This is a genomic window from Dietzia sp. 2505 (assembly GCF_040546785.1).
Lineage (GTDB): Bacteria > Actinomycetota > Actinomycetes > Mycobacteriales > Mycobacteriaceae > Dietzia.
This window is the reverse complement of sequence record NZ_JBEPON010000005.1, coordinates 55,975-111,637: the sequence shown is the minus strand read 5'-3', so window position 1 is coordinate 111,637 and position 55,663 is coordinate 55,975. Positions and strand designations below refer to the sequence as shown.

The following is a 55,663-nucleotide window of genomic DNA, read 5'->3' as shown; positions in this document are numbered from 1 at the left end:
TGTCCGCGCCCGCGTCTCGCCGGAGTCTCGCCCGCGCCCTGCCCGTGTCCCCGGTGCCGGGAAGGCCCCCATTATGCTCGCGGTGTGACCTCGACCCCAGGCGTGCGATCCCCGGGCCGCCCGCTCCCGGATCCGGACACCGGGCCGGTCGACACCCCCCGCGACTGGATCGCCACCGGCGTCATCCTGGTCCTTGCCTTCCTCTCGCGTTTCTGGGGCCTGACCTCCGCCACCGACGAGGGCACCCCGGTCTTCGACGAGAAGCACTACGCACCGCAGTCGTTCAGCATCGCGCAGTTGGGGATCGAGGAGAACCCGGCCTACGGTTTGGTGGTCCACCCGCCCGTCGCCAAGCAGATCGAGTCACTGGGCGGACTGCTCTTCGGTTACACCCCACTGGGCTGGCGGTTCACCGCCGCGATCTGCGGCGTGCTCGTGGTCCTCATGGTCATGCGGATCACCAGGCGGCTGACCCGCTCCACGCAACTCGGTCTGGTCGCGGGCCTGCTGCTGTGCCTGGACGGGGTCACCTTCGTGACCTCCCGCATCGGCATGCTCGACATCTACCAGGTCCTGTTCGTCACGGCCGCCGCCGGTGCCCTGCTCGTCGACCGCGACCAGATGCGCGGACGCATGCACCGCGCCGCGCTCGCCGGTCGGCTCCACCTGTCGGACTTCGGGCCTCGACTGGGCTTCCGCTGGTGGAGGTTCACCGCCGGCGTCATGCTCGGGCTGGCGCTCGGCGTCAAGTGGTCGGGTCTGTACTTCGTCGCGTTCTTCGGCCTCATGACGGTGGCCTGGGACTGGGCGTTGCGCAGTCGCTATGGGGTGCGGCGACCTCTCGCGGGCACTCTGCTCCGGGATGCCGTCCCGGCTTTCCTCACGCTCGTCATCTGGCCCGCCCTGATCCACATGTTCACCTGGCTCCCGTGGTTCGCAGGCGAGAACTCCGTGTATCGGCACGCGGTGGGGTCCAAGGTCGAGGACAACTGGCTGCCCGACTCGCTCCAGTCGTGGCTGTACTACCAGTCATCCGTGCTCGACTTCCACTCCTCGCTCACCACCTCGGCGGGCAACCGACACCCGTGGGAGTCCAAGCCGTGGACCTGGCCGATGAGCCTGCGGCCGATGCTCTACTACGTCGAACAGGGCGAGGACGTGACCGGCTGCGGCCAGGAGTCCTGCGTCCGCGCCATCATGCTCCTGGGCACGCCCGCGATCTGGTGGCTCGCGATCCCGGTACTCGGCTGGGCGTTCTGGCGGGCGGTGATCTGCCGCGACGGCCGGTACGCGTTCCCGCTCGTCGGCTACATGGCCGGCTACCTGCCGTGGTTCTTCCAGCACGACCGCCAGATGTACTTCTTCTACGCCTCGGTGATGGTGCCGTTCTTCGTGATGCTGGTCGCGCTGGTGTTGGGCGAGATCGCCGGCAAGTCCGCCGACTCCCCACGGCGCAAGACCATCGGGCGGGCAATCGTGTGCCTCTATCTGGCGCTCGTGGTGGCCAATTTCCTCTACATGCTGCCCATCCTGTCGGGGATGCCCATCACCTCAACGGAATGGAACCAGCAGCTCTGGCTGCCGTCCTGGCGTTAGCCACGAGCCCCGGCCGGTCCCACCACGAGCGACGCCGGCGCTACCCGCCCAGTGCCCTGTCGATGCTGAACCGGCCCGCCCCGACCGCCGCGACGAGCAACACGCCCACCCCGAGCGCCACCACGAGTTCCCAGCCGTTCTGCGTGACGAAGGGCCCGTTGGTGGCGTGGACGAAGTACAGGGCTCCCGCCATGTCCACCGCCAGCAGGATCCCGGCCAGGGGCGTGAGGATGCCCGCGATGAGTGCGATCCCCGCGATCAGCTCGACCCCGGCGACGACCGCGGCGGTCACCTCCGGCTGCGGGATCCCGTACCCGGCGAACTGCTCGCCCACCCGGCTCAGTCCCAGTGTGAAGAACTTCTGCCACCCGTGGGCCACGAACACCGCGCCGAGCCCGAGCCTGGCCAGCAGGATGGCGGCGTCGTTGAGGGTCTCCATCCCCCTCACGGGAGGATTCCCTCGCCGGCCTTGTTGATGCGACGGCTCAGGAGCCTCATCGCGAGCATGTAGAGCGGCGGCGCGAACTTCTGGGCGGCGAACCCCAGCTTGATGTCCCGCGAGGTGTAGACGATGTAGCGCCCCTTGCGTACGCCCTCGAGTGTCTTCTCGGCGGCGACCTCCGGCGTGACGGCATGGCGTCTGAACTGGTCCACGGTCTTGGCGACCTGCGGGTCCGAACGGTCCACGCCCGCGATCTCGACGGTCTCCACCAGCGGGGTGTCCACGCCGCCGGGACACACCAGGTGCACGCCGATCCCGTAGGGCGCCAGGTCGAAGCGGAGCACCTCGGCGATGCCACGGATGCCGAACTTGGCGGCGCTGTAGGCGGCGTGCCACGGCAGACCCAGCAGACCCGCGGCGGACGAGACCATGACCAGCGCGGCGGGTCGCTTCGCGGCCATCATCGCCGGGACGAACGCCTCGATCACGTGGATGGTGCCCATGAGGTTGACCTCGACCATGGACCGCCAGACGCGGTGTTCGAGCAGGTCGGGCCGCCCCCACGCCGAATTGCCCGCGACGTGGAAGACCGCGTGGGGAGAGCCGTGCGCGGCGATCATGTTCTCGCCGAACTCCATCACCGCCTCGTGCTCGGTGATGTCCACGGTCTCGGAGGCCAGCACCGCGCCACCCGCGTCCCGGCAGGCCTGTGCCGCCGTCTCCAACCCGTCGGCGTCGCGGTCCGTCAGCACCAGCCGCGCGCCCTCGCCCGCCAGCCGGATCGCCACGGCGCGGCCGATCCCGCTTGCCGCTCCGGTGACCACGCAGGTCGTGCCACGGTAGTCGGTGATCCGTCGCCTCGACATGTGCTTCCCTTCCGGCCCGGGTCGCTCGAGCGGGCCTCCTGGGGTTCCACCGTAGCGGCCCGCCGGTGTCAGGCAGCCGGTCTGACGCCGGTGTCAGGCAGTCGGTCCGATGCCGGTCGGTGTCAGCCGCGCACCGGGACGGGCGGCACGTAGTCGCGCAGCACGCAGCGGCTCCCGCTGTAGATCGTGGCCATGCACCGGTTGCAGTGCACACACAGGGAACGACGACGATCATCGGCCCTCAGCTTGTTGGGCAGGTCCGGCTCGCGCAGCAGGCCGCGCCCCATGGCCACGAACTCGAATCCCGCGCTCATCGCCCTGTCGATCGACGGTCGGTCGACGATCCCCCCGAGCAGCATCATCGGCAGAGTGACGGCCTCGCGGATCTGGCGGGCGTCGTCGAGCATATAAGCGTCCGTGTAGGGATACTCCTTGAACATCCTGGGCCCGACGACCTTCATGCCCATCTTGATGACCGTCGGCTGGGTGGCGGCGAACTCGTGCAGCGGCGCGTCGCCCTTGAACAGGTAGATGGGGTTGAGCAGGGAGCTGCCCACGGTCATCACCAGGGCGTCCGCCGAACCGTCCTCCTCGAGCCACCTGGCCACCTGCACGGCCTCGTCGATCCAGAAGCCGCCGGGCACGCCGTCGTCCATGTTGAGTTTGATGGTCACCGCGATCCGGTCGCCCATCGCGTCGCGGACGGCGCGGCCGATGCGGCGGGCGAACCGGGCACGGTTCTCGAGGGACCCGCCGTAGGAGTCCTTGCGCTTGTTCAGCTTGGGGCTGAGGAACTCGCTCACGAGGTAGTTGTGCCCGAAGTGCACCTCGATCGCGTCGAACCCGGCCGCCGCCGCCCCGCGGGCCGCTCGGACGTGGTCCTCCACGATCCGGTCGATGTCCGCCTCCGTGCAGGCCTTGGTCAGGGACATGCCCGTGGGGGCCGGGATTCGGGACGGCCCCATCGCCGGCATCTTGTTGGAGGCGGAATTGGCCACCGCCCCAGCGTGGCCGACCTGCGCCGAGACGGCGGCGCCCTCGGCGTGCACGGTGTCGGTGAGCTTGCGCAGCATGCCGCCGTCGTCCATGCCCCAGTGGTACTGGTGCCGGTCGGTCCGCCCCTCGGGCGAGGTGGCCAGGTAGGCGACGGTCGTCATGCCAACGCCGCCGCGGGCGTACTCGGCGTGGAACCCGATGAGTTCGTCGGTGACCCGGCCCTCGGGGCAGCGGCCCTCGAACGTCGCGGCCTTGACGATGCGATTGCGCAGCGTCACGTTTCCGATCTTCGCCGGGCTGAACACATCGGGGGCAGGACTACCGGGTGCGAGGGTCATAGGCGAACTATAACGCGTTCCAATCTGCCGATCGCGCGCTTTGGCCAGCACTTTTGCACTGAGTGCAAAGCGCCGACCGGTCTTGACCGACCTTCTGCCGCAGGCCGGCCTGCTCAGCCCGGGGGGTTGAGCGAGGTGGAGTCGATCCCGGCGAGCGCCTGATCCGCCAGGTCTGCCGCGGACTCGGTCGGAACCACCCTCTCCAGCGCGCTCCCCACCCCCGGCACTCCACCGACGAGCGCGGCGACCGAACCGTTGGTGTCTCCGGCGAGCAGGTGGTCGATCGACTTGCCCAACGCCGGTGCGACCGAGCAGACCGCGCTGGTCGGCAGCCCGGCCCCGGCGAGATTGGCCACGCTACCGACGTTGCAGACCGCGGTGGCCGTGGAGCCGACCGGCCCGCTGGTCGACCCCGGCAGCGAACCGGTGACGGAGCCGAGTTGTGCGGACGCCGTACCGGCGCTCGCGAGGAGGGCTACGGCGGCTACGCCGCACACGGTGAGAAGTCTTCCGGACATGTCGCGCTCCCTGGAGTCGTTGGGGGGCGGCGGTCACCGCCTGCACTCCAGAACATCAGAGTTCGCTTACCTGAAAGTGGATTTTGCGTGGATTACGGGTGCGTCCACGGCGAACGGGCGCCATCCGGATCCCCCAGGGCGGACCCTCGTGGTTAGTCGGTGGGCTCGATCCGGTCGGCGTGACCGAGCGACTTCCCCGGAGCGACGAGGTCTCGGACAGCCCGCTTCAGTTCGGCGATCTCGGGGAACCCCCCATCCCTCTTGCGGTTCCAGACCTGCTCGTCGCCTACATCGATCCGGAACGTGCCGCCGGTGGCGGGCACGAGCGCGACCTCGCCGATCTCGCCCTCGAAAGTCTGGAGCAACTCGCCCGCGTACCACTGGGCGCGGAGCATCCACCGGCATTGCGTACAGAAGGTGATGACGATCCGGGGAGACGGCATACCGCCCACAGTGCCATAGGCGGGCTGACCGGTATCAGCGCTGAGCGAGCTCTGCCGATGCCGGGTGCTGCTCGTACATCGAGTCGATCTCCTCGACGCTCCTGCCGGTGGTCTCGATGCGGAACAGCCATGTGATGATCGCCCCGAGCAGGGACGTTCCAACCAGGATCGCCAGGACGGCGCTGGTGCCCCACGCGACCAGCAGGATCGGGAACAGGAACGAGGTGAGCACCGCGCCCGACTTGGCGATGGACGCCGCCATTCCCGCACCCGTCCCGCGCAGGGCGGTCGGGAACACCTCCCCCGCCACCACATACGTCATGGAGTTGGGCCCGAGGTTGGTCATGAACTGGAACAGGATGAAGCCGGCAAAGACGAGCACCGTCTGCATCGACCCGTGGACGAGGGTCGACGACGCGGCGATCGCCAGCCCGGTCGCGCAGCCGAGGAACCCCAGCATCTGCAACCGCATGCGCCCCCACCGGTTGACCAGCACGATGGCCACCAGGATGCCCACCAGGAGGAACACGTCGATGAGTGCGGCACCCTTGGCGCCGAGTAGATCCTTGTGGATGATGGCCGACGACGAGGACTCGCTGCTGGCGACGTTCCCGAGCGTGGTCGCGATGATCGTCGGCGTGAAGATGCCGATGCCGTAGGTGCTCAGATCCTGGAGGAACCACGGGACCGATGCCAGGATGGTCGACCGACGCCACGGCGCTCGGAACAGCACGCGTACGTCCTTCGTCGCGGTCTCGTCGGCGCCCGCCTCGGCCGAGAGCGTCACGACCGAGGGGTACTGCGGCGTGCGGTCGAGGAGCTTTCTCAGTTCGACCTCGGCCTCGGCGTGGCGGCCGATGTTCGCGAGCCAGTGCGGGCTCTGGACGATGAACAACCGGCCGACGGCGACGAGTGCCGCCGGCACCACGACGACGCCGAACATCAGCCGCCAGGAGTCGAGCGAGTCGGTGGTGCTGAGGATCGCGACGCCGACCAGGGTCCCCGCCACGGCCCCGACCGCCTGGAACGCGAACGCCGACAGCACCATGCGCCCGCGGCCGGCGGTGGACTGTGTCTCGGAGATCATCGCGTGGGCGGTCGGATAATCGCACCCCAGGGCGGTGCCCATCCCGAACAGGCAGACCAGGAACACGGCGAACCCGGGCGCCAGGGTCGCGCCGAGCAGGAACACGGTGAACAGCACCATCTCGATGAGAAACATCTGCCTGCGGCCGAACCGGTCCGACAGCCCGCCGAGGGCTGTCGCCCCGACCATGATCCCCGCGAGAGGCGCCGCGGTGAGCAGACCCGTCTCCACCGCCGAGAGCGACCAGTACGCGGTGATGAGCGGCAGGGCCACCCCGATGAGGAACACGATCAGCCCCTCGAAGAACTTCCCCGCCGAGGCGAGCCACCAGATCCTTCCCTGCATGCTCGTCATGCCGCCCGCGCCCGCCGGGGTGCCGTCCCGCCAGCGGGGGGTCTCGTCGATGTATCTCTGAACCGTCGAGGGGGTCTCGGGTCCGTCGTCGCCCTCGGGCGCGGGTGTCGCCATGACGCAGAACATTACTCAGACGCGTCCGCGCGAATCGGGGTGATGGTGAACCCCGTGTTAACGATCGGGGCTGCTGCCCTCAGGCCCCCGCGCCCAGCTCCACGAGCAACACGCCGCCGGCGATCAGCACGATCCCCGCTCCCATCAAGGGCGTGAGGGGTTCGCGGAAGAGCAGCCGACTCAGGACCGCCGCCAGGGCCACGCCGGCGGCCGTCCAGATGCCGTAGGCGACCCCCAGCGGCATCCCCTCGGCCAGGGTCAGGGAGAGAAAGACGAAGGCCACCAGGTAACCGGGCACGACGGCGGCGTACCACCGCGCGTTGCCGACCGCCATCCGGAGCGAGAGCGTCGCGGCGAGTTCGAAGGAGATCGCGACGGCGAGGTAGGCCCATGCCATCAGCCGACCCCCTCGGCGCGTGCCCGGGCACGCTGGGAGCCCAGTTCGACGCACAACACACCGGCGATGATCACCGCGATTCCCGCGAGCATCAGCGGGGTCAGTGGTTCGTGGTAGATCAGGGACGACAGGCCCGCCGTCAAAGCGACGCCGGAGGCTCCCCAGATGCCGTACGCCACCCCGAGCGGCACGCCCGCCCGGAGGGTGAGGGCGAGGAAGGCGAATGCGCCCACGTACCCGATGGCCACCATCGCGTAGAGCGCGGGCGTCGTGAGCGCCCCCTTCAACGAGAGCGAGCCCGCCACCTCGAGTGCGATCGCCGCGGCGAGGAACAGCCACTTTCCTGTACTGCCGTACACGAGTATGTTCTTCTCCCTCGAGCCGAGCCCCGCCGCACACCGGGCGGTCGACGCACAAAGTGTATGGGTCCCGTGCGCCGGGCCGGCGACGGGCGGGTACGCCCGGATGGTCACCGCCGGGTCGTCACGTCACGGATGTGCGCGCCCAGCACCGCCAGGGCAGACGCCCCCTCGGGGGTTCCAGCAACCACGGGGAAGCAGTGGATCATCCCCGGCCAGACCCGCAGGTCGATCGACGCGCCGAGCGCAGTGCTCGTGTCGACGAAGGCGCGAACGTCGTCGACCACGAAGTCGTCGCCGCCACAGACGATCGCCACGGGGGGCGCGCTCTCATCGAGCGGCCGGCGGCAGGGAGAGATCTCGGGATCGTCGACCGGGGTGTCACCGGCGTAGGCATCACGGCAGTTCCGGGCGACCAATGGGGGCATGAGCGGGTCGAGGGCGCCACCGGAGCGGGCGGGACCGAGAGGTTCGGTGAGGTCGACCCACGGACTGATCAGCGCCAGACCGGCCGGGCGTTCCGAGCGTCGACGGAGACGTTCGACCAGTCCGAGAGCGAGGCCTCCGCCGGCGGAGTCCCCGGCGATGGCGACCCGTTCGCATCCTCCGACGTGCTGGGCGAGACGGTGAAACGCCGCTTCGGCATCGTCAAGGGCGGCCGGGTGACGGTTCTCGGGAGCGAGCCGATAGTCAGGTACGTAGGCAGTCGCGCCCGAGAGACGAGCGAGGGTCGTCGCCATGGTGGCATGTGTGTCGGATGAGCCGGCTACATAACCGCCACCGTGGAGGACGAGCAGGCCCGGGGCGCCGGCTGGCCCGTCGATCCAGAGTCCCGCAACAGGGACCCCGACCGCCGGCCTGGCCGTCCGTCGCGAGCCGCCTAGCCTGGATGCGGCGGTGGCCACGGCCCGCAGGGCCCGGATCCACCTTTCGTCGAACGGCACCACGGTTAGCACGGGACGGACGATCAACCGAAGTCCAGCACGCTGGAGCCGCGACGGCATACTCGGCCTGCGGGTGATGGTGATCCGCCGGTCGGCCTCCGCGACGAGCCGACGGGCGAGCACGGCGACCGAGGCCTTGACGATGCGGGCAGCCACCACACCGACGACCCGGTTGGCCGAGCGGAAGGAGCACGTCCACTCGAGCTCGCCGCCGGCGGGTCGTGCCCGAACGGTGACGCGACCGACGCGGTCGTATAGCTGCCACCTAGGCTGCACCGCGTACACGTGCTCCACTCCGGGCTCCAGCGCGGTAGTTCGCCTCTGCCGCCGGAAACCCCCCAGCGGTGCACCCGCCCACTGCCGCCACTGCGCGGCGTCGGACTCCAACCTCAGGACATCCGCGGGGTCCGCCGAGAACTGCGCGTGGACGCGCACGGTGTAAGTCGCCACATCTGACTCCTCGGATAGCGGAAGACCTGCCCCGCCCGACCATCGGCGGACGGACGAGGCCCAGTGCCGCCCAGAACGGGGCCGTTGTGTGTGCATGCCCTCTTCGTCTGGGTACCTCCGACGCAGTCACTTCGCTGGGGGGTCACGTCGATCCAGCATGCCGGAACGCCCGGCGACTCCGGGAGCGTATTGCGCCACCCGACCTGGTGCGACGCGAGAAAACGGAAAGGCCGTCCCCGCCTGAGCGGAAACGGCCTCTGAACTCGTGGTCCTTGGGTGGAGCTAAGGGGAATCGAACCCCTGACCTTCTCGATGCGAACGAGACGCGCTACCAACTGCGCTATAGCCCCGCACGGCCCTCGCGGACCGTGTTGCCGCCCTTCCGGGAAGCGGTGCCACCCTCTCGAGCAGCGTGGAACACCTTACCAGCACGCCCGGCCGACCTTCCAAACCGGGAGCGCGGGGCCTCACGAGTCGGCGGTGTGCGTGTGCATCCGCACCCCGTCGTCGTTGAAGATGCTGATCACCTGCGCCGGCCGCGCGCCGGCCGCCGACAGGCTGTGCGGGACCCTGGTGTCGAACTCCGCTGCCTCACCGCGGGTCAGGATCAGCTCCTGGTCGCCCAGAACCAAGCGCAGCTTTCCAGACAGGACGTAGAACCACTCGTAGCCGTCGTGGACCCGGGGTTCGGGCGCGGCACTCGCCGGCGGGTAGGTGATCTTGTAGGTCCCCACCGAGGACCCCTCGGGCGCCAGCGGGGCGATGACCATGCCGTTCCGGTGGATCACCGGACGCCGCACCCTGGGGTCGACCGTCGTCGGGGCCACCAGGTCGTCGAGGCTGATCCCCAACTGGCGGGTGAGCGGCAGGAGCAGCTCGAGACTGGCCTGCCGTTTGCCCGATTCGAGACGGGAGAGCGTGCTGGCCGACATGGCCGCGCGCTCGGCCAACTCCTCCAGGGTCCACCCCTTGCTGTGGCGATACGCCCGCAACCGCGTCCCGACCTGCCTGAGTTCCTCCGTCACCACACAACTCCATGCCAATAGTGCAAACCTCCTTGCAGTTTACGCACACCCGGCGTGAACTGTTGTCATGCACACGAACAAGCACACAGAAGAACACTGGGACACCATCGTGATCGGCGGCGGGGCCGCGGGGCTGTCAGCGGCGCTGATGCTGGGGCGGGCACGCCGCCGCGTGCTCGTCGTCGACGCCGGCGAGCCGCGCAATCGATTCGCCGCCCACATGCACGGCGTGCTCGGCCACGAGGGAGTGGACCCGCTGGAACTGCTCCGCCGGGGCAGGGAGGAGCTCCGCGAGTACAACGTGACGGTGTGGACGGGGTCTGTGACCGTGGTCCGGGACAGCGGGGTCGACGACGCGGCGAACGGCGAGACCGGGGCCGGCCTGACCGTCGAGTTCGCCGACGCGGCGCCCGGGACTGCACGCGCCCTGGTCGTCGCGTCAGGACAGACCGACGAGCTGCCGGACATCCCCGGCCTGCAGGAGCACTGGGGCACGAGCGTCCTCCACTGCCCCTACTGCCACGGCTGGGAGGTCCGCGGCCGCAGGATCGCGGTGCTGGGTACGTCCGCCATGTCCACGCACCAGGCCCAACTCGTGCGGCAGTGGACCGACGACCTGGTCTTCCTCACCGCTGGAATCGACGAATCCGGCAACGGTCCCAACGCCGAGGTGGCCGCCCGACTCCGGGCCCGCGGCGTCCGACTCGAGTCGACCCCCGTCGACAGGGTCCTGTCCACCGACGGCCGCCTGAGCGGGGTCCGGCTCCTTGACGGCCGGGAGATCGCACTCGATGCGATCTTCGCGGCACCCGTGGCGCGACCCCACGACCAGTTCCTCGATGGACTCACTCTGGAACGGGCCACCAACCCGATGGGCACGGCACTGGCCGTGGACCAGTTCGGGGCGACCGGTCACCCCCGCATCTGGGCGGTGGGCAACGTTGCCAACCCGGGTGCGACCGTGCCCGTGTCCATGGCCGCGGGGTCGATGGCCGGCGGGATGGTCAACATGATGCTGGTCAACGAGGACTTCGACATCGCGCTCGAGGACGCAGCCGAGGCGACGGCCACTCCGGGCGCGACCGGATCCCCGGCCGAGCACTGGGAGGGCGAGTACGCCGACAACGGACCCCGGTGGTCCGGGGCCGTCAACGCCACCACCGCAGCCGTGGTCGACGCGCTCCCGGTCGGATCGGTTCTCGACCTGGGCTGCGGTGAGGGCGGCGACGCGGTCTGGTTGGCCGGGCAGGGGTGGGACGTCACCGCGGTGGACCTGTCCCCCACGGCGGTCTCCCGAGGAGCGGGGGCGGCGGCCGCCCGAGGAGTGGCCGACCGGATCGACTGGGTGGCCCACGACCTGACCACCTGGACCACCGACGAGCGCTTCGACCTCGTCACCGCCAGCTTCTTCCACTCCCCCGTCGACCTGTCCCGCACGCGGATACTGCGACGCGCCGCCGAGTGGGTCCGGCCCGGCGGCCACCTGCTGCTGGTCTCCCACGTCTTCGAGTCGGAGGCGGACATCCCGCCGTGGGCGAACCGGCCGGGCGGCGGGGACCACGCAGGACACGGCGAGAACCCTGGCCACGGCGCCGCCCACCCGGTCCTGCCGACGCCCGCCGAGGACGTGGCCGACCTGGCCCTGGACCCGGCGGCGTGGGAGGTCGTCCTGGAGGAGATCCGCCCCCGCGAGGCGGTCGGCCCCGACGGTGTCCAGACGGCCACGATCAAGGACGGCGTCGTGCTGTACCGCAGACGGCCCTGACCACCGGGCCCCGGAAGCCGAGACCCCGCTCGATGAGACCCTGCTCGACGAGGACGCCGGGAGGCGCGAGCGGAGGTCAGCCGACCGCGCGCCGGAGCGGCTCGCGGTGCGCGGTCCGGTGATCCGGACCGTGAGTCCGACGACCGGGGTCGGTCTCCTGCTCGCGGTCGAAGGTGTCCAGCATGTCGAAAGCCGGATCCTCGTCGTCGACCTCCAGCACCACCGCACCGGGCCTGCGCAGCCGGGGCGGCACCACGGAGAGCTCGTCGTCCTCGCGGGACTCCACGCCCAGTCGCGCGCGACGCATGCGCTCCACGCGACGACGGCGCAGACTCTCCTCGAGGCGGACCTGGCGGCGCAGGTAGGTCAGGTAGGAGGCGAGGAGCAGAACCGCGCCCCCGGCGAACCACCAGACGGCGGGAACGGTCACCAGCGCGGCGATCACGGCCACCACCGCCAGTGCCACCAGAATCAGCGCGGTCCGCTGGCGCGCGTGGGCGCGCTGCTCGGCGGCCTGACGATCGGCCATGGGGTCATACGCGCCGCGGCCACGCCTGCGCTCCGCGAAGTCCAGGTCCGCGTCGGTGAGCTCCACCTCGGGCTCGGCCGGACGCCGGCGGCCACGGTGGACGAGTACGGCCTCGGCATCGATCCCCGCCGCGTCCTCGGCGTGGTCGGCGCGCGAGGAGGTCCGCTCTCCCGCGGGGGACTCGATCACCTCGCCGTCGACGACGTTCGGCCGGCGGGTCTCGTCCACCGATCCCTCGCCCGCACCGGCCTCCGTGGCGACGTGTGTGGCGCCGGTCCCGGCCGACGAGGCACTCCGGGACCTGTCGGCCACGACGACCGCGGGAATCTCCGTGGTGACCTCCTCGGCAGAGGTGTCGTCCCCGGACGCGGCGTCACCGGTCCCCGGGTTCCGACGCTCCTCCATCACCCGGCGCACGGCCTCACCGCGCCTGCCGGCGGCCTCGCGGCGCAGGGTCTGCTCCAGCAGGTGACCCCACGTGTCGGTGTCGAGCAGTTCGGCGTCGGTGGCGCCCGAGCCGGAGGGCAGACCGAAGAGCGTCTCCTCGGACTCCGCCCGGACCGGGTCTCCGGAGGCGCGTCCGCGGCTGGGCACCAGTCGGCCCGACCCACCGGAGTACAGGGTGCGGGTCTGGGCCAGGGCGTCGCCGGTACGGCGGATGGGGTTGCGCGAGCGGATCAGCATCGGCGCGAGGACGAACAGCCAGACCACCACCAGCAGGATGATCAGCAGTGAGCTCGACATCGATCAGGCCTCCTCGAGCGTCTACCCCGACACGGGACGTCGTGGTGAGGTCCCAACCGTAACGGCGGCCGGGCCCCGCCCCGTGGCGACGCGCCGCTGGTCACGATGCTCAGCACATCCTCAGACCCGGCGGGCGAAACCCGAGGCCACGAGGGCGGCCACGGCGCCCCGGCCGTGCTCCTCCCGGGTGCGTGCGACCAACAGGTGATCGCGCCACTCCCCGTCCACGTGGAGATACCGCCGCAGCAGACCCTCCTCGCGGAAACCACATCGCTCCAACACCACGCGGCTGGCGGTGTTCTCCGGCCGGACCGTCGCGTCGATCCGGTGTAGGGCACCCGGCCCCAGCGCGTGATCCATGCCCAGGGCGAGGGCGGCCGTGGCCACCCCGCCCCCGCCGAAGCGGCGACCCACCCAGTAGCCGATCCAGCCCGAGTGCAGCGCGCCGCGCACGATCCCGCCCACGGTCAGCTGCCCGCAGAACCGGCCGTCCACCTCGATGGCGGCGGGCAGGGAGGCACCGGCGCGGGCGTGACGCCTGAGCTGGGAGTGGATCCCGGGCCACGCGCGGGCCGTGTTGTTGTCCCGCCACTCACCGTCGACGGTCGGCTCCCACGGTTCGAGGTGGTCGCGCTCGCCGAGCCTCAGCGCGGACCAGTCGTGGCCGTCGCGACGCCGCACGGGGCGGAGGGTGACCACCCCGGCGCGCACGCGGAGCGGGCCGGCCTCGAGGGGCCACCCGGGGTGGGCCACGGCGTCGGGCGCCAGGACGTTCCACATGGGCTCAGCCGCGCTGGGCGAGGAACATCACGTCCACCTCGTCGCCCGCCCTGACGGCGGAGACGTCGGGGTCGATCACCACGAGGCAGTTCGCCTCCGCCAGCGAGGCCAGCAGGTGCGTGGAGGACCCCTGCGCGCCGCCGAGGGCCCGCACCAAGTACTCGCCGGTGTCGGTGTCCCGCATGAGCTGTCCGCGCAGGTATCCGCGCCTGCCCTCCACCGAGGAGATGGGGGCGACGGTGCGGGCCCGGACCGTCCGGCGCATCGGCTGGCGCTTGCCCAGCGCGATGCGGATCAGTGGCCGGACCATGATCTCGAAGACGACGAGTGCGCTCACCGGATTGGACGGAAGCAGGAAGGTGGGGACCTCGTCGCGCCCCAGCCGCCCGAAGCCCTGTACCGACCCGGGATGCATGGCCACGCGGTTGACCTCGATCTGTCCGAGCTCCTCCATGACCTGGCGGATCCGCGTGGTGGCCTCTCCGCCGGCCGCGCCGGAGACCACCACGAGCTCGCTGCGGACGAGCTGCCCCTCGAGGACCTCGCGCAGCCGCGAGGGTTCGGTGCTGGCGATCCCCACCCGGTGCACGTCCGCCCCGGCGTCGCGGCCCGCCGCGGTGAGGGCGTAGGAGTTGACGTCGTAGACCTGGCCGGTGCCCGGTTGGCCGTCGACGTCGAGGAGTTCGTCACCGACCGAGATCACGGACATACGCGGCTTGGGGTGCACCAGAACCTTGGCCCGCCCCACGGAGGCGAGCAGGCCCACCTGGGCCGGGCCGATGATGGCCCCCGCGCGCACCGCGACGTCGCCCGGTTGTACGTCGTCGCCCACGCGGCGGACGTAGTCACCGCTGCCCACGCCGCGGGTCGGGGTGATGCGCTGGCCCTCGGCCACGGCCCAACCGACCGGGAGGACCGCGTCGGCCAGGGTCGGCAGCGGCGCACCGGTGTCCACGCGGACGACCTGCCCGGGCTGCAGGCGGGTCGGTTGACGGGATCCCGCGGTGATCCTCCCGACGACGGGCAGCCCGGCGGGCCCGCCGGACGCGTCCCCGGCGTCATCGACCGGGCCGCCGACCCGGATGTCGACACTGCGTACCGCGTATCCGTCGATCGCGGACTGGTCGAACGAGGGCAGCGGGCGCTCGGCCACCACCTCTTCGGCACACAGCAGGCCCTGCGCCTCGGAGATCGACACGCGTACCGGTCTCGGGGCGACCGCGGCCGCCGTCACCAGCGCGAGCTGTTCCTCGACGGAGCGCACCAGGTGTCCCCTTCCCGTACGAAAGTCGCTGACCGTGCAGCGGAGTCACGCCCCGGCGGGCGGACCGACCACCGGGTCCCTGTGGGAGAGGGTAGCGCCCGGACCGCGCCGTTCCGCGGCGACGGCGCCGTCAGCGGCCGAGCCGGCCCTCCAGCCACTCCCGCAGCTCGTCGGCGTAGGCCGGGTTGTCCAGTGCGAAGTCCACGCAGGCCTTGATGTACCCGCCGGGATTGCCGAGATCGTGCCTGGCGCCGTCGTGGACAACCACGTGGACCGGGTGCCCCTCGTTGATCAGCAGATCGATCGCGTCGGTGAGCTGCAGTTCCCCGCCGGCGCCCGGCTCGATGCGCCGGAGCGCGTCGAAGATCGCGCGGTCGAGCACGTAGCGCCCGGCCGCCGCGAGGTTGGACGGCGCGTCCTCGGCGGCCGGCTTCTCGACCATGCCGAGCACCTGCTTGACGGCCGGGTCGTCCGTGTCGGAGACCTCGAACACCCCGTAGGAGGAGACGTCCTCGGGGCTCACCTCGAACGCGCACAGGACACTGCCGCCGCGTGCCGCCCGGACCTGCGACATCCGGCCCAGGATCCCGAACGGCAGGACCAGGTCATCGGGCAGGAGCACGGCGACGGCCTGCTCCTCGTCGCCGAGCACCGACTCCACCTGTGCGACCGCGTGTCCCAGGCCCAACGGCTCGTCCTGGCGCACGTCCACCACCTCGATGAGCCCGGGGGCGCGCTGGACCTTGTGCAGCAGGACGTCCTTGCCCCGGTCGGACAGCGTGTCCTCGAGGACCTGGTCCTCGGAGAAGTGCGCCATCACGCCGACCTTGCGCTCGGAGGTCACGATCGCGAGCCGACCCGCTCCCGCCTCGGTCGCCTCCTCGGCGATGAGCTCGATCCCCGGGGTGTCCACCACGGGGAGCAGCTCCTTGGGAACGGTCTTGGTGGCGGGCAGGAACCGGGTCCCGAGGCCGGCGGCCGGGACGATCGCTGTCCGGAACTGCGAGTCAGGAGTGGCGGTGGACGTCATGGCGTACACCATAGACGGCGGACCGGGCCGCTACCTCCGGACCACCGACGGCACACTGGGGTGATGGATCAGGACAAGTCCGCGGTACGTCGTGCGGTGCGGATGCGTCGTGCGGCGGTCCCCGCGTCGGTGCGCGCCGAGCGTGACCGGGCGATCCGTGAGTGCCTGGCCACCCTGGTGACGGAGGGGATGGTGGTCTGCGCGTTCGTTCCCGACGACGACGAGGCCGGCGGACCGGACCTGCCGGAGGCGCTCGCGCTGGCGGGGGCGCAGGTGCTCCTGCCGGTCTCCCCCGCTGTCGGCCCGCTCGGTTGGGCGGCCTACGCCGGGCCGGCGGACCTGCGGCCGGGACGGTTCGGCATCCCCGTCCCGTCCGCCGCGCCGGAGGGGCCGGGGCGGATCGCCGACGCCGATCTGGTGTTGGTGCCCTCGGTGGCCGTCGACCGCACGGGCTCCAGGCTCGGGCGCGGGGGCGGCTACTACGACAGGACGCTCGCCCTCGCCCGGCCGCACACCCGGTTGCTGGCGGTCCTGGATCCGGAGGACGTGCTCGACCACGTCCCGTCCGAACCGCACGACCGGCCCGTGACCGGGGTCGTCACCCCTCATGGCGTCCTCGACTTTTAGTACCTGGCACTCGGGAGGGTAGAGTGCCAGTCGATATCCGACTCTGCCCCGGAGGCCAGATGCCCACCTATTCGTACCGGTGCCGCGACTGCGACGTCGCCTTCGACATCCAGCAGTCCTTCACCGAGGACTCGCTCACTGTCTGCCCGAAGTGCGACGGTGAGCTGCGCAAGCTGTTCAGCACGGTCGGCGTGGTGTTCAAGGGTTCGGGCTTCTACCGCACGGACAGCCGCGCCGCCGGGTCGGGTTCCTCGACCGGGGGCGGCTCCGGGAAGTCCGCTTCCGGCACCTCCGACTCCGGCAAGTCCGGCTCCGGTTCGGGCTCATCGGCTGGAGCGACGTCCGGCTCGGGCTCGGGTTCGTCGTCGGGCTCGGGTTCGTCGTCGAGTTCGGCGTCGTCATCCGGCTCGTCGGCCAGCTCGTCGTCGTAACGGGTAGCCGACCCACCTCCTCCACAGGGCTCCGCTCCTCCACAGCCACCCGCCCGGCCCCCTGCACGCGACCCGGCGGGATGCCGTCACCCCGATACCGTCTCCCCCACACCGCGCTCACCGGCAGCGTGCCGACAGACGGGGGACCCAGTTGCGCCGAATCCTCACGTCCCCGACAGCCCCGCGGGGTTGGCGGCGTCGACGTGCCACCCGGATCGCCCTGGCCGCCGCGTTGGTCGTGGCCGCGCCCGTCGTCGGGCGCCAGGTCCCGGAGGAGGTGACGGCGCCGCCCCCCGCGGGGGCCCGCCACCCCGACCACCGGAACGTGCGTGTGGTCCCGGTCCCCCTCGCGGACCCGGCCGTCGCAGATCTCCTACAACCCGGTGACCTGGTGGATCTGGTCGGCACGGCGGACCCGGACTCGTTCGCCGCGCCCGCCGTGGTGGCGCGTGCCGCGCGGGTGAGGGACACCCCTGCCGGACGGGTCGGGAGTCGGTCGATCCTCGTCGAGGTCCCGGAATCCGATGCCGCCCGGTTGGCCTCGACGGCCGCCGGAACGCCGCTGGCGGTGCTGGTGCACGGGTGACGCGGCTGGAACTCGGGTGACGCGACGCAGCGCCGGACCGGCGGGGCGGTGAGAGGACGCTGGCCCCTCAACGGGGCTGATCGGGCTGGTAACGTCCCTGCGGTTCAGTCGGAACGCACGACCACGCACGCGGTGGACCTCGCCGCGACACCAGGGAGGGGTGCAGGATGCTCAAGGGCTTCAAGGACTTCATCATGCAGGGCAACGTGATCGACCTGGCGGTCGCCGTGGTCATCGGCACCGCGTTCGCGTCGATCGTCGACGCCTTCACCAGCGCGATCATCAACCCGCTCATCGCCCTGCTCGGCGGGAACAGCGAGATCGGGTTCGCCGTCCAACTGCTGGACAACAACCCCGAGACCAGGATGGACTTCGGGTTGCTGCTCACCGCGATCATCAACTTCCTGCTGATCGCCGCGGTCATCTACTTCGTCCTGGTGGGGCCGATGAACAAACTGAAGGAGGCCGCCGCCAAGCGCAAGGGCGTCGACGCCCCCGCCTCGGACAACGACCTCCTCGTTGAGATCCGCGACCTTCTCGCGGGTCGCCCGCTCACCCATCCTTCGGACCCGCGGAGTACGTCCGGCGAGTCCTGACACCACGTCCCGCCCCCACCGCTATGCGGGTCTCACCCGTGGTGGGGAGGGCGTTGCTCCATCCACCAGTCGTCGCCGAGCCGGGCTTCCCGGTCCCGTGCCTCGTCTGACGTGGTCCCTGGCACGGTCTCGCCGAACACGTCGTCGATCCGGGCGCTGCTGTACGACCGGCGTGTCCCCGGGGCGCTGTCGGTCACAGCTCGTCGATCGCCGACAGCTGTGCCACCACGTACGAGACGAGCGGACACAGCGTGGCCATCCCGTCCCGGATCGCCGCGCGGCTGGGCGCGAGGTTGGCGACCACCGTGCTGCCGGACACCCCGACCAATCCGCGGGAGACGATCGAGTCGACCGCGCCGGCCGTGAGGCCTGACGACCGGATCGCCTCGGCGATGCCGGGCAACCGCTGGTCGAGGATCTCTTCCGTGACCTCGGGGGTGATGTCCCGGGGGCCGACCCCGGTGCCACCCACGGTCACGACGAAGTCGAAACCGCCGACCACCGCTGTCTCGAGTGCCTTGCGGACCTCGGACTCCTCGGATGCCACGCCGACGACGCCGCCGACCAGGAAGCCCTCCTCCTCGAGAAGCTCGGTGACCAACGGACCGATGGAGTCCTCGCGCGGATCCAGCCGGTCGGTCACCACCACGACCATCGCGCGACCGGCGATGGGGGTGTCCGCCGGAACGGCCGCCGAGGGGTCGAAATCCACGTCCGTCTGGATCCTGCGCCCACCGGGCAGAGACCTCGGGTCGAATCTCGTGCTCATCTCGCCTCTCCCAGTACCACGTCGACAGTCGTCGGCTGATCGCCCACACGAGCAGCATAGGTGACGGAGATCGTCTCGCCCGGAGCCCTCGACCGGATCGCGGCGACCAGCGCGTCGCCGCTCTCGATCAACCGCTCCCCGACCATGGTGATCACCGCCCCTTCCTCGATGCCCGCCTGCGCGGCGGGGCCTCCCACCTCGGTGGTGCGGACCAGCGCGCCGTCGATGTCGGGTTGGTCGCTCACCGAGACCCCGAGGACCGCACGGGTGGCGAACCCCTGCTTGATCAGCTGGTCGGCGATCCGCCGGGCCTGGTCGACCGGGATCGCGAAACCCAGACCGATCGATCCGGAGTTGCCCGAGCCCAGTGACGCGATGGCGGAGTTGATGCCGACCAGCTCACCGTTCATGTTGACCAGAGCGCCGCCGGAGTTGCCCGGGTTGACCGCCGCATCGGTCTGGATGGCGTCGATCACCGTGTTCTGGTCGGATTGCGCGCCGCCCGCGCGTACCGGCCTGTCGAGCGCGGAGACGATGCCGGTCGTCACGGTGCCGGACAGGCCGAGCGGGGAACCCACCGCCGCGACGGCCTGCCCCTCGTCCAGGTTCGAGGAGGACCCGAGCGCGATCGGGGTGAGCGAGCGGTCGGTGTCCGCCCTGATCACGGCGATGTCCGTGGCGGGGTCGGTGCCGACGACCGTCGCCGGCGCCCTCGACCCGTCGTTGAAGCGCACCTCGATCTGCCCGCCGGTCGCCGCCATCGCGATGACGTGGTTGTTCGTGATGATCAGACCGTCCTGGGCCAGCACCACGCCGGATCCCTCACCACGTCCGGCCTGCCCGCGGACGTCGATCGAGACCACGCTCGGCAGGACCTTGTCGGCGACGGACTCGACCGTCCCGTCCGGGGCCTGACCCTCGGGCTGGGCGGCGCTGATCGGGGAGGCGAGCCTGCCGCTGTCACCGCCGCCCGCCACCGTGGCACCGATCCACCCGCCCAGTCCGCCCGAGACGAGCATCGCGGCCACCAGTCCGGCGACCAGCAGGCCCCGGCCCGACTTCGCCGGTGCGGTCGAGCCGGGATCGTCGCCGCCGTACGCGGGCTGCGGGGGCAGGGCCGCGGTCGGCTGCCCCGCTCCGCCCCACCCCGGGTTCGGCTGCACGTGCCCGTACTGGCCTGGCTGCGCGGGACCGTACTGGGGAGGGCCGGGAGGGGTCTGACCGACGTTCGCCGGGCCCGGTCCCCGACCGTCGTCGCGGGGACCATACGGGTTCTGCGTCCGCTGACCGTATCCACCCGGACCCGCGCCCGGACCCGAGGCCCACTCGTCGCCGGGCCGGGGACCACCCGAACCCCGATCGTTCTCGTTCTCCATACCCGCCATGGTTCCTCACCGCGCTGTGTGCCCGCTGAGACGACAGGCGTCCCCCGGGATCAGTCCGGGGGGAGCTCACACCCGGGGATGGTCATGCGCACCTCGGTGCCCCCGCCCTCCGCGTCATGGATCTCCACGGTTCCTCCGTGCCGGGTGACCACCTGTCGGACGATCGCCAACCCGAGCCCCGAACCGGGCATCGCCCGTGCCTCCCGCGAGCGGTGGAATCGTTCGAAGACCAGTTGCCTGTCCTCCTCCGGGATACCCGGACCCTGGTCGGCGACGGTCAACTCCACGACCGACTCCGACACCGGATTCATCCGGACCGTCACCGTCCCGCCGGTCGGGCTCCACTTGGCCGCGTTGTCGCAGATGTTCAGCACCGCACGCTCGATTCCCGCATTGTCACCGAACGAGTACCAGGGCGCCAGATCCACGTCGAACCGCACGTCGTGACGCCGCCGACGGACCCGCTCGAGAGCCCGCTCGACCGCCTCGGACACCGCGACCGGCTCCAGCTCGACCTCCCCGGAATCCTCACGGGCGAGCTCGACCAGGTCCCCGACCAGCTGGCTGAGCTCGGAGATTTGACCGATCACGTCGACCTCGAGCGCCCCCCTGTCCGCGGCCGGGATCGTCGGGGCCCCCGGCCTGCTCGCGGCGATCAGTAGCTCCACATTGGTCCGGAGACTGGTCAACGGTGTCTTGAGCTCGTGTCCGGCATCGGCCACGAGCCGAGATTGTCGATCCCTGCTCTCCCCCAGCGCCACGAGCATCTGGTTGAAGCTGGCGGTGAGCCGGGCGATCTCGTCGTCACCCGCAACCGGGATGGGCCGCAGGTCATCGGTCCTGGCGATCCGCTCCACCGCCCTGGTCAACCGGGCGACCGGCGCCAGTCCCGTGCGCCCCACCGCCGTACCGGCCACCGCCGCCAGCGCGATTCCGGCGGCACCCACCAGGGTCAGGACGATCGCCAAACGGTTGAGGGCCGCCCTGGTGGGGCTCAGGTCCTGCGCCAGGATGAGTGTCGAGCCGTCGCGGACACCCACGGCGTAGATCTGTTTGCCCCCGGCCGTCCGCAGACTCGACTCGGACTCGCCGCGCACCACTGCGATCTCGGGGCCGCCGATCTGGAAGGGTTCGCCGGTGGCCGTCCGCACACCGGAGGGCGCCACGATCTGTGCGTCCAGGTTGGGGTTGAAGGCCCGCAGCGCGATGAGGGTGCTCCGGGACTGGAGTGCGAACTCCGACGCGAGCTGGCTGTTGACCAGTTGGTCGGCCTGTTGCTGGAGCCGGTTGTTGACCTCGCTGTACATCGACCCGGACACGACGAAGTACGCCGCGACGGCCATCAAGGCCACCGCGACGCCCACCGAACTCGCCGCCAGCAGGGTGACCCGCTGGTGCAGGGAGATCGGTGTGGAGCCCCACCCCACCGTGCGGGCTCGCACTACGGCGTCTCGCGCAACACGTATCCCACGCCACGCACGGTGTGGATCAGACGACTCTCGCCGTCGCCCTCGGTCTTACGTCGGAGGTACCCGATGTACACCTCGAGCGCGTTCCCCGACGTGGGGAAGTCGTACCCCCACACCTCCTCGAGGATGTGGCTCCGGGTGAGGACACGACGGGGATGGTGCAGGAGCAACTCGAGCAGGGAGAACTCCGTCCGGGTCAGCTGGATCCGGCGCTCGCCCCGGTTGACCTCGCGCGTCGCCAGGTCCATCCGCAGGTCCTCGAACTCCAACACCTCGTCCACGTCCTCGGCCTCCGGACCCCGACGACGCAGCAACGCCCGCAGCCGGGCCAGGAGCTCCTCCAGGGCGAAGGGCTTGGGCAGGTAGTCGTCGGCGCCGGCGTCCAGGCCCGCCACCCGCTCCGACACCGCGTCGCGGGCGGTCAGCATGAGCACCGGGAGGTCGTCACCCCGACTCCGCAGAATCCGGCACACCTCGAGGCCGTCGCGGCGGGGCATCATGACGTCGAGGATCACCGCGTCCGGACGGTTCGCGTCGAGCCGTTCGACCGCCTCGACCCCGTCCCCCGCGAGCTCCACCGAATAACCGTTGAACGTGAGGGAACGGCGCAGGGATTCACGCACTGCCTGGTCGTCGTCCACAACGAGGATCTTCATACCGGGAAGTCTCCCGCACCCGCCTGAACCACGGCTGAGGAACACCGCGACCGGCACCCGGTCCTCGCGGGGCCCTGACGACGCCGACGAGCCCGGCGGGTCCGAGGGGACCCACCGGGCTCGTGACCGGGCGTGTGCGTGCGGCGCGCGGGCGCCGCAGAGCTCAGTTCGTCTCGGCGATCAGTCGACCGACACTCAGCGGTCGAGGTCGACGAGGCCGAGCTTGGCGGCCTTGACCAGGCGACGCGGCAGCACCACGGCGCGGCCGTCGATCTTGGTCTCCTGGAGGGCCGGGTTCTCGGCCTTCCACTGCGAGCGGCGGGAATGGGTGTTGGCGCGCGAGAGGCGACGCTTCGGAACTGCCATGACTGTTACGTCCTCTTAGGTCTCGGGTGTGGGTGTGGGTCGGCGGCGGCGCACCGACCCGCAGCTCACTTGGTGCGGCGGGTGCGGTTGCCGTAGCGGCGCTGGAACTTCTCGACACGGCCGGCCGTGTCCATGACGCGCTGCGCGCCGGTCCAGAACGGGTGCGACTCACTGGTCACGTCGACCACGATGAGCGGGTAGGAGTTGCCGTCCTCCCACTCGACGGTCCGCTCGCTCTTGGCGGTGGAGCGGGTGAGGAACTTGGTGCCGGTGCCCGAGTCCTGGAAGACCACCGGGTGGTAGTCGGGGTGGATGTCGTTCTTCATACTGGATCCCTCTAGCTCGGTAGAAGTCTTGGGTCTGGCGCCCGCCCCGTCAGGGGCACGCAAATGCCAGTGGCCGAACCGGGGATCCCGGTATCAGCACACGCATCGGTAGATCGTACCCGTACGATGACCGCGTACCCAATTCGCACGCTCCTCCGGCCGTCCCCACCGGCGCTGACGTGCTGATTACCGTTTCCCGCGGTCGGGCCGTAAACTAGACCATCGCTGTTGTCTGCACGTTTGCTATCGCCTCTCACGGTGCCCGCGACGTGGTGATCCGCTGCTGCCCGGCCCAGGCCGAGCGGGAGTCCCGACCATCACGCGCCACCGTACGAGGAGGCGGAAGGAGAAACACGCCATGTCGGCGCATTGCCAGGTAACGGGACGGAAGCCGGGTTTCGGCAAGTCCGTCTCGCACTCACACCGCAGGACCAACCGTCGCTGGAACCCGAACATCCAGCGCCGTAGCTACTTCGTGCCCTCCGAGGGTCGTCGCGTCACGCTGACGGTCTCCACCAAGGGCATCAAGACCATCGACCGCGATGGCATCGAGGCCGTCGTGGCCCGTATCCGCGCCCGTGGGGAGAAGATCTGAGATGGCACGTAACGACGTTCGACCCATCATCAAGCTCAAGTCCACGGCCGGGACCGGGTTCACGTACGTGACCCGCAAGAACCGCCGCAACAACCCGGACCGCATCGTCCTCAAGAAGTTCGACCCGGTCGTCCGTAAGCACGTCGAATTCCGAGAGGAGCGCTGACCCGTGGCCAAGAAGTCAAAGATCGCGCGCAACGAGCAGCGCAAGGCCAAGGTGGCCCGGTTCGCCGAGCGCCGCGCCGAGCTCAAGGCAATCATCAAGAACCCCGAGAGCACGGACGAGGCGCGCATGGACGCCCAGACCGCGCTCAACAAGATGCCGCGTGACGCCTCGCCCGTGCGGGTGCGTAACCGCGACGTCGCCGATGGTCGCCCCCGCGGCTACCTCCGCAAGTTCGGCCTCTCCCGCGTCCGTATGCGCGAGATGGCCCACCGTGGCGAGCTGCCCGGTGTCACGAAGTCGAGTTGGTGAGTAGGTAATCATGGCAAAAGCGCGTAGCACCCCGTCCAAGAAGATCCGTGCCCAGGAGGGTCGTCGGCCCAAGAAGAACCCGTTGAAGGTCGCGGGTATCGAGACGGTCGACTACAAGGACGTCAACACCCTCCGCACGTTCATCTCCGATCGTGGCAAGATCCGTTCACGCCGCGTCACCGGCCTCACGCCGCAGCAGCAGCGTCAGGTCGCCGTCGCGGTCAAGAACGCCCGCGAGATGGCACTGCTGCCGTTCACCAGCCGCTGAGCCACTGCTCGGCGCGGTCGAACCGCACCGCACGTCCCGCCTGCGGTCAATAGCCGCCGACTCAGGCAACAGCAACCCGATCGGGGTCGCGCCTCCTGCCCGCAGGAGTGCTCGGCCCCGATCGGCGTTACCGCTCCCCTCCCCCGAACCCCAGGAGTCCGCAGTGGCCGGCGTCCTCAACGGCTTCGCCGTCATCGTCGCGGTCGTCGCTCTCGGGTGGCTGCTCGCCCGTTCCCGGGTCCTCGGCTCCGACGCCCGACTTGTGCTCAACCGGCTCGTGTTCTTCGTCGCCACCCCGGCCCTGCTGTTCGACGCCCTCGCCCGGACCACGCTGGACCAGGTCTTCACCGGCGTCTTCGTGGTCTCCGCCGTGACGGCGATCGTCATGGCGGTGGCCTACGTGCTCATCGCGAGACTGTGGCTCCGGCGACCGGCCGCCGACCTCGCCGTCGGCGCCCTGTCCGCCAGCTACGTCAACTCAGCCAACCTGGGCATCCCCATCGCCGTCTACGTCCTGGGGGACTTCGGGTTCGTCATGCCCCTGTTGCTGTTCCAGGTGGCGGTGCTGCAGCCGGTCGCGATCGCCGTGCTCGAGCGCGCCGCCCGGGCGGACGGCACGACCGATGGCGGTGGAGGTGCGTTCTCCTCGGCGCTCCAGGCCGCCCGGACCCCGCTGGTCCTGGCCGCGCTCGCCGGGGTGGCGGTGGCCGCACTGCCGTGGTCACCGCCCGAGCGCCTTCTCGAGCCGGTCCACCTGGTCGGTCAGATCTCGGTTCCCGGCGCTCTCCTGGTGTTCGGCATGTCGCTCTACGGCGTGAAGGTGCTCGAGGCCGGAGCCTCACCGCGCCGGGAGATCGCCCTCGCCAGCGGCCTGAAGCTGGTCGCACACCCCCTGCTCGCGTACGCCGTCGGCAGCGGACTCATGGGGATGCGGGGGCACGAGCTCCTCACCGTGGTGGTGGCCGCCGCCCTGCCCACCGCGCAGAACGTCCTGGTGGTCGCCACCCGCTACGGGCACGGGACCTTGCTCGCCCGCGACTCGGCGGTCCTCACCACCCTCGGGGCGCTCCCCGTCCTGCTGCTGGTGTCCGCACTGCTGGCCTGAGCTCCGCCGGGTACCGGCCCGCGGGCATCCCTCAGACCGAGCCCGCCGCGACGAGCCCGGCGAACACCACCGCGTTGTTGACGCCGTGGAGCACGATGCCGGGCACGATCGACCGGTACCACTGCGCCATCACGCACAGCGAGATGCCCACCACGAACAGGTAGGGCAGCGCGGGCGGGATCAGGTGCACGGCGGCGAAGACCGCCCCAGCGAGCGCGATCCCCGGAACGGCCCGGAACCTCGCACGCAGTGCGGGCAGGACGATCCCCCGGAAGACGACCTCCTCGGCCACCGGGACGAGCACCGCGACGGCGAGCAGTCCGAGGACCACGAACGCCGGCCCGCCGGTGGCGAGGTCCTCGAGCCCGTCGTCGGAGCCCTCCGGACCGCTCCCCAGCGGGATGAGCACCACCATGGAGGCGGCGACCCCCGCGAGCATCACCGCTGGGATCTGCCACACCAGGTGCAGCGGCGTGCGTGCCGGGGGGCGCAGCCCCACATCGGCCCAGCCCAGACCGCGTCGGCGCAGCAGGTGGACCCGCACGGCCACCAGCGCCGCCACCGCGGTGCCGCCGAGCACCACGAGGGCGAGCAGGGCCGTGTCGGGTCTCGCGGTGCCGACGGTGCTCGCGGCGACGAGTACGAGCAGGACGACGACGACGAGGCCGACCACATACCCCAGGACCCAGGCCAACGCCGAGAGCGCCGCCCGACCCCGGACCGGTGTGGTCCAGAGTCCGGCGGCGCCGGCGGGCGGTGGCGCGATTACCGCAGTCCCTCGGCCACCCGGTACGGGGCTCCCGTGGCGGCGGCGACCTGCTCGAGGGTCACCCCGTCGACGATCTCGACCAGGGTCAGCCCGGCCTCGTCGCGGTCGAAGACCCCGAGTTCCGTGATGATCCGGTCCACGCATCCCAGGCCCGTGAGCGGTAGCGAGATCTCCGAGACGATCTTGGACGAGCCGTCCTTGGCCACCTGGTCCATCACCACGACGATACGGCGGGCTCCCACCACGAGGTCCATGGCACCGCCCATGCCCTTGACCATCGCGCCGGGCACCATCCAGTTGGCGATGTCCCCGGCCGGGTTGACCTCCATCGCCCCCAGGATGGCCACGTCGATCTTGCCCGAGCGGATCATCCCGAAGCTCATCGCGGAGTCGAAGATCGACGAGCCGGGGAGCGTGGTGACGGTCTCCTTGCCTGCGTTGATCAGGTCCGGGTCGACGTCGTCCGGGTGCGGGTAGGGGCCGATCCCGAGCAGTCCGTTCTCCGACTGCAGGGTGACGTTGACGTCCTCGGGGACGTAGTTGGGCACCAGGGTCGGAAGCCCGATTCCGAGGTTCACGTACTGGCCGTCCGACAGTTCGAGGGCCGCGCGGGCGGCCATCGCCTTGCGGTCGCGTCCGAGTCGGGCGGGCGTAGCGGAGGTACTCATCAGCGCTGTCCTTCCGAGGGCGGGTTGGTGGTGGTCTTCTCGATCCACTTGGTCTGCTCCACCTGCTGCGTGGTGAGCTCGACCAGGCGGTGCACGAAGATGCCGGGCAGGTGGATGTCGTCGGGGGCCAGCTCGCCGACCTCGACGATCTTCTCCGCCTCGACGATGCACACGCGGCCGGCCATGGCGGCCAACGGCGAGAAGTTGCGGGCGGTGAGGTTAAACCGCAGGTTGCCGCTGCGGTCCGCGACCGCCGCCCGCACCAGCGAGAAGTCGGCCTCGATGGCCTGCTCGAGCACGTAGGTCTCGCCGCGGATCTCCCGGGTCTCCTTGGGCGGCGAGGCCACCGCGACACCGCCCTCGGAGTCGTACTTCCACGGCATCCCGCCGTCGGCCACGTAGGTGCCCACGCCGGTGCGCGTGTAGAACGCGCCGATCCCGGAGCCGCCCGCGCGCATCCGCTCCGCGAGGGTGCCCTGCGGCGTCAGCTCCACCTCGAGCTCACCGGACAGGTACTGGCGCGCGAACTCCTTGTTCTCGCCCACGTACGACGAGACGATACGCCGGAGCTTCCCGGTCTCCAGGAGCATGCCGAGGCCCTTGCCGTCGACCCCGGCGTTGTTGGAGAAGACCTCGAAGTCCCCGACGTCGCGGGAGGCGAGGGCCTCGATGACGACCTGCGGGATCCCGCACAGCCCGAACCCGCCGGCGGCGATCGACGCCCCGTCCGGGATGTCCGCGACGGCCTCCGCCGCTGTCATGATCTTGCTGGACATACACGTCCTCCTTGGGTGTGTGGGCCGTCAGGCGATGCCGAGGATCTCGATCGCCGTCTTGCGCATGTCGACCTTGCGGACCTTGCCTGTGACCGTCATAGGGAACTCGTCCACCACGTGGACGTACTTCGGGATCTTGTGGCGCGCGAGCTTGCCGGTGGCGAAGGCGCGGACCTCGTCGGCCGTGAGGTCGTCGCGCCCGGGCTTGAGCCGGACCCACGCCATGAGCTCCTCGCCGTACTTGGGATCCGGGACCCCGATCACCTGGGCGTCGAGGATGTCGGGGTGCGTGTAGAGGAACTCCTCGACCTCGCGGGGATAGATGTTCTCGCCTCCGCGGATCACCATGTCCTTGATGCGCCCGGTGATCTTGACGTAGCCGTCGGAGTCCATCTCACCGATGTCCCCGGTGTGCATCCACCCGTCGGCGTCGAGCGCCTCGGCGGTCTTCTCCGGCTCGTTCCAGTACCCGATCATCACGCTGTACCCCTTGGTACAGAACTCCCCCGCCTCGCCGCGCGGCAGGGTCTCACCCGACTCCGGGTCGACGATCTTGATCTCCAGGTGCTGGCCGACCCGCCCCACGGTGGAGACGCGGCGGTCCAACGAGTCGTCGGACCGGGTCTGGGTGGACACCGGGGAGGTCTCGGTCATGCCGTAGCAGATGGACACCTCCTCCATGTTCATCTGGTCGATCACCTGACGCATGGTCGCCTCCGGGCACGGCGACCCCGCCATGATCCCGGTCCGCAGGGACGACAGGTCGTAGGAGTCGAAGTCCTCGAGCGCGAGCTCGGCGATGAACATCGTCGGCACGCCGTACAGGCTCGTGCACTTCTCCTGCGCCACCGCCCGCAGCGAGGCCGCGGGGTCGAACGCCGGCGCGGGGATCACCATGCACGACCCGTGGGTGGTGCACGCGAGGTTGCCCATCACCATGCCGAAGCAGTGGTAGAAGGGCACCGGGATGCAGACCCGGTCCACCTCCGAGTAGTTGATCGTCTCGCCCACGAAGAACCCGTTGTTGAGGATGTTGGTGTGTGACAGGGTGGCGCCCTTGGGGAAGCCGGTCGTGCCCGACGTGTACTGGATGTTGATGGGATCGCCGGCGCCGAGACCGGCCCGGATCCCGGCCAGCTCCTCGGCGTCGGTGGGCCCCGACATCATCGACTCCCACTCCTCGTCGCCGAACAGCACGACGACCTCCAGGTCCGGGCAACTGGGCTGGACCTGCGAGAGCATGCCGGTGTAGTCCGAGTCCTTGAACTGGGGCGCCGCGACCACGGCCTTGATCCCGGCCTGCTTGAGCACGTACTCCAGCTCGTGGACGCGGTAGGAGGGGTTGATGTTGACCAGCACCGCCCCGATCTCGGCGGTGGCGTACTGGATCATCACCCACTCCCAGCGGTTGGGGGACCAGATCCCCACGCGGTCGCCGGTCCGGATCCCGAGCCGGAGCAGGCCCGAGGCCAGGCGACGCACGTCGGCGTGGAACTCCGTGTAGGACCACCGGCGTCCGGCCTGCACGTCGACGAGGGCGTCGCGGTCGCCGAAGCGCTCCACCGTGGCGGCCAGGTTGTCGGCGATCGTCTGCGTGAGCAGCGGGACGTCGGCGTCCCCACGGGTGTGGGACAGAGCGGGGTCCAGTGGGGTGGAATCGAGATCGGTGATGGTCATCTCGGTACTCCTTGAGGGTGGGGTCGGACGGCCCACGAAGTGGGGTTGCGGTGTCGGGTGGCGGCGTATCAGGTGGCGGTGGCCGCGGCGCGACGCATCGTCGCCTCGGCCTGACGAAAGACGGGGCCGTCGACCATTCGGCCGTCCAGCCGGAAGACGCCCTGGTTGCTCCGGGCGGCGTCGAGGACCTTCCGGGCCCAGGCCACCTCGTCGTCGTCGGGCGCGTAGGCCTGTCGGACCACCGCCACTTGGGACGGGTGGATACAGGCCGTGGCCACGAACCCCAGGGCGACGGCGTCGAGCGCCTCGGCGCGCTGACCCGCCTCGTCGGCGATGTCCAGGTGGACCGAGTCCACCGCCCACCGACCGAACGCGGCCGCCGCGAGCGCGACCTGCGCCCGTGCGTGCCGGGGGACGTCGCGGTACTCCCCGGCGACCCGGGGGCCACCCGCCTCGACTGCCGAGAAACGACTGGTCGAGCCACCCATGGCGGCCAGGAGGTCCTCGGCGCCCCACATCATCCCGGCGCATCCGGGTGCGGCGGCGATCTCCGCGGCGCGGATCACGCCGAGAGGCGTCTCCACCAGCGCCAGGACCGCCGCGCCGGTGGCGGCGTGGACGTCGGCGACCTGTGCGGCCGACTCGGTCTTGGCGAGCATGACGCAACGGTATCCGGTCCCGGCGAGGGCCTCGAGGTCCGCGGCGTGATCATCGGTGTCGACCGGGTTGACTCGGACGATCGTGCGCTCCGGATCCAGGTCGGAGGCCATGAGCGCCTCCCGGGCGGCCGGTCGGGCGTCCGGTGCGACCGCGTCCTCCAGGTCGACGATCACCACGTCCGCGCGGTCGGCCGCCTTGCCGTACCGCTCGGGGCGGTCGGCCGGGCAGAACAGCAGTGCCGGACCGGGCGGGATCCAGGCCGGGGTCATGCCGACCCCTCCCCCGCCTGATCGGCCGGACGCTTGCGGACCAGCGTCTTGCGGACGGCCCTGGCCACCACGTCACCGTGCTGGTTGCGGCCGATGTGCTCGAGCGTCACGATGCCCTCGCCCGGACGCGACCTCGACTCCCGCTTGTCGGTGCACACCGTCTCGGCGTAGAGGGTGTCCCCGTGCAACACGGGCTTGGGGAAGGTGACCTCGGAGAACCCGAGGTTGGCCACGATGGTGCCCTGGGTGAGCTGCGCGACCGACAGCCCGACCAGGGTCGACAGCGTGTGCATGGAGTTCATGAGACGCTCTCCGCCGAAACCGGGCTGCTCGGCCGACCACGCGGCGTCCAGGTGCAGGGCCTGGGTGTTCATGGTGAGCGTGGTGAACAGGACGTTGTCCGTCTCGGTCATCGTGCGGCCGGGGCGGTGGAGGTACGCCGTGCCGACCTCGTACTCCTCGAACCACAGTCCGCGCTGGACGACTTCCTTGCGGGTCCCGGTGTCGGTCTGTGTCTCGGTGCCGGTCTGTTCGGTCATGACTACAGCCCCAGACCGCGCGCGATCAGCATGAGCTGCACCTCGGTGGTGCCCTCGCCGATCTCGAGGATCTTGGAGTCCCGGTAGTGCCGGGCCACCAGGTACTCGTTCATGAACCCGTAGCCGCCGTGGATCTGGGTGGCGTCCCGGGCGTTGTCCATGGCTGCCTCGGAGGAGACCATCTTGGCGATGGCGGCCTCCTTCTTGAAGGGCTTGCCGGCCAGCATGAGACGCGCGGCCTCGTAGTAGGCGCAGCGAGCGGTGTGGGCGCGGGCCTCCATGCGGGCGATCTTGAAGGAGATCGCCTGGAACGACCCGATCTTCTGGCCCATGGACTCGCGTTCGCGCGCGTACTTCACCGACTCGTCGACGCAACCCTGTGCGGCACCGGTGGCGACCGCGGCGATCGCGATGCGGCCCTCGTCGAGGATCGACAGGAAGTTCGCGTACCCGCGCCCCTCCTCGCCGAGGATGTTCTCCGCCGGTACCCGCACGTCGGAGAACGTCAGCGGGTGGGTATCGGAGGAGTTCCAGCCGACCTTGTCGTACGCCGGTTCGACCGTGAAGCCGGGCGTGCCCGACGGGACGATGATGGTCGAGATGGCCTTCTTGCCGTTGTCCCGCACGCCGGTCACCGCCGTGACATTGACCAACGAGGTGATGTCGGTTCCCGAGTTGGTGATGAACTGCTTGTTGCCGTTGACCACCCACTCGTCGCCGTCCCGCTTGGCGGTGGTCTTGGTGGCGCCGGCGTCCGACCCCGCACCGGGCTCGGTGAGGCCGAAGCCCGCGAGCTTCTTGCCCGCGGCGAGATCGGGCAGCCACGTGTTCTTCTGCTCGTCGGTGCCGAAGTGGTAGATCGGCATCGCGCCGAGGCCCACACCGGCCTCGAGCGTCATGGCGGTCGACTGGTCGACACGGCCCAGTTCCTCGAGTGCCAGGGAGAGGGCGAAGTAGTCGCCGCCCATGCCGCCGAACTCCTCCGGGAAGGGCAGGCCGAACAGGCCCATCTCGCCCATCTTGGCGACGATCTCGTACGGGAACGTGTGGCTGCGGTCGTGCTCGGCCGAGGCGGGGGCGACCACCTTGTCGGCGAACTCGGCGACCGTCGACTTCAAGTCGGCGTAGTGCTCTTCCAACTCAGGCATTGCCTTCTCCTTCGGATTCCTCGGTGGAGGGGTGGGGCTCGACGGTGCTCGGTTCGACCGTCGCGAGCAGGTGGTCGGCGGGCACCTGCTCGCCGGTGGAGACGTTCAGCCGGACCACTCCGTCGATCGGTGCCGACAGGGCGTGTTCCATCTTCATGGCCTCGACGGCCAGGACGTTCTGGCCCGCGGTCACCTCGTCGCCGTCGGCGACGAAGCACGCGATGACCGACCCGGGCATGGGGCTGAGGATCTGACCGTCCGACAACCCGGCGTCGTGGATCCGGGAGTCGATCAACGGGAGCAGCCGCAGGTCCCAGGTGCCACCGTCGCCGGCCACCCAGAAGGTGTCCGCCGCCCTGGGGTCAGCAGAGCGGACGACGGTCCAGCGCTGCTGGGTTCCGTCGACGGTCAGTCGCAGCGACCCGCCGTCCCGGGCGACTCTGGCCCGGTGCCGAGAGGTGACCTCGGGCTCGGCCGTGGAGCCGATCGTGGCGTCGGTGATGGTCACCTCGGCGTCGTCGGGTGTTCCCCTGAGGCCGACGGTGACGGCGTCCGAACCCGGGCCGGAGTCCAGCCGGGTCCACACCTCGGCGCGCCCGCCGACCCGCCAGCCGTTGGGCACGTCCCACGGTCCGCGCCGGGCGGCCGGGACGCGGGCCCAGCGCTCCTCGGTGCGGTGCATGGCCACGGCGACCAGTGCACCCTCGGGCGCCGGGGTGGCGGTGTAGTCGTCGAGGGTCCGGTCGAGCAGTCCCGTGTCGAGGTCGCCGGCGACGACCTCCGGCTGGGAGAGCAGGAACCGGCAGAAGTCGATGTTGGTCCGCAGGCCCAGTACGTGGGTGCCGGCCAGCGCGGCGTCGAGCCGGGCCAGTGCCTCGGCGCGGTCGGAGCCGTGGGCGATGACCTTGCCGAGCATCGGGTCGTAGTCGCTGCCGACGACCGTGCCGACGCGCAGGCCGGAATCCACGCGGATGCCGTCACCCGAGGGCTCTTCCAATCCGAGGACGGTGCCGCCGGTCGGCAGGAAGCCCTTGGCCGGGTCCTCCGCGTAGACGCGGGCCTCGATCGCGTGGCCGGTGAGGGTGATGTCCTCCTGGCGCAGCGTCAGCTCCTCGCCCGCGGCGATGCGGACCTGCCAGTCCACCAGGTCGACGCCGGTCACCATCTCGGTGACCGGGTGCTCGACCTGCAGACGGGTGTTCATCTCCATGAAGAAGAACTCGTCCGGGGCGTTGGCCGAGACGATGAACTCGACCGTGCCGGCGCCCACGTAACCGACCGAGCGGGCGGCGTCGCACGCGGCGGTGCCGATGCGCTGGCGGGTGACCTCGTCGAGCAGCGCGCTGGGCGCCTCCTCGATGACCTTCTGGTGGCGGCGCTGTAGCGAGCACTCACGCTCGCCCAGGTGGATGACGTTGCCGTGCGTGTCGGCGAGGACCTGCACCTCGATGTGTCGGGGGGTGTCGACGAAGCGCTCGAGGAACAGCGTGTCGTCGCCGAAGGCGCCTGCCGACTCGCGGCGGGAGGAGTCGAGCGCGGCGCGCAGGTCCTCCGGTCGCTCCACGCGTCGCATGCCCTTGCCGCCGCCGCCCGCGGACGGCTTGACGAGGACCGGGTACCCGACCTCGTCGGCGCCGGCCACCAACTCGTCGTCGGTCAGTCCCGGCCGCGAGATCCCGGGCACGGTGGGCACGTCACGAGCCGAGACCGCCGCCTTGGCCGTGATCTTGTCGCCCATGGTCTCGATCGCGGTGGCCGGCGGCCCCACGAAGATCAGGCCCGCCTCCTCGAGCGCCCGCGCGAACCGCGAGTTCTCCGACAGGAAGCCGTATCCCGGGTGGACGGCCTGCGCGCCGGTCCGGCGGCACGCGTCGATCACCTTCTCGAAGTCCAGATAGGACTGCGAGGCCTGGGCCGGGCCCAGGCGGACCGCGGCATCGGCCATGCGCACGTGGAGGGCGTCCGCGTCCGCGTCGGAGTAGACGGCGACCGAGCGGATACCCGCGGCCCGCAGGGAACGGATCACGCGGCACGCGATCTCGCCGCGGTTGGCCACAAGAACGGTGTGGAGTTTCTGGGTCAATGCCTCTGACATGGGGCTCACATCCTGAAGACGCCGTTGTTGACCGGCTCGAGGGGGGCGTTGGCCGCGGCCGCGAGGGCCAGGCCGAGGACGGTACGGGTGTCGGCGGGATCGATGATCCCGTCGTCCCACAGTCGGGCCGTGGAGTAGTACGCGGTGGACTGCTCCTCGAACTGCTCGCGGATCGGTGCGGTGAACTCCGCTTGTTGCTCGTCCGTCCACTCCCCGCCCGACTTGGTGACCTGCGCGGCGCGCACCGAGGCGAGGGTGTCGGCCGCCTGGGGACCGCCCATCACCGCGATCTTGGCGTTGGGCCACATCCACAGGAATCGCGGCGAGTATGCACGGCCGCACATGGAGTAGTTGCCGGCACCGAAGGACCCGCCCACGACGACGGTGAACTTGGGGACCCGCGCGCATGCCACGGCCGTGACCATCTTGGCGCCGTTCTTGGCGATGCCGCCCGCCTCGTACTGGCGGCCGACCATGAAGCCGGTGATGTTCTGCAGGAAGACCAGCGGGATCTTGCGGCGGTCGCACAGTTCGATGAAGTGCGCACCCTTGAGCGCGGACTCGGAGAAGATGACGCCGTTGTTGCCGATGATCCCCACCGGATGACCGTGGATCCGCGCGAACGCGGTGACCATCGAGGCACCGTAGTTCTCCTTGAACTCGGTGTACTCGCCGCCGTCGACGATCGTGCCGATGAGTTCGCGCACGTCGTAGGGCTGGCGGGAGTCGACCGGGACGAGGTCGTAGAGGTCGGTCTGCGGGCGGACGGGCTCGCGGGGCTCGAGCACCTCCCAGTCCGGCTCGGGCGCCGGTGGGCAGGTCGCCACGATCTGGCGGACCTTCATGAGCGCGTCGTAGTCGTCGTCGGCCAGGTGGTCCACCACACCGGAGGTCTTGGCGTGCAGGTCGCCGCCCCCGAGCTCCTCGGCGGTGACCTCCTCGCCGGTGGCCGCCTTCACCAGCGGCGGGCCGGCGAGGAAGATCGTGCCCTGGTTCCGGACGATCACGGCCTCGTCGCTCATCGCCGGGACGTAGGCGCCGCCGGCGGTGCACGACCCCATGACCGCGGCGATCTGCGGGATGCCCTTGGCGGACATGTTCGCCTGGTTGTAGAAGATCCGGCCGAAGTGGTCACGGTCCGGGAAGACCTCGTCCTGCTGCAGGAGCATCGCCCCGCCGGAGTCCACGAGGTAGATGCACGGGAGGTTGTTGGCCATCGCCACCTCCTGGCCGCGCAGGTGCTTCTTCACCGTCATCGGGTAGTAGGTGCCGCCCGAGACGGTCGCGTCGTTGGCGATCACCAGGCACTCGCGCCCGGATACCCGGCCGATCCCGGCGACGACACCGGCGCCCGGCGCCTTGCCCCCGTACATCTCCTCGGCGGCCAGCGGGGACAGCTCGAGGAACGGGCTACCGGGATCCAGGAGGACGTCCACCCGCTGGCGGGCGAGGAGCTTGCCCCGCTCGAGGTGACGGGCACGGGCCTTCTCCCCACCGCCCATCGCGGCCCGCTCGAGGCGGTCGCGGAGGTCGGTGAGGAGCTCCTCGTGCGCCTGGCGATTGGTGGTCGGGCGATCGGTGGTCGCGGAAGTCATCAGCGCCGCTCCCTTTCAGTTAAGTCGGATTAACTGAGTTCGACCATAGTGCTACGGCTCACAGATGTCCAGGGGGGATCCGCGGCCGCACACTCCTCCCGGAGGCGGCGGGGGGACGCGGCCCGCGGGGTTCACGATGCGGCCGTACAGGGAAAGTGCTGGTCAGATGCTTAGGCTAACCTGACTTAGCACAGGCTCTCCTTGCTTGCAAGTCAAGGCGATCAGGGGTTGACTCGGGGACACCCGAACGGTCCGCGGCAACCGGATCACCCCCGATACGAGGAGCAACCGTCATGGCCACTCTCACCGGAATCAGCAACTGCACCGTCACCACGTGCTCGTTCAACGCCGACGCGGACTGCACGGCGCCGGCGATCACCGTGGCGGGATCGCCCGACCACGCCGAGTGCGGGACCTTCATCTCGCTCGATGTGCGGGGCGGCCTGCCCACCGCCAGCGCGCACGTCGGCGCGTGTCAGCGCGTCGAGTGCGCGCACAACAAGGATCTGCTCTGTTCGGCGGAGTCGGTGAAGATCGGCTCCGGGGCCGATACCGCCGATTGCCTGACCTACTCCCCGGCGTAGATAGCCGGGGACGCGTGGACCGGGGCTCAGCTCGCCCGGGCCACGTACTGGCCCATCTCACGAACCACGTCACCGACGCACTGCGCCCGGGTCATGAACGGCAGGTGCACGACATCGGCGTCGCGGCCGAGCGCGGTCAGCAGGTGGAGTCCGTCCGGATCGACGCCCAGGACGAACGGCGGATGGGCCGGATCGCCCGACCCCGCCAGGATCGCCAGGTGCTCCCCGAACCGCGCCCGGATCTCGTCCGCGAGACCGGGCGCCTGGGAGGCCAGCGGGTCCGAGGGCACCGCATCCAGGTCTCGGGCGAGAACCGTTCCCTCGTGGCCGAGCCGGCGCACCTGCAGCTCGCCGAGCTCGATCTCGATCTCGACGACCCACCCCTCGCCCTGGCGTGCCGCACGCGCCACACCGAAGCCGTAGAGGCTGGCGACGTGTACCTTCGCCTCGACGATCGGGGCGAACTCGTCGATCATCACGACCACCTCGACCGAGGAACCCGGCTCCACGATCAGATCGGACCACGGCGCGGGGGCCCCGGTGACGACGACGGCACCTCCACCGATCCAGCGGTGCTGCGCGGCCACCATGACGTCCGAGCGGTTCCGGGAGCCGCGGACGGCGACCGTGGCGATGCCCGCGCCGTCCAGGAGACGTCGGGCGCCCGTGACGACCGGATCCGACACGATCGGGTGCACTGCCATTGTTTGCCCTCCACGGGTCGCCCGCTACACGGCGAGATCTCTGGTACGTGAATAAGGTGACGCTCGCCTTACTTAGGTACACCTAAGATGCACGAATACCTCGGTCGCTGTCAAGGGGGACGCCCTACAGTGGACGCGTGACCGACACCACAACCGATGCCGTCGCCGAGTCGACCCCCGCCGGACTGCCGCGCCGCGTGCACGCCTTCCGCGACGATGCGCTCGGGTACGACGACGCCTCAGCCCTCGCGGAGAAGGTCCGCAGGCGGGAGGTCTCACCCGCGGAACTGGTCGAGGCCGCCATCGAGCGTTGCGCCACGGTGGACCCCGTTCTGGGCGCCCTGGTGCACACCGACTACGACCGCGCGCGCCACCGGGCGGACTGGGTCCGGAACTCCCAGTTCTCCGCCCCGCTCGCCGGCGTGCCGTCGGCGTTCAAGGACGCTGTCCGGGTGGAGGGCCTACCCATGACGCTCGGCTCGTCCGCAGTCCCCACCCGACCGGCTCTCCACGACGGCCCCTACGCACCGCTCTTCCGTGCGACCGGACTGATCCCGGTGGGCACGACCGCGATGCCGCCGTTCGGCTGGACCGCCGCCACCGAGCGGCAGGGCGGGCTCGTCACCCGGAACCCGTGGGACACCGGCCGCACCAGCGGCGGGTCCTCGGGGGGATCCGCCGCACTGGTGGCCGCCGGCGCGTTGCCGATCGCGCACGCCAATGACGGCGGCGGCTCGATCCGGATCCCCGCGGCGGTCACCGGCCTGGTGGGGTTCAAACCCAGTCGCGGCAGACACCCCGACGAGAAGTTCTCGGCGAACATGCCAATACCGATCATCTCCCAGTCCGTGGTCACCCGGTCCGTTCGCGACACGGTGGCGTTCCTGACCGCCTTCGAAGCGGGGCACCGTCCGGTGGGGGTCCCGCCGCTGGGCTCGGTCGCGCAGGCCCCCGGGCGTCGACTGCGGATCGGCCTCGTCGAACACAGTCCCGCGGGCGACCCGACAGATGCCGCCACCCTGGCGGTGTTGCGGGAGGCCGCCGACCGGCTGGCGGCGCTGGGCCACGAGATCGTGCCGACCCCCGCGCCTGTGCCGGACTCGTTCCGCGAGGACTTCATCGCCTACTGGGGACTGCTCGCCCTGGGCACCTCCTCGGGCGGCCGGGGCATGTTCAGCCCGGAGTTCGCGGCGGAGCGGCTCGACCCGTTCACGATCGGCCTCGCCGCGATGGCCAGGCGGGGTCTGCCCTCGCTCCCCCTGCACCTGTACCGCCTCTATCGGACCAGGCGGCGGTTCGACTCGGCGTTCGGCGAGTTCGACGTCTATCTCAACCCGGTGGTCAACCACGAGACCCCCGAGGTCGGGTATCTGGATGCGGACCTGCCCTACGAGACCCACCTCGAGCGGGTCTCCAACTGGGTGACCTTCACGCCCCTACAGAACATCGCCGGGTCGCCCGCCGTCTCGCTTCCCACCGGCCGGGCGCCGGACGGCCTGCCCATCGGCGTGCACCTGTCGGCGAGGATCGGTCACGACCGCCTGCTTCTCGAACTCGCCTCCGAGTACGAGCAGGCCTACCCGTTCGCCCGCATCTGGGAGTGAGTCTCACTCGTCCAGCAACTGGGCGACACGCGGGCCGACCCGTCGCCGCAGGACCACCTCGGTGCGGGTGCGCAGGACACCCGGTGTGGCGATGATGGCGCTGAAGACCTCCTCGAGATGCGAGTGGTCCCGGGCCACGACGCGGCAGACGATGTCGAACTCCCCCGCCACGCTCATCACCTCGAGGACCTCGCGCACCTCCGCCAGGCCGGTGCAGGTCGCCTCCAGCTCGGCCTGCGCCACCTGGACGTGAACCAACGCCGAGAGCGGGAACCCGAGCGCCGCCGGATCGAGGGTCGGCGCCCAGGACGAGATCACCCCCCGGGCCTCGAGCTTGTCCAACCGCGCCTGCGCGGTCCCGCGGGCCACCCCGAGGCGGCGGGAGAACTCGCGCACCCCGACCCTGGGGGACGCCAGGACGATCTCGAGCAGTCGCCGGTCGGTGTGATCGAGATCGGAAGCCGTATCCATGTGTACACAGTATTCCACCGATCACTGCGCACTATGTCCATCCTTGTCCCGATTCCAGCCAGCATTGTGCACATACTGTACTGCTTTACTCTGGCCACGTGACGCGCATCACCCACGCGCCTAGCCTGGAGGCACAGTACTCGTCTTTCGAAGGCCAGGTGTGACCGATGACCTCTCTTCTCGGCCCCCCGAGCGGGACCCATGATGATCTGCCCCGTACCGGGCAAGCGGACGCCACCTCGTTCTCGCTCTCCGACCGCTACACGCGGGAGAGCGGCACGGTGTTCCTCACCGGCATCCAGGCCCTGGTCCGCACGGTCCGCGACCGCGCGCGACTGGACCGCAGGCAGAACCTGCTCACCGCGAGTCTCGTCAGTGGTTACGAGGGCTCGCCACTGGCCGGCTACGACCTCGAGCTGGCCAGGCGCGGGAGGTTCCTCGATCCGTTCGACGTGGTCCACCGCCCCGCCCTCAACGAGGAGGCCGCCGCCACGGCCGTCATGGGGTCGCAGCTCGCGCGGCGCACGGGCACCCTCCGGGCGACGAACCACACCGGCGGCGCGCCACTGCAGGGCGTCGTCGGGTACTGGTACGGCAAGGCCCCCGGTCTGGACCGCGCGACGGATGCGATCCGCCACGCCAATCTCATCGGCACCGACCCCCGCGGGGGCGCGGTGGCGCTTGTCGGTGACGACCCCGGAGCCAAGTCCTCGACCGTGCCGTGCTCGTCGGAGCTCGCGCTCGCTGACCTGTACCTCCCGACGCTCTACCCCGCGGACTCCCAGGACGTGCTGGACTTCGGTGTCCACGCGGCGATCCTCTCCCGAGTCTCGGGCCTGTGGTCGGCCATGAAGATCTCCTCGCACGTCGCCGACGCCTCGTCCACCGCGCTGGTGGACCCGGATCGGATCCTGCCCGTCTACGGCGATCTGGGCGCGAGCCCACACGTGCCCTCGGGCCAGCTGCTCGGGTCCAGTCTCATGGAGTTGGAGCAGAACCAGCTCACGATCCGGATCCCCCGCGCGCTGGAGTACGCCCGGCTCAACAGACTCAACCGGATCGTGCAGTCGACCGCCGACGACCGGATCGGGATCGTCGCGGCCGGCAAGAGCTACCTCGACGTCCGCGAGTCGCTGCGCCGGTTGGGCCTGGACGACGCCGAGCTCGCCCGCCGTGGCATCCGGATCCTCAAGCTCGGCATGGTCTACCCGATCGAGCGCACGGTTCTCGACGAGTTCATGACCGGCCTCGACGAGGTGATCGTGGTGGAGGAGAAGCGCGACTTCATCGAGACGATGATCCGCGAGATCCACTTCCGCCGTGCGGGCGTCGCGAACGTCGTGGGCAAGACCCACGAGGACGGTTCCACACTGTTCAGCCGCTTCGGTGAACTCGACGTCGACGCCGTGACCAGGGGCCTCGCGCAGCGGCTGGGCCGCGTCCACGGGGTCGAATCGGCGAAGGCCTGGCTCGACGGACCGGGCCGCGGCCGCTCACGCATCTCCCTGCCGCTGGCCACCACCCGCACCCCCTACTTCTGCTCGGGGTGCCCGCACAACAGTTCCACCAAGGTGGCGGACGGGACGCTCGTGGGCGGCGGCATCGGCTGCCACGCGATGGTTCTGCTCATGGACGAAGACCAGGTCGGCACCGTCACGGGGGTCACCCAGATGGGCGGCGAGGGACTCCAGTGGACCGGTATGGCCCCGTTCCTGACCGAACGCCACATGGTGCAGAACATCGGCGACGGCACGTTCATGCACTCCGGTTCGCTCGCCCTCCGCGCGGCCGTCGCCTCGGGCGACAACATCACCTACAAGCTGCTCTACAACGGCACGGTGGCCATGACGGGCGGCCAGGACCCGGTCGGCGAGATGTCGCTGCCGGAGATCCTGCGGCTCCTGCTCGCGGAGCGGGTCGCCAAGATCGTCGTCACCACCGACGACGTCAAGGCCACGAGGTCCCAGGGGCTGCCCCGCGGAATCGAGGTCCGCGACCGCCGCGACACGCTCGAGGTCCAGAAGGAGCTCGCCACGGTCCCCGGGGTGACCGTGCTGGTCCACGACCAGTTCTGCGCGGCCGAGAAGCGCCGCCACCGCAAGCGCGGCACCTACCCCACCCCGGCCGAGCGGGTGATGATCAACGAACGCATCTGCGAGGGCTGCGGCGACTGCGGCAAGAAGTCCAACTGCCTGTCGGTCCATCCGGTGGACACCGAGTTCGGACGCAAGACCCGGATCGACCAGTCGACCTGCAACTTCGACTTCTCATGCCTGGAGGGCGACTGCCCGGCCTTCGTCACGGTGGTGCCGGGCACAGGAACCGAGCGCGTGGCCACGGCACCGGACCTGGACGCGGCCGCCCTCCCTGAACCGACCCGGGTCGCGGTCGACGCCGACCGTGGCTTCTCGCTTCGCCTCACCGGGATCGGAGGGACTGGGATCGTCACCGTCTCGGCCGTACTGGCGACCGCCGCTGTGCTGGACGGCAACTCCGCCCGCACGCTCGACATGACGGGTCTGGCGCAGAAGGGTGGCGCGGTGGTCTCCGATGTCCGAGTGGCGCGGACCCCGCTCGAGCAACCCCCGAAGATCGGAGCCGGGGACTGCGACCTCTACCTGTGTTGTGACGGGCTCGTGGGCGCGGACGACGCCAACCTCAAGGTCGCCCACCCGGACCGCACCACCGCGGTGGTCTCCACCACCCGCATCCCCACGGGGACCATGGTGATTGACACCGCCGTGCACTACCCGTCGACATCGGACATCCAATCGGCCATCGATCGCGCCTCCAGGCGGGGCGTCTACCTGAACCCCGGCGAGATCACGGAGAACCTCTTCGGGTCCACGCAGGCGTCCAACATGCTCATGGTGGGGGCGGCGTACCAGAGCGGCGCCCTGCCGATCTCCGCCCGGGCGATCGAGCGGGCGATCGAACTCAACGGGGTCGCGGTCGCGGCGAATCTGCAGGCGTTCCGTCGTGGCCGCCAGGCCGTCGCGGCTCCGGAGGCCCTGGCCGCACTGGTCGCCGATCTGCACCGGCCGGTGTCCACGGCGACACCGGACCTGCACGAGCCGTCCCCTGCCGCGGAGCGCCTGCTCACCGGCCTGGGCGAGTCCGCCTCCGACGAGCTCCGCGCCGCGGTCGCCCTGCGTGTCGACGAGCTGATCGGCTTCCAGAACGAGGCCTACGCGGCCGACTACGTCCGCCGGGTCGAGGGCCTGCGCGCGGCCGAGGCCCGACAGGACGGTCCGGCCGGCGCACCCGGGGAGCGGCTCACCCTCGCCGTGGCCAGGAACCTGCACAAACTCATGGCCTACAAGGACGAGTACGAGGTCGCCCGGCTGGCGGTCGACCCCGAATTCGCGGCGCAGGTCACCGAGGAGTGGGGCGAGGGCGCCGTCCCCAGACTCAAGCTGCATCCGCCGGCGCTGCGCGCGATGGGGATGAAGCGGAAGATCTCGATCGGCCCGAGGGCCATGCCCGCCATGAAGGCGCTGGCGAGGATGAAGCGCCTGCGCGGTACCCCGCTCGACATATTCGGGTACGCCCACGTCCGCAGGGTGGAGCGCGAACTCCTGGCCGGGTACCGCGAACTGGTCGACCGACTCACCGCCGACCTGCAGCGCACGGGCCCCGTCGGTAGGAACGCCACCTGGCACGACACCGCCGTGGCGCTGGCCGAACTACCGGACCTGGTGCGCGGATACGAGGACGTCAAGCTCGACAACGTGGAGCGCTACCGGGAGGAGCGGACGCGGCTGCTCGAGGCCCTGAACTGACCGGGCCAGAGCGGCACGGTATCAGGACCGCAGAGCCGCCGATGCCATCGCGGTGAGGACCCGCCGCAGTTCGGCCTCGGCCATCGAGGGCAACCGCGGACTGGAGTTGAGAAGACCGAACACCGCGTGGACGTGGGCGCGCGCATCCACGGCGGGCAGTTCCGGGCGGAGCCGAACGAGCGCGTCGACCCACATCTCGGCGTACTCGCGCTGGAGCCTGCGCACCTCATGTCGGGGACCGGCCGGGAGGGCGCCGAGGTCACGGAACTGGACGCTGATGAGATCCGGTTCGGTCGCCACGAAGTCCACGTGGACCCCCAACAGCGCGTCCAGGACCTCGGCCGGGTCCCCACCCCGGTCCACCGCGGCCCGCCCGCCGTCGCGGAGCCGACGCGAGATGTCGAGCAACATCTCGGCGAGCACGTCCTCCTTGGAGGAGAAGTACCGGTACATGCCCGGGCCCGAAATGCCGACCTCGGCACCGATGTCGTCCAGTCGCACGGCGTGGAAGCCCCGCCGTGCCATCAGCCGGGCCGCCGCGACGAGGATCTCGTCCCGGCGCCGGGCCTTGGCCTGGGCACGAGGGGTCAGTGCCGTGGCCTCCTGCTGATCCATCTGCGACCTCGGCACCGTCGGACTCAGTGGAAGAAGTGCCGGGCGCCGGTGAAGTACATCGTGATCCCGGCCTTCTCGGCGGCCTCGATCACCTCGGCGTCCCGGACGGACCCGCCCGGCTGCACCACCGCGCGCACCCCGGCCTCGGCGAGCACCTCGAGCCCGTCGGCGAACGGGAAGAACGCGTCCGACGCCGCCACGGCCCCGGCCACCCGCTCCCCCGCGCGCTGTACCGCGAGCCGGGCCGAGTCCACGCGGTTGACCTGACCCATGCCCACGCCGACCGTGGCACCGGACTGGACCAACAGGATGGCGTTCGACTTGACCGCCCGGCAGGCACGCCACGCGAACAGCAGGTCGCGCAGGGTCTGCTCATCGGCGTCGGCGCCGCACGCCTTGGTCCAGCCCTCGGTCACATCACCGTGGGCGTCCAGGGAGTCGCGCTGCTGTACCAGCACACCGCCGGAGATCTGCTTGCGCTCGAGCTCCGCCGACGCCGGCGCCGTGGCCTCGAGGATCCGGATGTTCTTCTTCCGCTGCAGGATCTCCACGGCACCGTCGGCGTAGGAGGGCGCGATGATCACCTCGGTGAAGATCTCGGCCACCTGCTCGGCCATCTCCATGGTCACCTCACGGTTGGCGGCGATCACCCCGCCGAACGCGCTGACGGGGTCGCACTCGTGGGCGGCGCGGTGGGCCGCGGCGATGTCGGCGTCGATAGCGATGCCGCACGGGTTGGCGTGCTTGATGATCGCCACGCACGGCTCGGCGTGGTCGAAGGCGGACCGCCAGGCGGCGTCACCGTCGACGTAGTTGTTGTAGCTCATCTCCTTGCCGTGCAGCTGCTCGGCCTGGGCGAGGCCGGGTGCGGCGGCGGAGTCGGTGTACAGGGCCGCGCTCTGGTGCGGGTTCTCGCCGTAGCGCAGGGTGGCGGCCAGGTCGAGGCTCTGCCCCTGCCACACCGGGAAGCCCTCGGCGCCGTCCTGTGCGGGGGTCGCGGTCTGCTCCGTCATCCAGGTTGCCACCGCGACGTCGTAGGCGCCGGTGTGGCGGAAGGCGGCGGCGGCGAGCCGTCGGCGCTCCTCCAGCGGGAATCCGCCAGCGGCCACCGCGTCCAGTGCCTCGCCGTACCCGGCCGGGTCCACCAGCACCGCGACGGACGGGTGGTTCTTGGCCGCCGCGCGGACCATGGACGGGCCACCGATGTCGATCTGCTCCACGCACGCGTCATAGTCCGCGCCGGAGGCGACGGTGTCGGTGAAGGGATAGAGGTTGACGACGACGAGCTCGAACGGCTGCACACCGAGTTCAGCGATCTGCTCGAGGTGTTCCGGCTTGCGCGTGTCGGCCAGGATGCCCGCGTGGACCCGCGGGTGCAGGGTCTTGACCCGACCCTCGAGGCATTCGGGGAACCCGGTCAGGTCCTCGACGGGCGTCACCGCGACCCCCGCGGCCGCGATGCGCTGAGCGGTGGAACCGGTCGACACGATCTCGACGCCGGCGGCCGCCAGACCCCGCGCGAAGTCCTCGAGTCCGGTCTTGTCGTAGACGCTGATGAGCGCACGGCGAACGGGCCTGCGGGAGTCGGTCACGATAGGTGCACCTTTCGACCTTCGGTGTGGAGTCGGCCACGGGCGGCGGCCGCGAGGATGTCGACGAGCAGCTCGCGCTCGACGACCTTGATTCGTTCGTGGAGGGACGCCTCGGTGTCGTCGGGGAGGACGTCGACGGCGCACTGGGCGATCACCGGACCCGTGTCCACCCCGGCGTCGACCAGGTGGACGGTGCATCCGGTGACCCTCACCCCGTAGGCGAGTGCGTCCCGCACCGCGTGGGCGCCGGGGAAGGACGGCAGCAGGGCCGGATGGGTGTTGACCACGCGCCCGGCGAACTCACCGAGGAACGCCTCGCCGAGGATCCGCATGAAGCCCGCGGAGACGACCCAGTCCGGTGAGAACCCGCGCACCGCGTCGGTCAGCGCACGGTCCCAGGACGGGCGGTCGGGGTGGTCGGCGGGCCGGACGACCGCGGTGGGCAGTCCGGCGGTCCGGGCGCGGGCCACGGCCTCGCAGTCGCGGTCGGAGACCAGGCCGACCACCCGGTAGGGGCAGTCGGCCCCGCCGGACGAGTCCAGGACGCTCTGCGCGAGCGTGCCGGCACCGGAGGCCAGGAGTACGACCTGGCAGGGTGCTCCGGACTCGGAACTGTCCACGTCCTACGCTCCCGCCCGTCGATCCACCTGCCCGCAGGATTCCCGGGCACGGGTCGCAGTCTAGTCGGAGGCCTTCGGGCGCTCGTCATGGCTCTCCCCGGGCACCTCGGCTTCGACTGCCGCTACGCCGTCTTCCGCGGCGCCCTCCCCGTCCCCCTCGTGCACTCCGCCGGAGTCCGGCGCCGTCGCGCTCGCGGAGTCGGGGGAATCGGGACGGAGATCCGGCACCTCGTCGTCGTCGGACCTATCGCCGTCGGACTCGTCGTCTTCGTCGAACCCGTCGCCGTCGGACCCGTCGCCGTCGGACCCGTCCCTGTCGGTTTCATCACCGTCGGACACGTCGTCGTCGGGCCCGCCCTCCCCCGGGATGTCCTCACTTTCGGGCACGTCGTCAGGTCCCGCCTGCGACGGTTCCGGTTCCGTCCCCGCCCCGACCTCCGGTTCCGGCTCCGTCTCTTCCCCGGGTGCCGTCCCGGCGCGGCGGCGCCGACGCTCGAGCTCACTCTCCGCTCGCTCGCGGCGCCGCGTGAGGCCGGCGAGGGACAGTGCGATCGTGGCGGAACCGATCACACCGAAGATCGCCAGCGCGGTCCCCGCGGCGATCAGCGACCCGGTTCCCACCGTGCCGAGCACCCCGAGTTCGCCACCCGCCACGACCGGGCTGACGGCCACGACGAGTGCGACGATCGCGGCGGCCAGCCACGCGGCCTTGACCGCGTCGGCGGTGGTGCGGAACCAGTGCGCGACCGCACGGGCGAGCCCGGCCGCCACGAGTACCGTCACCAACAGCAGCGCCTGCATCGTCCAGTGCGGATCCGTCGTGGGCAGCGCCGCCGCGAGCGGGATCTCGGGCATCGGCCCCCGGGACACGGCGAACACACTGTACGAGGCCTCCCCGAGGTGGGCCTCGCCGCCGACCGCGAGGGTGGCCGCGGCCATGACGACGTTGGGCAGGTAGGCGATGGAGATCGCCGCGAGCGCCGCGGTGCCCGTGAAATCCTTGCCGATCTCCAGGACCGAACCGACCGGCCCCCACGCGGCCAGGAGACCGATCAGCAGGAGGATCGAGGCGATGGCCCAGACTGCCGCCACGAACGCCGACCCCAGATGGATCCCACCGCGCACCCAGAGCGGCAGGATCTCTCGGAGATCCCGACGGAAGTACAGCCACACCCCCGAGCCGGATCCGACCAAGGCCACTGCCGACGTCCAGAGCAGTGCCGTCGACAGGGAGGCCTCTCGCACGGCGAAATCCGAGGCTGCGGACCCGACGAGCAGCGAGGCCAGACCCGTCAGCAGCAACCCCGCCAGCGTCACACCCGCCACGGCGGCGGCGGCCTCGCGCGGACCGGGCTCCTCGACATCTGCCAGCACCGCGCGGGTCTGCCGAGCCAGGACCGCGACGTAGATCAACGGCGGGAGCAGGGGCAGGAAGCCCAGGGACACCGCGTCCACGGTGAGCGGCACACGGTTGACCACCAGCCACTCCACTGCGACTACCGCGAACAGCGAGTCGAACCCTCGCGCGGTGAACACCAAAATCGCCAGCGTGACGGCAGCGAGGACCAGGACGGTGACGATGACGGGGAGCGCAGCGGCCGCTGCCGTCCACAGCAGCGATCGGGCGCCCGCCGGGGTCCGTCTCGCGGCGGGCCGGATGACACGTGGAGGACTCACCCTGCCACCGTAGAGACCCGCCCACCCACGCCCGCCCCCGGCACGCCGCGACCCCCGCCATCCGGGGATGGGCGGGGGTCGGGGAACGCTCACTCGCGGCGGCCCGGAGGACTGCCGCGGGTGGATCACATGGCGTCGAGGATCTCCTTGGCGAGCGCCGCGGTCGCGGACGGCGTCTTGCCGACCTTGACACCGGCGGCCTCGAGGGCGTCCTGCTTGGCCTGCGCGGTACCCGCGGAGCCCGACACGATGGCGCCGGCGTGGCCCATGGTCTTGCCCTCGGGAGCCGTGAAGCCCGCCACGTAGCCGACGACCGGCTTGGTGACGTTGTCCTTAATGTAATCGGCCGCACGCTCCTCGGCGTCGCCGCCGATCTCGCCGATCATCACGATGACCTTGGTCTCCGGATCGTTCTCGAAGGCCTCGATGCAGTCGATGTGCGTGGTACCGATGATCGGGTCGCCGCCGATACCGATGGCGGTCGAGAAGCCGTAGTTGGCGAGCTCGTACATCATCTGGTAGGTCAGGGTGCCCGACTTGGACACGAGTCCGATCGGGCCCTTACCGGCGATGTTGGCCGGAGTGATGCCGACCAGCGACTCGCCCGGCGTGATGATGCCCGGGCAGTTGGGGCCGATGATGCGGGTCTTGTTGCCCTTGGCCACGTTGTAGTTCCACGCGTCGGCGGTGTCCAGGACCGGGGCGCCCTCGGTGATGACCACGGCCAGCGGGATCTCCGCGTCGATGGCCTCGATGATGGCGTCCTTGGTGAACGGCGGCGGGACGAAGAGGATCGTCACGTCGGCACCGGTGGCCTCCATGGCCTCGGAGACGCTGCCGAACACGGGGAGCTCGACGTCGTTGCCGTCGGCGTCCTTGTGGGCCACGGTGGTGCCGGCCTTGCGGGCGTTGACGCCACCGACGACCTGGGTCCCGGCCGCGAGCATGCGGGCGGTGTGCTTGGTGCCCTCACCGCCGGTGATGCCCTGGACGATGACCTTGCTGCCTGAGTTAAGGAAGATCGACATATCTGGTTGTTCCTACTCTTCCTACTTGGAGGCCAGCTCGGCGGCCTTGTCGGCGCCGGAGTCCATGTTGTCGGCCAGGGTCACGAGCGGGTGGTTGGCGTCGGCGAGGATCTTGCGACCCTCCTCGACGTTGTTGCCGTCCAGGCGGACGACCAGCGGCTTGTTGGCCTCGTCGCCCAGCATCTCCAGGGCCTTGACGATGCCGTTGGCCACCGCGTCACAGGCGGTGATGCCACCGAACACGTTGACGAAGACGCTCTTGACCTGCTCGTCGCCGAGAATCACGTCGAGCCCGTTGGCCATGACCTCGGCCGAGGCGCCGCCGCCGATGTCGAGGAAGTTGGCGGGCTTGACGCCCCCGTGGTTCTCGCCGGCGTAGGCGACGACGTCCAGCGTGGACATGACCAGCCCGGCGCCGTTGCCGATGATGCCGACCTGACCGTCGAGCTTGACGTAGTTGAGGTCGTTCTCCGCGGCCTTCTGCTCGAGCGGGTCCGTGGTGCCGGCGTCGGCGAAGTCAGCGAACATCTCCTTGTGACGGAACTCGGCGTTCTCGTCCAGGGTGACCTTGCCGTCCAGCGCGAGGATCTCGTCGTTCGGGGTACGAACGAGCGGGTTGACCTCGACGAGGGTGGCGTCCTCGTTGACGAACACCTCGTACAGCTTGGCGATGGTCACGGCGGCCGCGTCCAGCACCTCCTCGGGGAGGTGGCCGGCGGCCGCGATCTCGCGTGCCTTGGCCACGTCGACGCCGACCGTGGGGTCGATGTTGATCCGCGCGAGGCGGTCCGGGGACTCCTCGGCGACCTGCTCGATCTCCACGCCGCCCTCGACCGAGCACATGGCGAGGTAGTTGCGGTTGGAACGATCGAGGACGAAGGAGATGTAGTACTCCTCCGCGATGTCGCTGGCCTCGGCCACGAGGAGCTTCTTGACGATGTGGCCCTTGATGTCCAGGCCAAGGATGTCCTCGGCCCGCGCACGCGCTTCGGTGGCGTCCTCCGCCAGCTTCACGCCGCCGGCCTTGCCACGGCCTCCGACCTTGACCTGCGCCTTGACGACGACAGGCTTGCCGATCTCGGCCGCGACCTTCTCGGCCTCCTCCGCGGTATCCGCGACGCGCCCCGGGGTGGTGGGGACGTCATGCTTCGCGAAAAGAGCCTTTGCCTGGTATTCAAAGAGATCCATCAGCTCACCATCTTGACGTGGGTAGATTCGCCCGGCCCTGTTGAAAGCCGAGTCAACCCTCATCCTAAGCGGGCAGTGTGTCGCCCGTCGCACCCTGGGGGTAGACGTGTGTGTCGGGTCACAGATCCCCGGGGCCACTAGGCCACTCAGGCCGCCACACGCGACACGACACTTCACTCCAAGCCCCTCGACAACTGGAGTCACACCGGTGTGATCCACCCCTCCCCATCGGACGGCCCGTTACCTTGCGGCACCGTTGCCGATCCGTTACTTTGGGGGACGTCTTGATCACGGAAAGATCACAGCACGACCTCAGAGGGGAAACGCCACCGGTGAAGAACGAGTCGCAGCACGTACCACCAGCGACTCCTGTCGTCGTACCCGCCTCCGGAGCACACAGCGGAGGGCGTCACCGTCTCCCCGCTCCCCCGCACGCCCTTCGTGGGCGCGCCGCCGTCCTGGCCGTCGCCGCCGGCGCCGCGGTGTCCGCCGCCTCCGCAGGGTCCGTCATGGACTTCGCGGGCACCCACTCCGCCGAGGCCGGCGACATCGCCCTCCTCGCCAACGGTGAGGCGGCACCGGCGACCGGTGCGTCCGACGCGCCGTCGACCTCCACCCCCGCCACTCCCTCTCTCCCCGAGCCCGTGGTCGTGTCGACTCTCGATGCGGAGTCGGAGAACGCTCAGTCGGCCATGCTCTACGCCGGCACCGAGATCAACACACAGCGGGAGATCGCCGAGGAGCAGGCCCGGCGCCCGAAGGTCGCTCTCCCCGCCGTGGGCACCTTCACCTCGGGGTTCGGGATGCGCTGGGGTGCGATGCACGCCGGCATCGACATCGCCAACGCCAACGGCACCCCAATCCTCGCGGCGACCGACGGCGTCGTGATCGACTCGGGCCCCGCCCAGGGTTACGGCAACTGGATCCGGATCATGTCGGACGACGGCACGATGACCGTCTACGGCCACATGGAGTCGCTCGACGTCCGCGAGGGTGAGCGCGTCTACGCCGGCCAGAAGATCGCCGGCATGGGCAACATGGGCTTCTCGACGGGGTCCCACCTTCACTTCGAGGTGCTGCTCAACGGCGGCACCCAGCACGTCGACCCGGTCATCTGGCTGGCCCAGCACGGCATCCATCTCGCGGGCGCCGGCAGCGTGGAGGGCTCGACCTCCAACATCTTCGGGAGCTGACCTCCCACCTGGGCAGTCGTCCACGGCAGGACCCGGTCAGCCGGGTCGGCTCGTCAGCGTTCGTTCCTGACGTCCGCCCGGCCCGGTCCCGGACCGACCCCCGAGTTCTGAGCGCCCGTACGGGAGACTTCCCCTAGAGCTTCTGCATCGGGACTCCCCCGATGAGCATCAGGCGCACCTTTCCCGACGCGCCGAAGTCGATCGTCGCCGTGGCCCGCGGCCCGCTGCCGTCGCAGCTCAGAACCTTGCCGAGACCGTACTTGTCGTGCGTGACGCGATCTCCGGGCGCCAACTCCAGGGCGGGTGCGGAGGACTTGGCCCGGGGAATCCCGGACGACTTGCCGCCCCCGGAGCCGAACGCACGGCCGGAGCCGTAGCCACCCCCGCCCGTGCCGCCGCCACCACCGAACCGGCGCCGCGGCGCGTACGAGTCGTCGTCACCGAACCCGCCACCGCCGGTCGGTTCCTCACGCTGCCACTCGATCGCCTCCGACGGGATCTCCTCGAGGAAGCGCGACCCGGGGTTGGTCATGGGCTGGCCCCATGACGAGCGCATCATGGCGCGGGTCAGGTAGAGGCGTGTGCGCGCTCGGGTGATGCCCACGTACGCCAGCCGCCGCTCCTCGGACAGCTCCGCCGGGTCCCCGAGCGCGCGCATGTGCGGGAACAGTCCGTCCTCCATGCCCACGAGGAACACCACCGGGAATTCGAGCCCCTTGGCGGTGTGGAGGGTCATGAGGGTCACCTGACCCTGGTCCTCGGCGGGGATCTGGTCGGCGTCCGCCACCAGGGAGACCCGCTCGAGGAAGGCCGCGAGCGAACCGGGCTCGGCGATGCCCTCGTCGAGCTCGGAGTCGGCCTGGTCGGCCACCGCTCCCGCGGCGTCCCCGGCGTCCTCGTCCCCGAAGCCCTGCTCGCGCGCCGAACGCTGCAGCGCGGCCTCGGAGGAGAACTCCCGCCCCACGCCCACCAGCTCGTTCAGGTTGTCCAGGCGGGCCGCGTCCTGCGGGTCGTTGGAGGCCTCCAACTCGGCCCGGTATCCGGTCCGGTCGAGCACGGCCTCCACCAGGGCGCCGACGTCGGGGGCCGAGTCCTCGCCACCGGCGTGGTCGGAGCCGCTCAAGCGCCCGCGGAGCTCGTCGAGAAGTGAGACGAACCCCGCGATCGCCTTGACCGAGCGGGTGGGCAGCAACGCGACCCTGCCCTCGGCAGCGTCCCGCAGGGCCTCACCGAACCCGATGGCCCGCTGTTCGGCATGGACCGCCACACACGCCTCCGCACGGTCCCCGATCCCCCGCCGAGGGGTGTTGAGGATGCGGCGTAGCGCCACCGTGTCGTCAGGGTTGGAGAGCACCTTGAGGTACGCGACGATGTCGCGCACCTCCTTGCGCTCGTAGAACCGCGTGCCCCCGACGACCGTGTAGGGCAGGCCCAGACGGACGAACACGTCCTCGATCACCCGGGAGGAGTTGTTGGTCCGGTAGAACACGGCCACGTCGGAGTACCCGGCGTCCCCGGAGTCCACCAGGCGGTCGATCTCCCCGGCGATGAACCGCGCCTCATCGTGCTCGTTGTCCGCCACGTAGCCCACGAGGAGCTCGCCGGTTCCCTCGTCGGTCCAGAGGTTCTTCTCCCGACGGCCCGGGTTCCGGGAGATCACCGCGTTGGCGGCGGAGAGGATCGTCTGCGTCGAGCGGTAGTTCTGCTCGAGCAGGATCGACCGGGCGTCTGGATAGTCGTGCTCGAAGTCCTCGATGTTGCGGATCGTCGCGCCCCGGAACGCGTAGATCGACTGGTCCGCGTCGCCCACGACGCAGAGCTCCGCCGGTGCCACCCCGGCCGCGGCGTCGTCCCCGGTCCCGGCCGCTCCGCCGACGAGCGTCCGGACCAGGATGTACTGGGCGTGGTTGGTGTCCTGGTACTCGTCCACCATGACGTGCCGGAACCGTCGCCGGTAGTACGCCGCGACCTCCGGGTGCGACCGCAGCAACCCCACGGTCTCCCCGATCAGGTCGTCGAAGTCGAAGGCGTTGGCCGCCTGCAATCGCGCCTGGTACTCGGTGAACACCGCCGCCACGGTCTGCCCGGTCCGGTCCGAGTCCTCCAGCGCACGGTCCATGGCTTCCGACGGCTCGCGCAGCTCGTTCTTGTGGTTCGAGATGGCGGAGGCGAGCATCCGCGGCGTGAACTTCTTGACCTCGAGGTGCTGCTCCTTGGCGATCATGCCGAGCAGGCGACGGGAATCGTCCGAGTCGTAGATCGTGAAGTTGGAGTTGCGCGTGCCCAGCAGCGCGGACTGGGCCCGCAGGATCCGCACACAGATCGAGTGGAACGTGGCCACCCACATCCGTTCGGCGTGAGGCCCCACCAGGGCCGACACCCGCTCCCGCATCTCCGCGGCGGCCTTGTTGGTGAACGTGATGGCGAGGATCTGCCCGGGGTGTGCGCCCCCCTCGGCCAGCAGGTACGCGATCCGCCTGGTCAGCACGCTGGTCTTCCCGGAACCCGCGCCGGCCACGATCAACAGCGGACCGCCGCGGTGCGTGACCGCGGCGGCCTGCTGTGGGTTGAGTCCGTCCAGGAGCGGTGAGTGCGGCGAGGTGGGACCGACGGCGGGACTGGCTGGGGCGGGGGCGGAGTGGGTCATCGTGGCGTCCAATCTACCCACCCGGTCCGACACCCTGTTCTCAGCGCGGACGGTCCCCCATGAACTCCTCGACCTGCGCGGCCGTCGCCGTCAGGGTCGGATCGTTGTCCAGGTAGTACCGCGTCTCCCGCACGATGAGGCCGGAGAGGACCAGGAGGCCGATGAGGTTCGGGATGGCCATCAGTCCGTTCATCACGTCCGCGAAGTTCCACACCACCTCGAGCTCGGTGACCGCACCCACGAACACCACACAGGTGAAGACCATCCGGTAGGGGATGACTCCCCCGGCGCCCACGAGTCGCTCGACACACCGCTCGCCGTAGTACGACCAGCCGAGGATGGTCGAGAACGCGAAGAACGCGATCGCCACCGCCACCAGCTTGTCGCCGTACGGCATCGCCTCGGCGAACGCGTCGGCGGTCATGGTCCCGGCCGTGTCACTGCCCCGCTCCCACACGCCGGAGGTGACGATCACCAGACCGGTGAAGGTGACGACGATGATGGTGTCGATGAACGTCTGGGTCATCGACACCAGGCCCTGGCGGGTCGGGTGGGTGGTCTTGGCCGCCGCGGCCGCGATGGCCGCCGAGCCCATCCCGGACTCGTTGGAGAAGATGCCCCGCGCGACGCCCATCTGGATGGCGTACATGATCGCGGCACCCGCGAAGCCGCCGACCGCGGACGTCCCGGAGAAGGCCTGCGTGAAGATCTGTCCGAAGGCCCCGGGGATCGCGTCGGCGTTGAGCACCAGGACGACCATCCCGCCGAGCAGGTACAGCACGATCATCAGAGGCACGAACCCGGCCGTGACCCGGCCGATGGCCTTGATGCCCCCGAGCAGGACCGCACCGGTGAGGACGAACAGGATGACGCCGGAGGCGACCACTGGGACGCCGAAGGAGTTGTCGAGCTGGGCCGCCACCGCGTTGCCCTGCGTCATGTTGCCGATGCCGAAGCTGGCCAGGACGGCGAAGACGGCGAAGACGATCGACAGGACCAGCCCCACCCGGCCGCCGGTCCTCCCGAACAGCTCGGCGAACCCCCGGTGGAGGTAGTACTGCGGACCACCGGACTGCTCGCCGCGGGCGTCGGTGACGCGGTACCGCACACCCAGGAAGGCCTCCGAGTACTTGGAGGCCATCCCCACGAGGGCGGTGACCCACATCCAGAAGAGCGCGCCCGGCCCTCCCAGTGAGATCGCCGTCGCCACGCCGACGATGTTGCCCACGCCGACGGTCGCGGCGAGCGCGGTGGTCAACGCCTGGTACTGGGTGATGTCACCCGCCCCACCGTCGTCACTACGGCGGACCAGTCCGAGATGGAGCGCGGGCCCCAGCTTGCGGAACTGCAGCGCCCTCAAGCGGATGGTGAGGAATAGGCCCGTGCCGAGGAGCAGCGGGATGAGGACGAAGGGGCCCCAGATCACGGAACCGATGTCCGCGAGAGTCGAGTTCAAGTTCTCCACGGGCGGAAACACTAGACGGTCGCGCGGCCTCCGCGGAAGCAAGTGGGATAATCACGGCATGAACACCGACCCCGCCGGCACGGACGATCCGCTGTCCGAGGCCCAGATCCAGGAACTCCGACTGGAGATCGACCGGTTGGACGCCGAGATCCTGGACGCGATAGTCCGTCGCAGCGAGATCTCCAAGCGCATCGGTCGAACGCGGATGCAGTCCGGCGGCACCAAGCTCGTCCACACCCGCGAGCTCAAGGTCTACGAGCGCTTCTCCTCACTCGGGCAGGAGGGGCAGACCCTCGCCGGGATGCTCCTGCGTCTCGGTCGCGGGCGACTGGGCTGAGTCCCGACCGACCCGACCGGCCGTGGAGGCGAACCCCAACCACGTGTGGTGGTTGTTCGCCCAGCACCAGCCCACCTTCGGCGCGCCCTTGTTCTCCCGGCCGTCGCGGCCCGTCCCCCCGCTGATCCACAGCGCCGGGGTCCGGGCGTCCAGCCCTCCGTCGGCCTTCCGCTTCCGCGATCCGATGCACATGAAGCACCTGCCGGGCTCGAGCGTCTCCGGCTGCTGGAGCAGCCAGCTCACCCCCTCGGAGATGGTCAGCGGA

The 55,663-nt window shown here is 70.3% G+C and carries 57 protein-coding genes and 1 tRNA gene (1 of these 58 cut by a window edge); 16 read left to right on the top strand and 42 right to left on the bottom strand.

The window, feature by feature from the left end:
* The first annotated feature begins 84 nt into the window (after positions 1–84).
* Positions 85–1,596, top strand: coding sequence for a dolichyl-phosphate-mannose--protein mannosyltransferase (locus ABIE38_RS11255; protein WP_354056286.1), 1,512 nt, complete (start codon positions 85–87; stop codon positions 1,594–1,596).
* A 40-nt stretch (positions 1,597–1,636) separates the two neighbouring features.
* Here ABIE38_RS11255 and ABIE38_RS11250 read toward each other — a convergent pair whose 3' ends face one another.
* The 11 genes from ABIE38_RS11250 to ABIE38_RS11200 form a co-directional block, all read right to left on the bottom strand.
* Entirely contained in the window at positions 1,637–2,035 is a 399-nt protein-coding gene (locus ABIE38_RS11250; RefSeq protein ID WP_354056284.1) for a DoxX family protein, read from the bottom strand.
* A gap of 5 nt (positions 2,036–2,040) precedes the next feature.
* Positions 2,041–2,904: an SDR family oxidoreductase gene (locus ABIE38_RS11245; RefSeq protein ID WP_354056282.1), complete on the bottom strand. Its 864-nt coding sequence runs from the start codon at positions 2,902–2,904 to the stop codon at positions 2,041–2,043.
* Positions 2,905–3,026: 122 nt separating this feature from the next.
* On the bottom strand, positions 3,027–4,238 hold the full coding sequence (locus ABIE38_RS11240; protein WP_354056280.1) for an NADH:flavin oxidoreductase: 1,212 nt from the start codon (positions 4,236–4,238) through the stop codon (positions 3,027–3,029).
* A 113-nt stretch (positions 4,239–4,351) separates the two neighbouring features.
* Positions 4,352–4,756 carry a hypothetical protein gene (locus ABIE38_RS11235; RefSeq protein ID WP_354056279.1) on the bottom strand — a complete coding sequence of 135 codons (405 nt, stop codon included), beginning with the start codon at positions 4,754–4,756 and terminating at the stop codon, positions 4,352–4,354.
* Positions 4,757–4,908: 152 nt separating this feature from the next.
* A complete protein-coding gene (locus ABIE38_RS11230) occupies positions 4,909–5,199 on the bottom strand; it encodes an Rdx family protein (protein WP_354056277.1) in 291 nt (96 codons plus the stop codon).
* 34 nt (positions 5,200–5,233) lie between these two features.
* Complete coding sequence (locus ABIE38_RS11225) at positions 5,234–6,754, bottom strand: MFS transporter (protein WP_354056275.1); 1,521 nt, start codon at positions 6,752–6,754, stop codon at positions 5,234–5,236.
* Between the two features lie 79 nt (positions 6,755–6,833).
* Complete coding sequence (locus ABIE38_RS11220) at positions 6,834–7,151, bottom strand: DMT family transporter (RefSeq protein ID WP_354056273.1); 318 nt, start codon at positions 7,149–7,151, stop codon at positions 6,834–6,836.
* A complete protein-coding gene (locus ABIE38_RS11215; protein WP_354056271.1) occupies positions 7,151–7,510 on the bottom strand; it encodes a DMT family transporter in 360 nt (119 codons plus the stop codon). The genes ABIE38_RS11220 and ABIE38_RS11215 overlap by 1 nt, the downstream gene beginning before the upstream one ends.
* Positions 7,511–7,620: 110 nt before the next feature.
* Positions 7,621–8,904 carry an alpha/beta hydrolase gene (locus ABIE38_RS11210; protein WP_354056269.1) on the bottom strand — a complete coding sequence of 428 codons (1,284 nt, stop codon included), beginning with the start codon at positions 8,902–8,904 and terminating at the stop codon, positions 7,621–7,623.
* A gap of 277 nt (positions 8,905–9,181) precedes the next feature.
* Positions 9,182–9,254: transfer RNA gene (locus tag ABIE38_RS11205), tRNA-Ala, on the bottom strand.
* Between the two features lie 117 nt (positions 9,255–9,371).
* Positions 9,372–9,929, bottom strand: coding sequence for a helix-turn-helix domain-containing protein (locus ABIE38_RS11200; RefSeq protein WP_354056268.1), 558 nt, complete (start codon positions 9,927–9,929; stop codon positions 9,372–9,374).
* Between the two features lie 67 nt (positions 9,930–9,996).
* On the opposite strand from ABIE38_RS11200, the gene ABIE38_RS11195 reads away from it, so the two are divergent.
* A complete protein-coding gene (locus tag ABIE38_RS11195) occupies positions 9,997–11,694 on the top strand; it encodes an FAD-dependent oxidoreductase (RefSeq protein ID WP_354056266.1) in 1,698 nt (565 codons plus the stop codon).
* A gap of 76 nt (positions 11,695–11,770) precedes the next feature.
* Here ABIE38_RS11195 and sepX read toward each other — a convergent pair whose 3' ends face one another.
* The 4 genes from sepX to ABIE38_RS11175 form a co-directional block, all read right to left on the bottom strand.
* Positions 11,771–12,967, bottom strand: coding sequence for a divisome protein SepX/GlpR (sepX, locus tag ABIE38_RS11190; protein ID WP_354056264.1), 1,197 nt, complete (start codon positions 12,965–12,967; stop codon positions 11,771–11,773).
* 120 nt (positions 12,968–13,087) lie between these two features.
* Positions 13,088–13,747, bottom strand: coding sequence for a GNAT family N-acetyltransferase (locus ABIE38_RS11185; protein ID WP_354056262.1), 660 nt, complete (start codon positions 13,745–13,747; stop codon positions 13,088–13,090).
* A 4-nt stretch (positions 13,748–13,751) separates the two neighbouring features.
* Positions 13,752–15,011: a molybdotransferase-like divisome protein Glp gene (gene glp / locus ABIE38_RS11180; protein WP_354056260.1), complete on the bottom strand. Its 1,260-nt coding sequence runs from the start codon at positions 15,009–15,011 to the stop codon at positions 13,752–13,754.
* Between the two features lie 130 nt (positions 15,012–15,141).
* On the bottom strand, positions 15,142–16,041 hold the full coding sequence (locus ABIE38_RS11175) for a UTP--glucose-1-phosphate uridylyltransferase (protein ID WP_354056258.1): 900 nt from the start codon (positions 16,039–16,041) through the stop codon (positions 15,142–15,144).
* Positions 16,042–16,104: 63 nt separating this feature from the next.
* Between ABIE38_RS11175 and ABIE38_RS11170 the strand changes: the two genes are divergently transcribed.
* From ABIE38_RS11170 to mscL, 4 genes are all read left to right on the top strand, one after another.
* Entirely contained in the window at positions 16,105–16,668 is a 564-nt protein-coding gene (locus tag ABIE38_RS11170) for a 5-formyltetrahydrofolate cyclo-ligase (protein ID WP_354056256.1), read from the top strand.
* A gap of 59 nt (positions 16,669–16,727) precedes the next feature.
* The gene (locus ABIE38_RS11165; protein ID WP_354056254.1) at positions 16,728–17,099 is read left to right on the top strand and encodes an FmdB family zinc ribbon protein; all 372 of its coding nucleotides are present in this window, start codon (positions 16,728–16,730) and stop codon (positions 17,097–17,099) included.
* Between the two features lie 151 nt (positions 17,100–17,250).
* Entirely contained in the window at positions 17,251–17,685 is a 435-nt protein-coding gene (locus tag ABIE38_RS11160; RefSeq protein ID WP_354056252.1) for a hypothetical protein, read from the top strand.
* Positions 17,686–17,852: 167 nt separating this feature from the next.
* Complete coding sequence (mscL, locus tag ABIE38_RS11155; RefSeq protein WP_354056250.1) at positions 17,853–18,281, top strand: large conductance mechanosensitive channel protein MscL; 429 nt, start codon at positions 17,853–17,855, stop codon at positions 18,279–18,281.
* A gap of 32 nt (positions 18,282–18,313) precedes the next feature.
* On the opposite strand, the gene ABIE38_RS11150 is transcribed toward mscL, so the two are convergent.
* From ABIE38_RS11150 to ABIE38_RS11120, 7 genes are all read right to left on the bottom strand, one after another.
* Positions 18,314–18,478 (bottom strand): hypothetical protein, encoded by a 165-nt coding sequence (locus ABIE38_RS11150; protein WP_354056248.1) that lies wholly within the window; start codon positions 18,476–18,478, stop codon positions 18,314–18,316.
* Positions 18,475–19,050: a MogA/MoaB family molybdenum cofactor biosynthesis protein gene (locus ABIE38_RS11145; RefSeq protein WP_179525840.1), complete on the bottom strand. Its 576-nt coding sequence runs from the start codon at positions 19,048–19,050 to the stop codon at positions 18,475–18,477. Before ABIE38_RS11145 ends, ABIE38_RS11150 begins: the two co-directional genes overlap by 4 nt.
* The gene (locus ABIE38_RS11140) at positions 19,047–20,426 is read right to left on the bottom strand and encodes a S1C family serine protease (protein WP_354056245.1); all 1,380 of its coding nucleotides are present in this window, start codon (positions 20,424–20,426) and stop codon (positions 19,047–19,049) included. Before ABIE38_RS11140 ends, ABIE38_RS11145 begins: the two co-directional genes overlap by 4 nt.
* 59 nt (positions 20,427–20,485) lie before the next feature.
* Entirely contained in the window at positions 20,486–21,877 is a 1,392-nt protein-coding gene (locus tag ABIE38_RS11135) for a sensor histidine kinase (RefSeq protein WP_354056244.1), read from the bottom strand.
* Complete coding sequence (locus tag ABIE38_RS11130; protein WP_182617164.1) at positions 21,877–22,560, bottom strand: response regulator transcription factor; 684 nt, start codon at positions 22,558–22,560, stop codon at positions 21,877–21,879. Before ABIE38_RS11130 ends, ABIE38_RS11135 begins: the two co-directional genes overlap by 1 nt.
* A 195-nt stretch (positions 22,561–22,755) precedes the next feature.
* Entirely contained in the window at positions 22,756–22,926 is a 171-nt protein-coding gene (gene rpmF / locus ABIE38_RS11125; RefSeq protein ID WP_179525844.1) for a 50S ribosomal protein L32, read from the bottom strand.
* A 65-nt stretch (positions 22,927–22,991) separates the two neighbouring features.
* Positions 22,992–23,252: a type B 50S ribosomal protein L31 gene (locus ABIE38_RS11120; RefSeq protein WP_095718598.1), complete on the bottom strand. Its 261-nt coding sequence runs from the start codon at positions 23,250–23,252 to the stop codon at positions 22,992–22,994.
* 358 nt (positions 23,253–23,610) lie between these two features.
* Between ABIE38_RS11120 and rpmB the strand changes: the two genes are divergently transcribed.
* The 5 genes from rpmB to ABIE38_RS11095 all read left to right on the top strand — a co-directional run bounded on the left by rpmB (position 23,611) and on the right by ABIE38_RS11095 (position 25,695).
* Positions 23,611–23,847, top strand: coding sequence for a 50S ribosomal protein L28 (gene rpmB / locus ABIE38_RS11115; RefSeq protein ID WP_010542299.1), 237 nt, complete (start codon positions 23,611–23,613; stop codon positions 23,845–23,847).
* A 1-nt stretch (position 23,848) separates the two neighbouring features.
* Positions 23,849–24,013 carry a 50S ribosomal protein L33 gene (gene rpmG, locus ABIE38_RS11110; RefSeq protein WP_017836290.1) on the top strand — a complete coding sequence of 55 codons (165 nt, stop codon included), beginning with the start codon at positions 23,849–23,851 and terminating at the stop codon, positions 24,011–24,013.
* A 3-nt stretch (positions 24,014–24,016) separates the two neighbouring features.
* The gene (gene rpsN, locus ABIE38_RS11105; protein WP_017836289.1) at positions 24,017–24,322 is read left to right on the top strand and encodes a 30S ribosomal protein S14; all 306 of its coding nucleotides are present in this window, start codon (positions 24,017–24,019) and stop codon (positions 24,320–24,322) included.
* A gap of 10 nt (positions 24,323–24,332) precedes the next feature.
* A complete protein-coding gene (rpsR, locus tag ABIE38_RS11100; protein WP_007632792.1) occupies positions 24,333–24,590 on the top strand; it encodes a 30S ribosomal protein S18 in 258 nt (85 codons plus the stop codon).
* 163 nt (positions 24,591–24,753) lie between these two features.
* A complete protein-coding gene (locus ABIE38_RS11095) occupies positions 24,754–25,695 on the top strand; it encodes an AEC family transporter (RefSeq protein ID WP_354056240.1) in 942 nt (313 codons plus the stop codon).
* A 31-nt stretch (positions 25,696–25,726) separates the two neighbouring features.
* On the opposite strand, the gene ABIE38_RS11090 is transcribed toward ABIE38_RS11095, so the two are convergent.
* The 9 genes from ABIE38_RS11090 to ABIE38_RS11050 form a co-directional block, all read right to left on the bottom strand.
* The gene (locus ABIE38_RS11090) at positions 25,727–26,389 is read right to left on the bottom strand and encodes a CPBP family intramembrane glutamic endopeptidase (protein WP_354056238.1); all 663 of its coding nucleotides are present in this window, start codon (positions 26,387–26,389) and stop codon (positions 25,727–25,729) included.
* A gap of 71 nt (positions 26,390–26,460) precedes the next feature.
* On the bottom strand, positions 26,461–27,132 hold the full coding sequence (locus ABIE38_RS11085) for a 3-oxoacid CoA-transferase subunit B (RefSeq protein WP_354056236.1): 672 nt from the start codon (positions 27,130–27,132) through the stop codon (positions 26,461–26,463).
* Positions 27,132–27,908, bottom strand: a complete 777-nt coding sequence (locus ABIE38_RS11080) for a CoA transferase subunit A (RefSeq protein ID WP_354056235.1) — start codon at positions 27,906–27,908, stop codon at positions 27,132–27,134. Before ABIE38_RS11080 ends, ABIE38_RS11085 begins: the two co-directional genes overlap by 1 nt.
* Positions 27,909–27,935: 27 nt before the next feature.
* Positions 27,936–29,585: an AMP-binding protein gene (locus ABIE38_RS11075; RefSeq protein ID WP_354056233.1), complete on the bottom strand. Its 1,650-nt coding sequence runs from the start codon at positions 29,583–29,585 to the stop codon at positions 27,936–27,938.
* 68 nt (positions 29,586–29,653) lie between these two features.
* The gene (locus tag ABIE38_RS11070) at positions 29,654–30,514 is read right to left on the bottom strand and encodes an HpcH/HpaI aldolase/citrate lyase family protein (RefSeq protein WP_354056231.1); all 861 of its coding nucleotides are present in this window, start codon (positions 30,512–30,514) and stop codon (positions 29,654–29,656) included.
* Complete coding sequence (locus tag ABIE38_RS11065; protein ID WP_354056230.1) at positions 30,511–31,053, bottom strand: MaoC family dehydratase; 543 nt, start codon at positions 31,051–31,053, stop codon at positions 30,511–30,513. Before ABIE38_RS11065 ends, ABIE38_RS11070 begins: the two co-directional genes overlap by 4 nt.
* A gap of 2 nt (positions 31,054–31,055) precedes the next feature.
* Positions 31,056–32,201 carry an acyl-CoA dehydrogenase family protein gene (locus tag ABIE38_RS11060; RefSeq protein WP_354056228.1) on the bottom strand — a complete coding sequence of 382 codons (1,146 nt, stop codon included), beginning with the start codon at positions 32,199–32,201 and terminating at the stop codon, positions 31,056–31,058.
* The gene (locus tag ABIE38_RS11055; RefSeq protein ID WP_354056227.1) at positions 32,194–34,296 is read right to left on the bottom strand and encodes an acetyl/propionyl/methylcrotonyl-CoA carboxylase subunit alpha; all 2,103 of its coding nucleotides are present in this window, start codon (positions 34,294–34,296) and stop codon (positions 32,194–32,196) included. The genes ABIE38_RS11060 and ABIE38_RS11055 overlap by 8 nt, the downstream gene beginning before the upstream one ends.
* Before the next feature lie 5 nt (positions 34,297–34,301).
* The gene (locus ABIE38_RS11050) at positions 34,302–35,891 is read right to left on the bottom strand and encodes a carboxyl transferase domain-containing protein (protein WP_354056225.1); all 1,590 of its coding nucleotides are present in this window, start codon (positions 35,889–35,891) and stop codon (positions 34,302–34,304) included.
* A gap of 293 nt (positions 35,892–36,184) precedes the next feature.
* Between ABIE38_RS11050 and ABIE38_RS11045 the strand changes: the two genes are divergently transcribed.
* The gene (locus tag ABIE38_RS11045) at positions 36,185–36,475 is read left to right on the top strand and encodes a DUF1540 domain-containing protein (protein ID WP_354056223.1); all 291 of its coding nucleotides are present in this window, start codon (positions 36,185–36,187) and stop codon (positions 36,473–36,475) included.
* A 26-nt stretch (positions 36,476–36,501) separates the two neighbouring features.
* Here ABIE38_RS11045 and ABIE38_RS11040 read toward each other — a convergent pair whose 3' ends face one another.
* Positions 36,502–37,179: a hypothetical protein gene (locus ABIE38_RS11040; protein WP_354056222.1), complete on the bottom strand. Its 678-nt coding sequence runs from the start codon at positions 37,177–37,179 to the stop codon at positions 36,502–36,504.
* Between the two features lie 137 nt (positions 37,180–37,316).
* Here ABIE38_RS11040 and ABIE38_RS11035 point away from each other — a divergent pair, with 137 nt between their 5' ends.
* Positions 37,317–38,783: an amidase gene (locus tag ABIE38_RS11035; RefSeq protein WP_354056220.1), complete on the top strand. Its 1,467-nt coding sequence runs from the start codon at positions 37,317–37,319 to the stop codon at positions 38,781–38,783.
* A gap of 3 nt (positions 38,784–38,786) precedes the next feature.
* Here ABIE38_RS11035 and ABIE38_RS11030 read toward each other — a convergent pair whose 3' ends face one another.
* Positions 38,787–39,254: an Lrp/AsnC family transcriptional regulator gene (locus tag ABIE38_RS11030; protein ID WP_354056218.1), complete on the bottom strand. Its 468-nt coding sequence runs from the start codon at positions 39,252–39,254 to the stop codon at positions 38,787–38,789.
* Positions 39,255–39,421: 167 nt separating this feature from the next.
* Between ABIE38_RS11030 and ABIE38_RS11025 the strand changes: the two genes are divergently transcribed.
* Complete coding sequence (locus ABIE38_RS11025; RefSeq protein ID WP_354056216.1) at positions 39,422–43,036, top strand: indolepyruvate ferredoxin oxidoreductase family protein; 3,615 nt, start codon at positions 39,422–39,424, stop codon at positions 43,034–43,036.
* A gap of 21 nt (positions 43,037–43,057) precedes the next feature.
* Here the strand turns inward: ABIE38_RS11025 and ABIE38_RS11020 are convergent, their stop codons facing one another.
* The 6 genes from ABIE38_RS11020 to sucC form a co-directional block, all read right to left on the bottom strand.
* Complete coding sequence (locus ABIE38_RS11020; protein WP_354056214.1) at positions 43,058–43,651, bottom strand: TetR/AcrR family transcriptional regulator; 594 nt, start codon at positions 43,649–43,651, stop codon at positions 43,058–43,060.
* 23 nt (positions 43,652–43,674) lie between these two features.
* The gene (gene purH / locus ABIE38_RS11015) at positions 43,675–45,243 is read right to left on the bottom strand and encodes a bifunctional phosphoribosylaminoimidazolecarboxamide formyltransferase/IMP cyclohydrolase (RefSeq protein WP_354056212.1); all 1,569 of its coding nucleotides are present in this window, start codon (positions 45,241–45,243) and stop codon (positions 43,675–43,677) included.
* Positions 45,240–45,863, bottom strand: a complete 624-nt coding sequence (gene purN, locus ABIE38_RS11010; RefSeq protein ID WP_354056210.1) for a phosphoribosylglycinamide formyltransferase — start codon at positions 45,861–45,863, stop codon at positions 45,240–45,242. The genes purH and purN overlap by 4 nt, the downstream gene beginning before the upstream one ends.
* Before the next feature lie 60 nt (positions 45,864–45,923).
* On the bottom strand, positions 45,924–47,540 hold the full coding sequence (locus ABIE38_RS11005; RefSeq protein WP_354056208.1) for a cell division protein PerM: 1,617 nt from the start codon (positions 47,538–47,540) through the stop codon (positions 45,924–45,926).
* A gap of 125 nt (positions 47,541–47,665) precedes the next feature.
* Positions 47,666–48,568, bottom strand: a complete 903-nt coding sequence (gene sucD, locus ABIE38_RS11000) for a succinate--CoA ligase subunit alpha (RefSeq protein WP_354056206.1) — start codon at positions 48,566–48,568, stop codon at positions 47,666–47,668.
* A gap of 21 nt (positions 48,569–48,589) precedes the next feature.
* A complete protein-coding gene (gene sucC / locus ABIE38_RS10995) occupies positions 48,590–49,756 on the bottom strand; it encodes an ADP-forming succinate--CoA ligase subunit beta (RefSeq protein WP_182615772.1) in 1,167 nt (388 codons plus the stop codon).
* Between the two features lie 332 nt (positions 49,757–50,088).
* Between sucC and ABIE38_RS10990 the strand changes: the two genes are divergently transcribed.
* Positions 50,089–50,949 carry a M23 family metallopeptidase gene (locus ABIE38_RS10990; RefSeq protein ID WP_354056204.1) on the top strand — a complete coding sequence of 287 codons (861 nt, stop codon included), beginning with the start codon at positions 50,089–50,091 and terminating at the stop codon, positions 50,947–50,949.
* 133 nt (positions 50,950–51,082) lie between these two features.
* On the opposite strand, the gene ABIE38_RS10985 is transcribed toward ABIE38_RS10990, so the two are convergent.
* Both ABIE38_RS10985 and ABIE38_RS10980 read right to left on the bottom strand, forming a co-directional pair.
* Entirely contained in the window at positions 51,083–53,596 is a 2,514-nt protein-coding gene (locus tag ABIE38_RS10985; protein WP_354056202.1) for a UvrD-helicase domain-containing protein, read from the bottom strand.
* 40 nt (positions 53,597–53,636) lie between these two features.
* Positions 53,637–55,061, bottom strand: a complete 1,425-nt coding sequence (locus ABIE38_RS10980) for an alanine/glycine:cation symporter family protein (RefSeq protein ID WP_354056200.1) — start codon at positions 55,059–55,061, stop codon at positions 53,637–53,639.
* Between the two features lie 58 nt (positions 55,062–55,119).
* On the opposite strand from ABIE38_RS10980, the gene ABIE38_RS10975 reads away from it, so the two are divergent.
* Complete coding sequence (locus tag ABIE38_RS10975) at positions 55,120–55,398, top strand: chorismate mutase (RefSeq protein ID WP_107746400.1); 279 nt, start codon at positions 55,120–55,122, stop codon at positions 55,396–55,398.
* On the opposite strand, the gene ABIE38_RS10970 is transcribed toward ABIE38_RS10975, so the two are convergent.
* Positions 55,330–55,663 carry the 3' portion of a DUF5701 family protein gene (locus tag ABIE38_RS10970; RefSeq protein ID WP_354056198.1) on the bottom strand. It continues 425 nt past the right edge of the window, so only the last 334 of its 759 coding nucleotides appear in the window; its start codon lies off the right edge, out of view; the stop codon is at positions 55,330–55,332. The genes ABIE38_RS10975 and ABIE38_RS10970 overlap by 69 nt on opposite strands.

Excerpts from the sequence above, each read along its gene's own strand:
- ABIE38_RS11250 (WP_354056284.1), bottom strand. The coding sequence starts at position 2,035 with ATGGAGACCCTCAACGACGCCGCCATCCTGCTGGCCAGGCTCGGGCTC.
- ABIE38_RS11245 (WP_354056282.1), bottom strand. The coding sequence starts at position 2,904 with ATGTCGAGGCGACGGATCACCGACTACCGTGGCACGACCTGCGTGGTC.
- ABIE38_RS11240 (WP_354056280.1), bottom strand. The coding sequence starts at position 4,238 with ATGACCCTCGCACCCGGTAGTCCTGCCCCCGATGTGTTCAGCCCGGCG.
- ABIE38_RS11235 (WP_354056279.1), bottom strand. The coding sequence starts at position 4,756 with ATGTCCGGAAGACTTCTCACCGTGTGCGGCGTAGCCGCCGTAGCCCTC.
- ABIE38_RS11230 (WP_354056277.1), bottom strand. The coding sequence starts at position 5,199 with ATGCCGTCTCCCCGGATCGTCATCACCTTCTGTACGCAATGCCGGTGG.
- ABIE38_RS11225 (WP_354056275.1), bottom strand. The coding sequence starts at position 6,754 with ATGGCGACACCCGCGCCCGAGGGCGACGACGGACCCGAGACCCCCTCG.
- ABIE38_RS11220 (WP_354056273.1), bottom strand. The coding sequence starts at position 7,151 with ATGGCATGGGCCTACCTCGCCGTCGCGATCTCCTTCGAACTCGCCGCG.
- ABIE38_RS11195 (WP_354056266.1), top strand. The coding sequence starts at position 9,997 with ATGCACACGAACAAGCACACAGAAGAACACTGGGACACCATCGTGATC.
- sepX (WP_354056264.1), bottom strand. The coding sequence starts at position 12,967 with ATGTCGAGCTCACTGCTGATCATCCTGCTGGTGGTGGTCTGGCTGTTC.
- ABIE38_RS11185 (WP_354056262.1), bottom strand. The coding sequence starts at position 13,747 with ATGTGGAACGTCCTGGCGCCCGACGCCGTGGCCCACCCCGGGTGGCCC.
- ABIE38_RS11175 (WP_354056258.1), bottom strand. The coding sequence starts at position 16,041 with ATGACGTCCACCGCCACTCCTGACTCGCAGTTCCGGACAGCGATCGTC.
- ABIE38_RS11170 (WP_354056256.1), top strand. The coding sequence starts at position 16,105 with ATGGATCAGGACAAGTCCGCGGTACGTCGTGCGGTGCGGATGCGTCGT.
- ABIE38_RS11165 (WP_354056254.1), top strand. The coding sequence starts at position 16,728 with ATGCCCACCTATTCGTACCGGTGCCGCGACTGCGACGTCGCCTTCGAC.
- mscL (WP_354056250.1), top strand. The coding sequence starts at position 17,853 with ATGCTCAAGGGCTTCAAGGACTTCATCATGCAGGGCAACGTGATCGAC.
- ABIE38_RS11145 (WP_179525840.1), bottom strand. The coding sequence starts at position 19,050 with ATGAGCACGAGATTCGACCCGAGGTCTCTGCCCGGTGGGCGCAGGATC.
- ABIE38_RS11140 (WP_354056245.1), bottom strand. The coding sequence starts at position 20,426 with ATGGAGAACGAGAACGATCGGGGTTCGGGTGGTCCCCGGCCCGGCGAC.
- ABIE38_RS11130 (WP_182617164.1), bottom strand. The coding sequence starts at position 22,560 with ATGAAGATCCTCGTTGTGGACGACGACCAGGCAGTGCGTGAATCCCTG.
- rpmF (WP_179525844.1), bottom strand. The coding sequence starts at position 22,926 with ATGGCAGTTCCGAAGCGTCGCCTCTCGCGCGCCAACACCCATTCCCGC.
- ABIE38_RS11120 (WP_095718598.1), bottom strand. The coding sequence starts at position 23,252 with ATGAAGAACGACATCCACCCCGACTACCACCCGGTGGTCTTCCAGGAC.
- rpmB (WP_010542299.1), top strand. The coding sequence starts at position 23,611 with ATGTCGGCGCATTGCCAGGTAACGGGACGGAAGCCGGGTTTCGGCAAG.
- rpmG (WP_017836290.1), top strand. The coding sequence starts at position 23,849 with ATGGCACGTAACGACGTTCGACCCATCATCAAGCTCAAGTCCACGGCC.
- rpsR (WP_007632792.1), top strand. The coding sequence starts at position 24,333 with ATGGCAAAAGCGCGTAGCACCCCGTCCAAGAAGATCCGTGCCCAGGAG.
- ABIE38_RS11085 (WP_354056236.1), bottom strand. The coding sequence starts at position 27,132 with ATGAGTACCTCCGCTACGCCCGCCCGACTCGGACGCGACCGCAAGGCG.
- ABIE38_RS11080 (WP_354056235.1), bottom strand. The coding sequence starts at position 27,908 with ATGTCCAGCAAGATCATGACAGCGGCGGAGGCCGTCGCGGACATCCCG.
- ABIE38_RS11075 (WP_354056233.1), bottom strand. The coding sequence starts at position 29,585 with ATGACCATCACCGATCTCGATTCCACCCCACTGGACCCCGCTCTGTCC.
- ABIE38_RS11070 (WP_354056231.1), bottom strand. The coding sequence starts at position 30,514 with ATGACCCCGGCCTGGATCCCGCCCGGTCCGGCACTGCTGTTCTGCCCG.
- ABIE38_RS11065 (WP_354056230.1), bottom strand. The coding sequence starts at position 31,053 with ATGACCGAACAGACCGGCACCGAGACACAGACCGACACCGGGACCCGC.
- ABIE38_RS11060 (WP_354056228.1), bottom strand. The coding sequence starts at position 32,201 with ATGCCTGAGTTGGAAGAGCACTACGCCGACTTGAAGTCGACGGTCGCC.
- ABIE38_RS11055 (WP_354056227.1), bottom strand. The coding sequence starts at position 34,296 with ATGTCAGAGGCATTGACCCAGAAACTCCACACCGTTCTTGTGGCCAAC.
- ABIE38_RS11050 (WP_354056225.1), bottom strand. The coding sequence starts at position 35,891 with ATGACTTCCGCGACCACCGATCGCCCGACCACCAATCGCCAGGCGCAC.
- ABIE38_RS11045 (WP_354056223.1), top strand. The coding sequence starts at position 36,185 with ATGGCCACTCTCACCGGAATCAGCAACTGCACCGTCACCACGTGCTCG.
- ABIE38_RS11040 (WP_354056222.1), bottom strand. The coding sequence starts at position 37,179 with ATGGCAGTGCACCCGATCGTGTCGGATCCGGTCGTCACGGGCGCCCGA.
- ABIE38_RS11030 (WP_354056218.1), bottom strand. The coding sequence starts at position 39,254 with ATGGATACGGCTTCCGATCTCGATCACACCGACCGGCGACTGCTCGAG.
- ABIE38_RS11025 (WP_354056216.1), top strand. The coding sequence starts at position 39,422 with ATGACCTCTCTTCTCGGCCCCCCGAGCGGGACCCATGATGATCTGCCC.
- ABIE38_RS11020 (WP_354056214.1), bottom strand. The coding sequence starts at position 43,651 with ATGGATCAGCAGGAGGCCACGGCACTGACCCCTCGTGCCCAGGCCAAG.
- sucD (WP_354056206.1), bottom strand. The coding sequence starts at position 48,568 with ATGTCGATCTTCCTTAACTCAGGCAGCAAGGTCATCGTCCAGGGCATC.
- sucC (WP_182615772.1), bottom strand. The coding sequence starts at position 49,756 with ATGGATCTCTTTGAATACCAGGCAAAGGCTCTTTTCGCGAAGCATGAC.
- ABIE38_RS10985 (WP_354056202.1), bottom strand. The coding sequence starts at position 53,596 with ATGACCCACTCCGCCCCCGCCCCAGCCAGTCCCGCCGTCGGTCCCACC.
- ABIE38_RS10975 (WP_107746400.1), top strand. The coding sequence starts at position 55,120 with ATGAACACCGACCCCGCCGGCACGGACGATCCGCTGTCCGAGGCCCAG.